Source organism: Mesorhizobium sp. B1-1-7 (assembly GCF_006442705.1).
Lineage (GTDB): Bacteria > Pseudomonadota > Alphaproteobacteria > Rhizobiales > Rhizobiaceae > Mesorhizobium > Mesorhizobium opportunistum.
Genome location: NZ_VFWQ01000032.1, coordinates 1 through 40,906 on the forward strand (window position 1 = coordinate 1; position 40,906 = coordinate 40,906).

Consider the following 40,906-nt stretch of genomic DNA (forward strand, 5'->3'; position numbering starts at 1 on the left):
ACCACGGACGTGACCGGCATCGTGTCGCTGCCGGAAGGCACCGAGATGGTGATGCCCGGCGACAACATCACGGTCGATGTCGAGCTGATCGTGCCGATCGCCATGGAAGAGAAGCTGCGCTTCGCCATCCGTGAAGGCGGCCGCACCGTCGGTGCCGGCATCGTCGTCACCATCAAAGAGTAATTTGGACTTAAACCGATCTGTCGCGGGCGCGGGAGTTGCCCGCGCCGCGCCAGAACAAGGAAGTGACGCATGAACGGACAGAATATCCGCATCCGCCTGAAGGCGTTTGATCACCGCGTGCTCGACGCCTCGACGAAGGAAATCGTGTCGACGGCCAAGCGTACCGGTGCAAACGTCCGCGGCCCCATTCCGCTGCCGACGCGGATCGAAAAGTTCACGGTCAACCGGTCGCCTCACGTCGACAAGAAGAGCCGCGAGCAGTTCGAGATGCGCACGCACAAGCGTCTGCTCGACATCGTCGATCCGACCCCGCAGACCGTCGATGCTTTGATGAAGCTCGATCTGGCCGCCGGCGTCGACGTCGAGATCAAGCTCTAAGGGAATGAGAGCGCGGTAAGGGGCGGTGCCCCTGGCCCGGAACTCTAAAGGAATTGAACCGATGCGTTCAGGTGTGATTGCAAAGAAGGTGGGAATGACCCGCATCTACAACGATGCCGGGGAACATGTTCCCGTCACCGTTCTCCAGATGGAGAACTGCCAGGTCGTGGCGCAGCGCACGCAGGAGAAGAATGGCTACACCGCCGTTCAGCTCGGCGTTGGCCTCGCCAAGGTAAAGAACACGTCGAAGGCGCTGCGCGGCCATTTCGCGACCGCTTCCGTCGAGCCGAAGGCTAAGGTCGCCGAGTTCCGCGTCTCCGCCGACAACATGATCGATGTTGGCGCCGAGATCACCGTCGAGCACTTCGTCGCCGGCCAGAAGGTCGATGTGACGGGCACGACGATCGGCAAGGGTTTCCAGGGCGTCATCAAGCGCCACCACATGGGTGGTGGCCGCGCGACGCACGGTAACTCGGTTTCGCACCGTACGCACGGTTCGACCGGCCAGCGTCAGGACCCGGGCAAGGTGTTCAAGGGCAAGCATATGGCTGGCCACATGGGCGACACCCGCGTCACCACGCAGAATGTCGAGATCGTCTCGACCGACGCCGATCGCGGCCTGATCCTGATCCGCGGTGCGGTTCCCGGATCGAAGGGCGCATGGATCCTGGTCCGCGACGCGGCCAAGGTGGCGCTGCCGGCCAATGCGCCGAAGCCCGCCGCGATCCGTGCCGTTGCTAAGAACGAGGCTCCGGCCACAGAGGGAGCGGAATAATGGATCTCAAGATCACAACGCTGGGCGGCAAGGACGCCGGCAAGGTGAAACTCTCCGAGGAGATTTTCGGCCTTGATCCCCGCGAGGACATCCTGCAGCGCGTCGTGCGCTGGCAGCTTGCCAAGAAGCAGCAGGGCACGCACAAGGCCAAGGGCCGCGCCGAAATCGCGCGCACCGGCGCCAAGATGTACAAGCAGAAGGGCACGGGCCGCGCCCGTCACCACTCCGCACGCGCTCCGCAGTTCCGCGGCGGTGGCAAGGCCCATGGCCCGGTCGTCCGCAGCCACGAGCACGACCTGCCGAAAAAGGTCCGCGCGCTCGGCCTCAAGCATGCTCTCTCGGCCAAGGCCAAGAGCGCGTCGATCATCATCATCGACGAGCTGAAGCTGACAGAGGCCAAGACGAAGGCGCTGATCGCGAATTTCGCGACGCTGGGCCTGAGCAACGCCCTGGTGATTGGTGGCGCCGAGCTTGACCAGAACTTCAAGCTGGCCGCGACCAACATTCCGAACATCGACGTGCTGCCTATCCAGGGCATCAACGTCTACGACATTCTGCGCCGCGGCACGCTGGTCCTTTCGAAGGCCGCCGTCGAGGCTCTCGAGGAGCGCTTTAAATGACCGACCTTCGTCACTACGACGTGATCGTCAGCCCGGCGATCACCGAAAAGTCGACCATGGCTTCCGAGCAGAACCAGGTCGTCTTCAACGTCGCCAAGAAGGCGTCGAAGCCGGAAATCAAGGCCGCCGTCGAAGCGCTGTTCGGCGTCAAGGTGATGGCCGTGAACACGCTTGTCCGTAAGGGCAAGATCAAGCGCTTCCGCGGCACGATCGGCCGCCAGAGCGACGTCAAGAAGGCGATTGTGACGCTGGCCGACGGCCAGTCGATCGACGTCGCGACGGGTCTCTGAGCAAGGCCGCGAGGACAACAACAATGGCACTGAAAAAATTCAACCCGGTAACGCCGAGCACCCGCCAGTTGGTCATCGTCGACCGCTCGGGCCTCTACAAGGGCAAGCCCGTCAAGGGTCTGACCGAGGGCCTGACCAAGTCGGGCGGCCGCAACAATCACGGCCGCATCACCGCCCGCTTCATCGGCGGTGGTCACAAGCGTTCGTACCGCATCATCGACTTCAAGCGCCGCAAGTTCGACGTCGTCGGCACGGTCGAGCGCATTGAATACGATCCGAACCGCACCGCCTTCATCGCGTTGATCAAGTACGACGATGGCGAGCTGTCCTACATCATCGCCCCGCAGCGCCTTGCCGCAGGCGACAAGATCGTGGCTGGCGAAGCGGTGGACGTGAAGCCGGGCAATGCGATGCCGCTGGCCTCGATGCCGGTCGGCACGATCGTCCACAACATCGAGCTGAAGCCGGGCAAGGGCGCCCAGGTCGCCCGTTCGGCTGGCGGTTACGCCCAGCTCGTCGGCCGCGACCAGGGCATGGCGATCCTGCGCCTCAATTCGGGCGAGCAGCGTGTCGTCCACGGCTCCTGCATGGCCACAGTCGGTGCCGTGTCCAACCCGGACCACGGCAACATCAACGACGGCAAGGCCGGCCGCACGGTTTGGCGCGGCAAGCGTCCGCACAATCGCGGCGTGACCATGAACCCGGTCGACCACCCGCATGGCGGTGGTGAAGGCCGCACCTCCGGTGGCCGTCATCCGGTCAGCCCGTGGGGCAAGCCGACCAAGGGCAAGAAGACGCGGTCCAACAAGGCGACCGACAAGTTCATCCTGCGCTCGCGCCATCAGCGCAAGAGCTAAGAAGAGGTAACGCCAAGTGACTCGTTCTATTTGGAAAGGCCCCTTCATCGACGGCTACCTTCTCAAGAAGGTGGACAAGGTTCGTGAAGGTGGTCGCAATGAGGTGATCAAGATGTGGAGCCGTCGCTCCACCATCCTGCCGCAGTTCGTCGGCTTCACCTTCGGTGTCTACAACGGCCAGAAGCATGTTCCCGTTTCGGTGAACGAGGACATGGTCGGTCATAAGTTCGGTGAATTCGCTCCGACCCGGACCTATTACGGTCACGGCGCGGATAAGAAGGCGAAGAGGAAATAATCATGGGCAAGGCCAAAGCTCCGCGCAGGCTTGCTGACAACGAAGCGCGCGCCGTGTTGCGCACGATCCGTATCAGCCCGCAGAAGCTGAACCTGGTTGCCGCGCTAATCCGCGGCAAGAAGGTCGCGACAGCGCTTTCCGATCTCGAATTCTCGGCCAAGCGGATTTCCGGCACGGTCAAGAAGACGCTGGAATCGGCGATTGCCAACGCGGAAAACAACCACGACCTGGACGTCGATGCGCTGATCGTGGCGGAAGCCTATGTCGGCAAGTCGATCGTCATGAAGCGGTTCCACGCTCGTGGCCGTGGTCGCGCCAGCCGTATCGAGAAGCCGTTCTCGCACCTCACGATCGTCGTTCGTGAAGTCGAAGAAAAAGGGGAGGCCGCATAATGGGCCAGAAAGTCAATCCGATCGGTCTTCGCCTCGGCATCAACCGCACCTGGGATTCGCGCTGGTTCGCGAACACCGGCGAGTACGGCAAGCTGCTGCATGAGGACATCAAGATCCGCAAGTATCTTGAGAAGGAACTCAAGCAGGCCGCGATCTCCAAGGTCGTGATCGAGCGCCCGCACAAGAAGTGCCGCGTCACCATCCATGCCGCGCGCCCGGGTCTGATCATCGGCAAGAAGGGCGCCGACATCGAGAAGCTTCGCAAGAAGCTGATGGAGATGACGAAGTCCGAGACGCACCTCAACATCGTCGAAGTGCGCAAGCCGGAAATCGACGCGACCCTGGTCGCCCAGTCGATCGCACAGCAGCTCGAACGCCGCATCGCGTTCCGCCGCGCCATGAAGCGCGCCGTGCAGTCGGCGATGCGCCTCGGTGCCGAGGGCATCCGCATCAACTGCGCCGGCCGTCTCGGCGGCGCCGAGATCGCGCGCATGGAATGGTACCGTGAAGGCCGCGTGCCGCTGCATACGCTGCGCGCCGATGTCGACTACGGCACGGCCGAGGCGAACACCGCGTACGGTATCTGCGGCGTCAAGGTCTGGGTATTCAAGGGCGAGATCCTCGAGCACGATCCGATGGCTTCGGAACGTCGCGCGACCGAGGGTGATGCTGCGCATGGCGGTGGTGGTGATCGCGAACGCGGTCGTCGTCGCGAAAACGCCTGAGACATTTAGGAATTTGGAGTTAGAACGATGCTGCAGCCAAAGCGCACAAAGTTCCGCAAGCAGTTCAAGGGCCGTATCCATGGTACCGCAAAGGGCGGCACCAACCTGGATTTCGGTGGTTTCGGGCTGAAGGCGCTTGAGCCGAACCGCGTCACCGCGCGTGAGATCGAGGCGGCCCGCCGCGCGATCACTCGTGAAATGAAGCGCGCTGGCCGCGTCTGGATCCGTATTTTCCCGGACGTGCCGGTCACCTCGAAGCCGACCGAAGTCCGCATGGGCAAGGGCAAGGGCGCGGTCGACTACTGGGCGGCGCGCGTCAAGCCGGGCCGCATCATGTTCGAGATCGACGGCGTCAATGAAGAAACCGCCCGTGAGGCGCTGCGTCTCGGCGCGGCCAAGCTCTCGGTCAGGACGCGCTTCGTACAGCGCATCGCAGAATAAGGACGGGCTGATCATGAAAGCCGAAGACATCCGGACCAAGACCCAGGACCAGCTGACCGACGACCTGGCCAGCCTGAAGAAGGAGCAGTTCAATCTGCGCTTCCAGAAGGCCACCGGCCAGCTCGAGAAGACCGCGCGCGTGAGACAGGTCCGTAAGGATATTGCGCGTATCAAGACCATCGCTGCGGAAAAGTCCGCGGCTAAGAAGGCTTAAGGACGAAAACCATGCCAAAGCGCATTCTGCAGGGCACCGTCGTCAGCGACAAGAACGAGAAGACGGTTGTCGTCAAGGTCGAACGGCGCTTCACGCATCCCGTGATGAAGAAGACCGTGCGCATGACCAAGAAGTACAAGGCGCACGACGAGAACAACGCCCACAAGGTTGGCGATCAGGTGTTCATCCAGGAATCGAAGCCGATTTCCAAGGATAAGCGCTGGATCGTCGTATCCTCGGACCAGGCGTAAACAAACGAATTTTGGACAGACCGGGGAGGGGTGAAGAACCCGTCCCGTTAGAAAAGAAGAAGGCGGCCAGTCATGATTCAGATGCAAACAAACCTCGACGTGGCGGATAATTCCGGCGCGCGTCGTGTCATGTGCATCAAGGTGCTGGGCGGCTCGAAGCGGAAATACGCTTCCGTGGGCGACATCATCGTGGTGTCGATCAAGGAAGCCATTCCGCGCGGCCGCGTTAAGAAGGGCGATGTGATGAAGGCGGTCGTGGTTCGCACGGCCAAGGACATCCGCCGCCCGGACGGCAGCGTGATCCGTTTCGACAAGAACGCGGCCGTTCTCGTCGACAACAAGAAAGAGCCGATCGGCACGCGTATCTTCGGACCGGTTCCGCGCGAACTCCGCGCCAAGAACCACATGAAGATCATCTCGCTCGCGCCTGAAGTGCTGTAAGGAGCCGGACCAATGCAAAAGATTAGAAAAGGCGACAAGGTCGTCGTTCTGGCCGGCAAGGACAAGGGCCGTTCGGGCGAAGTCCTCTCGGTTCAGCCGAAGGATGACACCGCGCTGGTGCGCGGCGTCAACATGATCCGTCGTCACCAGAAGCAGTCCCAGTCCCAAGAGGGCGGGATCATCACCAAGGAAGCGCCGATCCAGCTGTCGAACATCGCGCTGGCCGACCCCAAGGATGGCAAGCCGACCCGCGTCGGTTTCATCTTCCAGAAGGACGGCAAGAAGGTGCGCGTCGCCAAGCGCTCGGGAGAAGTCATCAATGGCTAAGGCTCAAAGCAAGCAGGCGACTGCCACCAACACGCCGCGCCTCAAGCAGGTCTACAACGAGACCATCCGCAAGGCGCTGCAGGAGCAGTTCGGCTACGACAACGACATGCAGGTTCCGCGCCTCGACAAGATCGTGCTGAACATGGGCGTCGGTGAAGCGACCGCCGATTCGAAGAAGCCTTCGGTTGCCGCCGAAGACCTGGCGATGATCGCCGGCCAGAAGGCCGTCGTCACCCGCGCCCGCAATTCGATCGCTGGCTTCAAGGTCCGCGAGAACATGCCGATTGGCGCCAAGGTCACGCTGCGCAAGGAACGCATGTACGAGTTCCTCGACCGCCTCGTGAACATCGCGCTGCCGCGCGTCCGCGACTTTCGCGGACTGAATCCGAAGAGCTTCGATGGCCGTGGCAACTACGCCATGGGCATCAAGGAACACATCGTGTTTCCGGAGATCAACTACGACAAGGTTGATCAGATCTGGGGCATGGACGTCATCGTTTGTACGACTGCGAAGACGGACGACGAAGCCAGGGCATTGCTCAAGGCCTTCAACTTCCCCTTCCGCCAGTAACGGCAGCGAGAAAAGGAAAAATCTGAAATGGCAAAGACCAGCTCAGTCGAGAAGAACAACAGGCGCCGCAAGCTTGCCGACCAGTACGGTCCCAAGCGGGCTGCCCTCAAGGCGATCATCATGGATCAGTCCAAGCCGATGGAAGAGCGCTTCCGCGCTCAGCTCAAGCTTGCCGCCATGCCGCGCAACTCGGCCAAGATCCGCATCCGCAACCGCTGCGAAGTCACCGGCCGCCCGCGTGCCTACTATCGCAAGCTCAAAGTATCGCGCATCGCGCTTCGTGATCTCGGCAATAACGGCCAGATCCCGGGCCTGGTCAAGTCGAGCTGGTAAGGAGGACATAACATGTCATTGAGCGATCCTCTCGGCGATATGCTGACCCGCATCCGCAACGCCTACGGCCGCAAGAAGTCGAGTGTCTCGACGCCGGCTTCGCGTCTGCGCACCCGCGTCCTCGACGTGCTGAAGGCTGAAGGCTATATCCGCGATTACAGCCAGACCGACTTCGACAACGGCAAGTCCGAAATCGAGATCGAGCTGAAGTATTTCGACGGCGCGCCGGTCGTGCGTGAAATCGCCCGCGTCTCGAAGCCGGGCCGCCGCGTTTACGTTTCGGCCAAGTCGATCCCGCACGTCGCCAACGGCCTCGGCATCGCCATCCTTTCGACACCGAAGGGCGTGATGGCCGACCACGAAGCACGCGAACAGAACGTCGGCGGTGAGATCCTCTGCCAGATCTTCTGATCTGGCAGCTGACCGCAAAGTGGAATCCGGTCTTCGGATCGTTTCCGAAGACAGAGACCTGAAACAAGAGAAGTGACGAGGACAACAAAATGTCTCGTATTGGAAAGAAACCCGTTTCGCTGCCGCAGGGCGTGACCGCGACCGTCAACGGCCAGACCGTGACGGCGAAGGGCCCCAAGGGCGAGCTGAAGTTCGTGGTGAACGACGAAGTCCTGGTCAAGATGGAAGGCAGCGAGATTGCTGTCCAGCCGCGCGACCAGACCAAGACGGCCCGCTCCAAGTGGGGCATGTCGCGCACGCAGATCGTCAACATCCTGCAGGGTGTGAAGGACGGCTTCGAGAAGAAGCTCGAGATCACCGGCGTCGGCTATCGTGCCGCACTTCAGGGCAAGAACCTGCAGCTGGCGCTTGGCTTCAGCCATGACGTCGTCTACGAGACGCCGGCTGGCATCACCATCACGGTGCCGAAGCCGACGGAAATCACCGTGGCCGGCATCGACAAGCAGCAGGTCGGCCAGGTGGCCGCCGAGATCCGCGAATACCGCGGCCCCGAGCCCTACAAGGGCAAGGGCGTCCGCTACGCTGGCGAGAAGATCGTCCGCAAGGAAGGCAAGAAGAAGTAGTGGGCTTGGCCCCGAAAGGTTGAAGACTTTTCGGAAAGGGCCAAGCTGAAGAAGTGCAACGCCGCGGGGAGCGGTCGCGGGAGGCGCTTTCGCCTACCGCACATGGCGGCCCCCGTTTTTTGAAGGCAAGGAAGACCATCATGGGTACCAAGGAATCCACGCAGCGCCGTGCGCAGCGCGTTCGCCGCCAGATCAGGAAGGTCGCCGGCGAGCGTCCGCGTCTGTCGGTTCACCGCACCTCGAAGAACATCTATGTCCAGGTGATCGACGACGCCAAGGGCCACACCATCGCTGCCGCCTCGACGCTCGAGAAGGACCTCAAGGGTTCGCTCAAGACCGGCGCCGACACCGCCGCCGCCGCCGCGATCGGCAAGCTGATCGCCGAGCGCGCCACCAAGGCCGGCGTCAAGGAAGTCGTCTTCGACCGTGGCCCGTACATCTATCATGGCCGCGTCAAGGCGCTGGCTGAAGCTGCCCGCGAAGGCGGCTTGAGCTTCTGATCTTTCACCGTCGGCGACCCAAAGCGGCGCCGGCAATCAGCAACCCGTGCTTCCGGAAAAGAACAAGGAACAGGATATGGCACAGGAACGTAGGGATGGCGGCCGCGGCCGCGATCGTGAAGAACGCGATGACGGCATGGTGGACAAGCTGGTCCACATCAACCGCGTCGCCAAGGTCGTCAAGGGCGGCCGTCGCTTCGGCTTCGCCGCACTCGTCGTCGTCGGCGACCAGAAGGGCCGCGTCGGCTTCGGTCACGGCAAGGCACGCGAAGTGCCGGAAGCGATCCGCAAGGCAACCGAATCGGCAAAGCGCGACATGATCTTCGTGCCGCTGCGCTCGGGCCGCACGCTGCACCACGACGTCGAGGGACGCTGGGGCGCCGGACGCGTTCTGCTGCGCGCTGCCAAGCAGGGTACCGGCATCATCGCCGGCGGCCCGATGCGCGCCGTCTTCGAGACGCTCGGCATGCATGACGTGGTCGCCAAGTCGATGGGTTCGTCGAACCCCTACAACATGGTTCGCGCCACCTTCGACGCGCTGAAGAGCCAGATGCATCCCAAGGATGTGGCTGCCGCGCGCGGCATCAAGTATTCGACCCTTCAGGCCCGCCGCGGCACCGCCGTTGCGGCTGAAGAATAGTCGATCTGACCAGGGATTTTGACCATGGCCAAGAAAGCAACCAAGACCATCACCGTTGAGCAGATCGGTTCGCCGATCCGCCGCCCGAAGGAACAGCGCGCGACGCTGGTCGGCCTCGGCCTCAACAAGATGCACAAGCAGCGCACCCTGGAAGATACGCCTTCCGTGCGCGGCATGATCGCTGCCGTTCAGCATCTCGTCCGCGTCGTGGACGAGGGCTGAGCCAAAGCGCAGGAGAACCCAGATGAAACTCAACGATCTGCGTGACAAGGACGGCGCGACGCACTCCAAGAAGCGTCTCGGCCGTGGCATCGGTTCCGGCTCGGGCAAGACCGCCGGTCGCGGCGTCAAGGGCCAGAAGGCGCGCTCCGGCGTCGCCGTCAACGGCTTCGAGGGTGGCCAGATGCCGCTTTACCGGCGCCTGCCGAAGCGTGGCTTCAACAACATCTTCGCCAAGAGCTTCACCGTCGTCTCGCTGGCCCGCATCCAGGTGGCCATCGATGCCAAGAAGCTCGATGCCAAGGCAACCGTGACGGCTGAATCGCTGGTTGCCGCCGGCGTCATTCGTCGCGTCAAGGACGGCGTGCGCATCCTTTCGGACGGCGAGATCAAGGCGAAGCTCGCCTTCGACGTCGCCGGTGCCTCCAAGGCCGCGATCGAGAAGATCGAAAAGGCCGGCGGCTCGGTCAAGCTGCCGGAAAAGGCAGCCGCGGAGTAACGGCAATTTGAAGCGCGACCGGTAAGAATGGGATCCCGTTTTTGCCCACGATTGCGCTTTGATCTGCTCAATTAAGCGGCCGCGTCAACGCGGCCGCTTGCATGTTTAGAGCCCGGAGCTTATCTCGTGAGCTTCGGTGAAACGCACCGCCTGACCTCACGGGCCATCAAGCGTTACCAAGCGGAGAATCAGGCATGGCTTCGGCTGCTGAACAATTAGCCTCGAATCTGAATTTCTCGGCCTTCGCCAAGGCGGAGGACCTGAAGAAACGCATCTGGTTCACCATCGGCGCGCTGCTCGTCTATCGCCTCGGCACCTACATTCCGCTTCCCGGCATCAATCCCGACGCCTTCGCCCAGGCCTTCTCCTCGCAGAGCAAGGGCGTGCTCGGCATGTTCAACATGTTCGCCGGCGGCGCCGTGCAGCGTATGGCGATCTTCGCGCTCGGCATCATGCCCTACATCTCCGCCTCCATCATCATGCAGCTGATGACCTCGGTCATCCCGTCGCTGGAAGCGCTGAAGAAGGAAGGCGAGCAGGGCCGCAAGGTCATCAACCAATACACGCGCTACGGCACCGTGCTGCTCGCGCTGGTTCAGGCCTATGGCATTTCGGTCGGCCTGGAGAACGGCAACGGCATCGTCAGCGATCCCGGCATGTTCTTCCGCATCTCGACCGTCGTCACCCTGGTCGGCGGCACCATGTTCCTGATGTGGCTCGGTGAGCAGATCACCGCGCGCGGCATCGGCAACGGCATTTCGCTGATCATCTTCTCGGGCATCGTCGCCGGCCTGCCGCATGCCATCTCCGGCACGCTGGAACTCGGCCGCACCGGCGCCCTGTCGACCGGCCTGATCCTGGCGATCATCGTGCTGGCCATCGTCGTCATCGCACTGATCGTGTTCTTCGAGCGCGCCCAGCGGCGCCTGCTGATCCAATATCCGAAGCGCCAGGTCGGCAATCGCATGTTCCAGGGCGATACCTCGCATCTGCCGCTCAAGCTGAACACGTCGGGCGTCATCCCGCCGATCTTCGCCTCGTCGCTGCTGTTGCTGCCGGCCACCATCGCCGGCTTCTCGCAGACGACCAACATGCCGGCCTGGGCCAGCACCATCCTGGCCTCGCTCGGCCACGGCCAGCCGCTCTACATGGCGTTCTACGCGGCGATGATCGTGTTCTTCGCCTTCTTCTACACAGCGATTGTCTTCAACCCGAAGGACACCGCCGACCAGCTCAAGAAGCACTCGGGCTTCATCCCGGGCTATCGTCCGGGCGAGCGCACCGCCGATTACATCGATTACGTTCTCACCCGCATCACCGTCGTCGGCGCCATCTATCTGGTGCTGGTGTGCCTGCTGCCGGAGTTCCTGATCTCGGCGACTGGCGTACCATTCTACCTTGGTGGCACATCGCTTCTGATCGTGGTCAGTGTCACGCTCGATACGGTTGCGCAGATTCAGGGCCACCTGATCGCGCACCAGTATGAAGGCCTGATCAAGAAGTCGAAGCTGCGCGGGGGGAAGAAAGCCAGATGAGGTTGATTTTGCTTGGGCCGCCAGGAGCGGGCAAGGGGACACAAGCACAAAGACTGGTAGAGAAACACGGCATACCCCAGCTTTCGACGGGCGACATGCTGCGTGCCGCCGTTCAAGCCGGCACCGAAGTCGGCAAGCGTGCCAAGGCGGTGATGGATGCGGGTGAACTGGTGTCCGATGCCATCGTCAACGCCATCGTTGCCGAGCGGATCGACCAGGCCGACTGCGCCAAGGGCTTCATCCTCGACGGCTACCCGCGCACGCTGGTGCAGGCCGATGCGGTCGAGCAGATGCTTGCCGAGCGTGGCATCGGCCTCGACACGGTCATCGAACTGGTCGTCGACGACAGGGCCCTGGTCGGCCGCATCGTCAAGCGCGCCGAGGATGCCAAGGCAGCCGGCCAGCCGGTGCGCAAGGACGACAATCCCGCGGTGTTCGAAGAGCGCCTGCGCGAGTACTACAAGAAGACCGCTCCGCTGACCGGTTACTATTACGCCAAGGGCAGGCTCAAGACTGTCGACGGCATGGCCAGCATCGACGCGGTGACCGCCGAGATCGAGGCCGTGCTCGCGGCGGCCGCTCAAGGGGCGGAGTCGGTAAATTAACGATTGCGCTTGACGGGAGCGGTTCGCTGCGGTATGGCGGCCCGTCTTCCTATCAGGCATGGGCTTTGCTTGTCCGCAAGGGCAAGGCAGTCGCTTTGAACTGGAAACTCCCGCACGGGCCGGCCTCCACCGGACGCGGGGCAACTTTGACAGCGCCGGATCTGCCTTTTTGAGGGTTGGCCGGCCCACATGGAGAAGAGAAGAACATGGCTCGTATAGCCGGCGTCAACATTCCGACCAACAAGCGCGTCGTCATCGCGCTTCAGTACATTCACGGCATTGGCAAGAAGTTCGCCCAGGAGATCGTCGACAAGGTCGGCATCCCGGCGGAGCGTCGCGTCAACCAGCTGACCGACGCGGAAGTGCTGCAGATCCGCGAGACCATCGACCGCGACTACCAGGTCGAAGGCGACCTGCGCCGCGAAGTGTCGATGAACATCAAGCGTCTCATGGACCTCGGCTGCTACCGCGGCCTGCGTCACCGCCGCTCGCTGCCGGTTCGCGGCCAGCGCACCCACACCAATGCACGCACCCGCAAGGGCCCGGCCAAGTCGATCGCCGGCAAGAAGAAGTAAGTGAGCGAATAGCGAGTAGCCATTAGCGAGTAGGGGATCCCTATTCGCTAATTACTACTCACTACTCGCTTTCAAAGGTGGAGCCGCTGGCATTACGGCGGTGTAGAGATCAACTGAAAGGACTATCATGGCCAAGGAAGCCGCTCGTGTTCGCCGTCGCGAACGCAAGAATATCTCGTCGGGCGTTGCCCACGTCAATTCGACCTTCAACAACACGATGATCACCATCACCGACGCGCAGGGCAATTCGATCGCCTGGTCGTCGGCCGGTGCCCAGGGCTTCAAGGGTTCGCGCAAGTCGACCCCGTTCGCCGCCCAGATGGCTGCCGAGGACGTTGCCAAGAAGGCCCAGGAACACGGCATGCGCATGCTCGAAGTCGAGGTCTGCGGACCTGGCTCGGGCCGTGAATCGGCGCTGCGTGCCCTGCAGGCGGCCGGCTTCACCATCACCTCGATCCGTGATGTGACGCCGATCCCGCACAATGGCTGCCGCCCGCGCAAGAAGCGCCGCGTCTAACATTATTGAACGCCGCGCGAACGCCGAAAGGCGTTCCTCCACGGTATTCCAGGTCGCCCGCCACGATTGGATGGTGGCGGGTCAACGGAAGGAAAGCATCATGATCCAGAAAAATTGGCAGGAACTGATCAAGCCGAACAAGATCGAGTTCTCGTCGAAGAAGAAGACGCTGACCACGCTGGTCGCCGAGCCGCTCGAGCGCGGCTTTGGCCTCACGCTCGGCAACGCGCTGCGCCGCGTGCTTCTGTCTTCGCTGCGCGGTGCGGCCGTCACCGCCGTACAGATCGACGGTGTCCTGCATGAATTCTCGTCCATCGCCGGCGTGCGCGAGGACGTGACCGACATCGTCCTGAACATCAAGGAAATCGCCATCCGCATGGAAGGCGATGGACCCAAGCGCATGGTCGTGCGCAAGCAGGGACCGGGCGCGGTTCTGGCCGGCGACATCCAGACGGTTGGCGACGTCGAGATCCTCAACCCCGACCACGTCATCTGCACGCTGGATGAAGGCGCTGAAATCCGCATGGAATTCACCGTCGACACCGGCAAGGGTTACGTGCCGGCAGAGCGCAACCGCGCCGAGGATGCGCCGATCGGCCTGATTCCGGTCGACAGCCTGTATTCGCCGGTCAAGAAGGTCTCCTACAAGGTCGAGAACACCCGCGAGGGCCAGGTTCTCGATTACGACAAGCTGACCATGACCATCGAGACGGACGGTTCGATCTCGGGCGAGGATGCGGTGGCGTTCGCCGCCCGCATCCTGCAGGACCAGCTCGGCCTGTTCGTCAACTTCGACGAGCCGCAGAAGGAAGTCGCGGCGGAAGCCGTCACCGAGCTCGCCTTCAACCCGGCGCTGCTCAAGAAGGTCGACGAACTCGAGCTTTCGGTGCGTTCGGCCAACTGCCTGAAGAACGACAACATCGTCTACATCGGCGATCTCATCCAGAAGACCGAAGCCGAGATGCTGCGCACCCCGAACTTCGGCCGCAAGTCGCTGAACGAGATCAAGGAAGTGCTGGCGGCGATGGGCCTGCATCTCGGCATGGAAGTGCCGGACTGGCCACCGGAAAACATCGAAGACCTCGCCAAGCGTTACGAAGATCAATACTGAGCATGAATTCCAAGGATCGGCGGCGTGGGCCGCTCGATCCGACGGTCATGCGGAAAACCATCAGAGGCCGTGGCCTCTTGAACAACTGAAGAAGGAAATGAGCCATGCGCCACGGTTTCAAAGGCCGTCGCTTCGCCCGAAGCATTAGCCATCGCAAGTCGATGTTCGCCAACCTCGCCGTGTCGCTGCTCGAGCACGAGCAGATCGTCACCACCTTGCCGAAGGCGAAGGACCTGCGTCCGATCGTCGAGAAGCTGGTGACGCTCGGCAAACGCGGCGACCTGCACGCCCGCCGCCAGGTGATCGCGCAGATCGGCAATGAAGGCGTCGTCAAGCGCCTGTTCGACACGATCGCCCCGCGCTACGCCAACCGTAACGGCGGCTATTTGCGCATCATGAAGGCGGGCTTCCGTCACGGCGACAATGCCGCGATGGCCGTCATCGAGTTCGTCGATCGCGACACCTCGGCCAAGGGCGCCGGCGACCGCGCCCGCCTCGAAGCCGAAGGCACCGAAGCGGACGCCGCGGCCGCATAAGGTCACGTCTTTCCAGAATGAATTGAAGGGGCCTGCGGGCCCCTTTTTCATGTTCTGCGCGGTTCAAAGCGTGCCCATAAAGATCTGCTTGCGCGAAAATAATCGGATTTCAGCGGCTTAGCCTTTCATTTTGCACAATCGTCGGGACAATGCGCCCGAACTTGCCTTGGAGGATTCGCGAATGCGCGCCAAAAGACTGTCCCTTGTCCTGCTCTGCGCCTTCATGGTGTTCGCAGCCGCACCGGCAGTTCGGCAGGCGTTGGCCGAAGACGCCGCAAAACCAGCCGATCCGGGCCTGTCGGACGTGCTGACCGATCTGTTGCATGGTGTCGAGGGCGAAAACGCTACCTCAGGACCCGACAAGCGCGTGCCGTTCGGCCGCGAAGAGGTGCAGCTGTCGTTCGCGCCGCTGGTCAAGCAGACGGCGCCCGCCGTGGTCAATGTCTATGCCTCGCAGACGGCCAAGGTCACGTCGCCTTTTGAAGGCGATCCGTTCTTCGAGGAGTTTTTCGGCCGTGCCCGGCCGCGCGCGCAGTCCTCGCTGGGTTCGGGCGTGCTTGTCGATCCGAGCGGCGTCATCGTCACCAATTTTCACGTCATCAAGGATGCCGACGAGGTCAAGGTGGCGACCGCCGACGGGCGCGAATTCACCAGCAAGGTGATGCTGAAGGACGAGACGCTCGACCTTGCCGTGCTCAAGATCGAATCCGACAAGCCATTCCCGGTGATCGCCATCGGCGATTCCGACGCGCTCGAAGTTGGCGATCTGGTGCTGGCCATCGGCAATCCCTTCGGCGTCGGCCAGACCACCACAAGCGGTATCGTCTCCGCACTTGCCCGCAGCCATATCGGCGTCTCGGACTCGGGCTACTTCATCCAGACCGACGCCGCCATCAATCCCGGCAATTCCGGCGGCGCGCTGATCAACATGGGCGGCCAGCTAGTCGGCATCAACACCGCAATTTATAGCCGCAGCGGCGGCTCGATCGGCATCGGTTTTGCCATCCCGGCCAACATGGTGCGGGCTTTCGCCGATGCCGCCAAGGCCGGTCTCGACTTCTTCGAGCGCCCCTATATCGGCGCCGAGTTCGAGGCGGTGACGCCGCAGATGGCCGAATCGCTTGCCATGGAAAAGCCGACCGGCGCCCTGGTCTCGTCCGTCGATGCGACGGGGCCGGCGGGCAAGGCGGGGCTGAAGCCGGGCGATGTCGTGCTGCAGATCAACGGCAAGCCGGTCGAGAGCATCGAGGCGCTGGACTATCGCATGGCGACGCTATCGATCGGCACCAAGGCCAATTTCGCGATCCTGACCAAGGGCCAGCAGGCGGCGATGGACATCGCGCTGGAGCGCGCGCCGGAGGGTGCGAAGGCCTCGGAAGTGACGCTGCATGGCCGCAGCCCGTTCTCGGGCGCCAAGGTCGCGGAGCTGTCGCCACGGCTTGCCCAGAAGCTCGGCCTGCGCACCGATCTCAAGGGCGTGACGGTGATCGACATCAACCGCGACTCGCCGGCCGCCGATTTCGGTTTCATGCCGGGCGACATCGTGCGCGAGGTCAACGGCACCGCGATAGACACAGCCGCGACGCTGGCGCAGGCTGCCCAGCAGGATACGCGCTGGTGGCGCTTTACCGTCGAGCGCGGCGGGCAGATACTGCGCCAGGTGTTGCGTTACTGAGCTCGATCTGAAGAGATCGCGCTCCAAAACAAAAGAAGTGCATGGCCGATCTGTTCAGCGTTGACGAACCGGAAAAGACGCCGCCAGGACGGCCGCTAGCCGACAGGCTGCGGCCGAAGAATCTGGGTGAGGTCGTTGGCCAGGAACATCTGACCGGGCCAGATGGCGCGCTGACCCGGCTGATCAGTTCCGGTTCGCTCGGTTCGATGATTTTCTGGGGTCCGCCCGGCACCGGCAAGACCACAGTGGCAAGGTTGCTTGCCGGCGAGACCAGCCTTGCTTTCGAGCAGATATCGGCGGTGTTTTCCGGGGTCGCCGACCTGAAGAAGGTCTTCGAGGCCGCCAAGCTGCGCCGCGCCAATGGCCGCCAGACATTGTTGTTTGTCGACGAGATCCATCGTTTCAACCGCGCCCAGCAGGATTCCTTCCTCCCCGTCATGGAGGATGGGACGGTCGTCCTGGTCGGCGCCACGACCGAAAACCCGTCCTTTGAATTGAACGCGGCCCTGTTGTCGCGCGCGCGTGTCATGGTCTTTCATTCGCTCGGCGAGGAGAGCATCGCCAAGCTGATGACGCGGGCGGAGGAGACGGAGGGCAGGGCGCTGCCGCTCGACGACGAGGCGCGGACAATGCTCATCCGCATGAGCGATGGCGACGGACGCGCCTCTCTGACGCTCGCCGAGGAAGTCTGGCGTGCCGCCAAGCCCGGCGAGGTGTTCGATCCCGAAGGGCTGCAGCGCATCGTCCAGCGCCGTGCGCCGATCTACGACAAAGGCCAGGACGGCCACTACAATCTGATCTCGGCGCTGCATAAATCGGTGCGCGGCTCGGATCCCGACGCCGCGCTCTACTATCTCGCTCGTATGTTCGATGCCGGCGAGGATCCGCTCTATCTCGGCCGCCGGCTGGTGCGCATGGCGATGGAGGATATCGGCCTTGCCGATCCGCAGGCGCTGGTCGTCGCCAACGCCGCCAAGGACGCCTACGACTATCTCGGCTCGCCCGAGGGCGAACTCGCCTTTGCCGAGGCCACCGTCTATCTCGCCACCGCGCCCAAATCCAACGCCGTTTACACCGCCTTCAAGGCAGCCACGCGCGCTGCCAAGGAGCACGGCTCGCTGCTGCCGCCAAAGCATATTCTGAACGCGCCGACCAAGCTGATGAAGGAAGAGGATTACGGCGCGGGCTATCGCTACGATCATGACGAGCCGGATGCGTTTTCGGGCCAGGACTATTTCCCCGAGAAGATGGGCCGCCAGACCTTCTACGATCCGCCTGAACGTGGTTTCGAGCGCGATATCAGGAAGCGGCTCGATTATTGGGCAAAGCTGCGCAAAGAGCGGGAATAGCCGGCTTGCGCGGCCCGGTGGTCGTCACGCTTCGAAACGAGGCTTCGCCCTGGGGTGTTTCCGCCTCTGTTGTCCTGCACACGCTGCTCGCCGCCGCGCTGGCCTTGATGCCATTGCCGAAGCCGCCGAAACGGCTGGAGGAAGAGCGGGTGTCTGTCGACATTCTGACGCCGCTGCAGTTCGAGGCTTCGACAAGGCGACCGCCCGCGCCAACGCCGGCACCGCTACCGGCGCCGGAGGCGCGAACTCCGGCGCCAACGCCGGATGCCCGTCAAACTCAACAGCCGGCTGCGCCGGCCATGATCCGGCCGACCGAGATGCTGTCGGCCAAGACGCTCGCCGATCCACGCAGCCGGCAGGCGCGCGCCGATCTCGCCACCTTCGCTTCGGATGAACGCATGGTGCAATTGTGCAATCTCGAGGCCATGGACCAGATTCGCCGCTGGCGCGCGGACTTTCAGCCCGAACGCGTCGTGCCTTACGCGACGGCGGAGGAAAAAATCACTGGAACCACGATTGCCGCGAACGGTGCGGCTTTCCGCAGCCGCAAAAACTGGTACAGTTTGAAGTTCAAATGCCAGCTCGCACGAGACGGCGAAAGCGTCATCGGCTTTGAGTTCCTGGTCGGCGATCCCGTGGCCAGGGAAAAATGGGACGAGCTTGGTTTGCCGGCGGTGCATTGACCGAAGTCCGGCGACCTCCACGAGGCAGCCGCCAGGCACGATGCCGTGACCGTTGTGTGGTGACCCAAAAAACCTTATCAAGGCGCACGGCCGGGCGGTGGTCGTTGCCGTGATTTTGGCAGTTCATTCGCAACAGGATCGCGCTTCGCGCGTGGAAAAATGACAAAAACCCTTCGCAAATCCCTTCGCAAATTGGCCATTGCCGTCCCGCTTCTCGCCCTTGGCTTCTATTTCATCCCCATCCTGACGACGATCTTCATCGTCTGCGGCCTGATCGACGTGCTGCGCAACGACAGAAAGGATCTCTCGCTGTTCTCAGGTTACTTCCTCGGCAACGGCCTGTTCACCTGGCTGCTGTCGCCGTTCAACCTGCTGGTCGATCTGCTCTGCTACAGGAATCCCGGCGTGTGGAAGCTGGAACAGTTTCCCGCCGATTATCAGCGCGAGGTCAATGAGATCCTGGACATCTTCAAGGCGCGCAAGGACGAGATCATCGCCGACATCGATGCCAATTTCGGCGCCGGCCGGCGCGGCATGTATGTCTACCAATGGTACGGCAAGCACAGGATCGACAACGTCGCCGAGTTCAACAAGGATTTCAAATACATCAAGACGATCGCCGTTTCCGTCTTCAGCAAGCGCGAATCGACCTCGTGGCACTTCGGCCCGCTGCGGCTCAGCCTGCGCATTCTCTACAATCTGATCCCGGTGAAGTCGGAGATCTTCGTCGAATGCGGCAACGTCAAGAATTACTGGTACGACAATCCGCTGTTCATTTTCGACGACACGCTGCTGCACCGCTCGGTCAACGAGTATGACGGCCGCCGCTACTGCGTGTTCATGGACATCATCAGACCATCCCCGGTTCCCCGGCTGATAGCAGGCATGCTCGCTATCGTCTCGGTCAGCGTCGAGCGCATCAATTCGATGTTCTACAAGAACTGGAAAATGATCGGCTCGACCAAGCCGAAGAAAATCGAAACCACCTGAGCTGAAAGCTATCGACGCTGTCGGGCTCCGCCGGCAGCGTTCTGGTGGCTTGCAGGACAAGGTGTGGCAGTACGAGGTGTGGCAGTACGAGGTGTGGTCAATTTTGACAGATCTCGTGCACAGGCTTGGCATCGCCAAGCCTTGAAACTCCGGTACCTCTTGAAACTCCGGTACCTCTTGAGCCTCCGGCACCGGGACTCCGTTCGGCAATGCCGTCGCTGGGCTTGAGGCGAGCAAGGCGTCTCCGCGCTTGTTCTTCACCGCCATTTGGGCTCTCGACAATTCATTATATGAATCGTCTCACTAGATTCGCATTTGCCGGAACGGTTCCTGCGTTGGGAGTTGGTGCGGTTCGGGTTCCACGGCTCTGTCTTTTCCTCCCAGGCGGCCTCCAGTGACAAAGAACAAAATCTTCGGATTCTGGACGGGGGCTTACATTTGCACCCTGATACCGGGCCTTGTTCTGAGCGCCATATATGTAAGCCTTGAAGAGCCCGTCTATTATTGGGACTTCGTCGCCTACTTCAATACATTCCGGCATCAAGGGGCGCTCCTGATCGACGGGCCTTTTCAATGGCTAAGCCAGTTGGCCACCTCTATCGCGACAGATGACTATGGTTCGGCGATTTTGGCGCCGTTGATGCCGATTTATGTAGTTTTCGGAGGTTCGCGATATGCGTTTGTCGCCGGAATAGTCGCGGTCTATCTGGTACCGACGGTTCTCCTCATAGCCCGAATGAGCTATCTGGAGGCGACTTCCGAGACGGCTTCGCCCCGAGCCTGGCTCGCCGTCTGGATTGCGGCCTTCCTCTATACTCCGTTCTGGGCGCCGACGCTTCGTGGAATGCCGGACATTGCCGGTTGTCTTGCCATTACCGTGGCGACCTATTTTCTTTGGAAGTCAAAGGTTCTTACCCGCGAGCCGGTGATCAGCGGAATTTGCGTGGGCGTGTGCCTGTGGCTGGCGTTCATGCTGCGTCGCTGGTACGCCTACGCCGTCATTGGCATCGCCGTTTCCGCCGCCTTCTTTTGTTTGCTGCAGATTGCAAGGGATCGGAGCTATCCGTCCTTTGGCAAAGCGGCATTGGGCGGCCTGTGTGCGATTTTCGTTATTGCCGCGACCTCATTGAACTTTCAGCTACCGCTGATCGCCAAGATTCTAGGCACCAGCTATGGCGATCTCTACAGCGGATACAGGACGACCTTCCTCATCCAACTTGGCGAGATGGGATCCCGGCTCAGCTATGTGAACTGGCTGCTGATCTTCGTTGGCATCTATCTCTCGATCGTGCGCCGCAATGGGTTTTCGCTGTTGTGCGCCTTTGCCTCGGTGCTCACCTTCCTGATCTTTATCCGCACGCAGGATCCGGAGCGGCACCATTCATTGCCGATGTTTCTTTGGTTGTTCCCGGCATACGCCCAGGCAATCGTTGCAATCGTTTCGATGCCGGCACTGAAGTCACGATGGTCGGCGGCCGCCATCGCTTGTGCCGCCGGATTTGCTTTTTTTGGCACTTTTTTTCCAGTCGGTCATCAACTGTTGTCGCCGGTTGGCTTCGTTTTCGCCGAGGAAGCGACGCTCCCGCTACGCCTCGACAATCTTCCCGAATACAGACGCTTGATTGCCGACCTGCTTGGCAAAATGAAAGCTGAGGATCGTTTTTCGGTGTTTGCCTCAGGCGCGGTTTTGAGCGACTCGCTGTTGTTTGGTTTGGATCCCAAGCTCACTCCGCACGTCGGATGGATTTGTCAGGTGGATAGTCGCGATCGATTCCGGCCGGAGGCTTTGAAATCCAGATATGTTGTCGTGGCTGACCGGCCTGTTATCCATCTGCAGCCGGGTGCGCAGATCTGTGTCACGCTTCCCAACCAGAATATTGTCGAGGGAACGGGCATCGGCGCTGCCTACAAACGCGTTGAAACCTATCAATTGTCCGGCGGCCTTACCGGTTACCTCTATGAGCAGGTGCGCCCGGTCAGCAAAGCCGAAGTGGATGCCCTCTACAGCGAGTTCCAGAAGAGATATCCGAACTGGACGGCGCCCGAGTGGTGAAGGCGGGGTCGACTGCCGGGTCTTGAAGGGATTGACGCCACCGCCCCTGCAGGGGCAGTAAACGACCATGTTCAATCTGCTTCTCGTGGTCGTCGGCGGCGGCATCGGCGCCGGCATCCGTCATCTCGCCAATATGGGCGCGCTGCGCCTCGTCGGCCCCAATTATCCCTGGGGCACGATGGCGATCAACATCGTCGGCTCCTTTGCCATGGGTCTGTTCATCGCCATCCTGGCGCGCCGCGGCGGATCGACCGAAGTCAGGCTGTTTGTCGCCACCGGCATCCTTGGCGGCTTCACCACCTTTTCCGCTTTCTCGCTGGATTTCGCGACATTGTGGGAGCGGGGAGCCACGCTGCCGGCGTTTGGATATGCGCTTGCGAGTGTCATTGGCGCCATTATCGCCCTGTTTCTGGGACTTTGGCTCGCAAGAAGCCTGCCTTAGTGCTATTGCCGCGCCGAGAGTAGGGCCGAGCCCTGCCGGGAAATGGATAAGCGAAGAAAACATGGCAGGCGTTGAACAGATCACGGTGGAGGCCGGCGAGGCGGGCATGCGGCTCGATCGCTGGTTCAAGACCCATTTCCCGGGCCTCGGCTTCGGCCATCTGCAGAAGCTGCTGCGCTCGGGCCAAATCCGCGTCGATGGCGGCCGCGTCAAGGCGGACAGCCGTGTCGAGCCTGGCCAGGTGGTGCGTGTCCCGCCGCTCGAGGTGGACAAGAAGGGCGAGAGCCCGCTGACCGGCCACTCGATCCGTAACCAGGGCGATGCCGACGTCCTGGCCAAAATGCTGATCCATGAGGATCCGAAGGTTTTCGTCTTCAACAAGCCGGCGGGCCTGGCGGTGCAGGGCGGTTCGGGCGTTACCCGCAATGTCGACGACATGCTGGAAGCCTGGCGCAACCAGAAGGGCGAGAAGCCGCGGCTGGTCCACCGGCTCGACCGCGACACGTCGGGCGTGCTGGTCGTTGCCCGCACGAGGCTGGCGGCGATGAAGCTCTCCGAGGCGTTCCGCGCCCGCGAGACCAAGAAGACCTATTGGGCGCTGGTCAAGGGCGTGCCGCCCAAGCGCGAGGACAAGATCTCGACCTGGCTGATCAAGGAGCCGACACCCGACGGCGACCGGGTGCGCATCGCCGCGCATGGCGAAAAAGGCGCCGACCACGCCGTGTCATACTACCGCATCATCGAGCAGGCGGCGCAGACGATGACCTGGCTGGAAATGGAGCCCTATACCGGCCGCACCCACCAGTTGCGCGTCCATGCCGCCTATATCGGCTGCCCGATCATCGGCGATCCGAAATATTTCGAGGCCGACACCAATTGGGATTTTCCCGGCGGCATCCAAAATCGCCTGCACCTGCACGCGCGCCGCATCGTCATCCCGCACCCGGACAAGGGCTTCATCGACGTCACCGCGCCGATGCCGCCGCATATGCGCCAGAGCTGGAACCTGATCGGCTTCGACGACGCCAGCGCGGAGGATTGATCGTGGTCACCGACACGCTCGATCGGCGCGACACGGTCGACATGGCCGCCGCCGCGATCATGGTCGGCCTGACTTTTTCCTGGGGACTGAACTACGTCGCCGCCAAGATCTCCTATGCCGGTTACGACCCCGTCTTCCTGTCGATCGCGCGTTCGATCATCGGCGGCTTCTGCGTCTTCCTCTGGTGCCGCTGGCGCGGCATCGCGCTGTTCACGCGCGACGGCACCTTGCTTGCCGGCATCGCGGTGGGCGTGCTTTTCGGCGTGGAATTCCTTTGCCTTTACGTCGGCCTGGAACATACGACCGTTGCCCGCAACACCCTGCTGGTCAATACCATGCCGTTCTGGATGCTGATCGGCGGCCACTTCCTGCTTGGCGAACAGATCACCTTGCGCAAGTTCCTCGGCCTGCTCTTGGCCTTCGCCGGTCTTGCCGCTGTTTTTTCCGATAAGCTCGGCGGCGGCGGGGACATGCTGTTCGGCGACCTACTCAGTCTCGGCTCAGGGTTTTTCTGGGCCCTGACCAATATCCTCATCAAACGCTCGAAACTGGTCGAGGCGAGTGCTGAAAAGCTGCTGCTTTACCAACTCGCCGGCGCGGCCATCGTTGGCCTTCTGGTTCTGCCTTTGGCGGGCCCGCCGGTCCGCGATCCCACATTGCTGCCGACCCTGGCGCTGCTGTTCCAGGCGATCTACATCGTCGCCTTCACCTACGTGTTGTGGTTCTGGCTGCTGCGCCGCTATCCGGCGTCGGGTCTGTCCAGTTTCACCTTCCTGTCACCGGTGTTCGGTGTTTTGTGCGGCGCAATCATCTTGAACGAACCGCTGACCATCCGCATCTTCCTGGCACTTGGTCTGATTGCCGCCGGCCTGATCATCGTCAACCGGCCGGCGCGCAAGCTGACACCGGTGTGAGAGAGACCTTCATGCGCGATATCCTCAACGACCTCGAAGCGGGCAAATACCTTTCCGATCCGGACCCGGTGCGCCGCGCCCAGATCCAGATGAAGACACCGCTGCCGAAGCGCTTCTACAAAACCGTCTCGGTTGCGCCGGTGGAAGACGGGTTTGCCGTCCATCTCGACGGCAGGCCGGTGCGCACACCGGGAAAGGCGCTGCTGTCGCTGCCGACCGAAGCAGCCGCGGCGCTGGTTGCCGACGAGTTCGCCGCCCAGGGCGAGACCATCAATCCAGTAACGATGCCGGTGATGCGCCTGGTCAACACCGCCATCGATGGCGTCGCCAGCGATCCGCAGGCGGTGCTGGAAGACATATTGCGCTTTGCCTCGTCCGACTTGCTTTGTTACCGCGCCGATGCGCCGCAAGGGCTGGTCGAGCGGCAGAACGAGCACTGGGACCCGGTGATCGATTGGGCACGCGGCAGCCTTGGAGCCCGCTTCAATCTTGCTGAAGGCATCATTCATGTCGAGCAGCCGCGCGAGACGATCGCCGTGCTGGGCGCGCATCTTGCTCAGCGTGCCGATCCGCTGCGGCTCGCCGCCATCCACGTCATGACATCGCTGACCGGTTCGGCGCTGCTGGCGCTGGCTGTCAATTTTGGCGAGCTCGACGTCGAGGCCGCCTGGGCCGCCGGCCATGTCGATGAGGACTGGCAGATCGAGCAATGGGGCCAGGACGCGGAGGCGGTTGCCCGCCGCTCCGCCCGCAAGCGCGATATGATGGCCGCCGTCCAGCTCCTGGAAGCGCTCAAGGCCTGAGCTTCGCACGGCTTTGCCGCACCGCACCTAATACCAAAGTCATAATCCCATCGTCGCTCTGCCGCCGGGGGGCGCTTTCTGTCATTTTTTCCGCGATGGCTGTCGTTGAGTCCGCGTTCGGAGGAGAACGCCGACGATTGAAACGCAGCGTCGAGGAAAAGGGTCTCACGGGAGGAAAACGCAATGGCATTGGCATCGACCGCCGGCGGAACGAGCCGCGGCATGACGCGGGAAGAGAAGAAGGTCATCTTCGCTTCCTCGCTCGGCACCGTTTTCGAATGGTACGATTTCTATCTCTACGGCTCGTTGGCGGCTTTCATCGGCTCGACCTTTTTTGCTCCGACGATCCCTGAGGCGACACGCAACATCTTCGCGCTGCTGGCCTTTGCCGCCGGCTTCCTGGTGCGCCCTTTCGGCGCCCTTTTGTTCGGTCGTATCGGCGACCTCGTCGGCCGCAAATATACGTTCCTTGTCACCATGACGATCATGGGCCTGTCCACCTTCCTGGTCGGCCTGCTGCCGGGGTATGCCACCTTGGGCATCGCCGCTCCGGTGATCCTGATCATCCTTCGCATGCTGCAGGGCCTGGCGCTCGGCGGTGAATATGGTGGCGCGGCGACCTACGTCGCCGAGCACGCGCCCGACGACCGCCGAGGCTTCTATACGTCATGGATTCAGACGACGGCTACGCTCGGTCTGTTCCTGTCGCTGATCGTCATCCTGATCGTTCAGGGCTCGTTGAGCAAGGAAAGCTACGCTGCCTGGGGCTGGCGCATTCCGTTCATCGTTTCCTTCCTGCTGCTCGCCGTCTCGATCTGGATCCGGCTGTCGCTTTCTGAGTCGCCGACCTTCCAGAAGATGAAGGACGAGGGCAAAGGCTCCAAGGCGCCGCTCTCCGAGGCTTTCGGTCAGTGGAAGAACGCCAAGATCGCGCTGCTGGCGCTGCTTGGCCTCACTGCCGGCCAGGCCGTCGTCTGGTACAACGGCCAGTTCTACGCACTGTTCTTCCTGCAGAACGTGCTGAAGGTCGATGCGCAGTCGGTCAACATCATGATCGCCATTGCGCTGGCCATCGGCTCGATCTTCTTCGTCGTGTTCGGCTGGCTGTCCGACAAGATCGGCCGCAAGCCGATCATCATGGCTGGCCTTGCGCTGGCAATTGTCTGCACCTTCCCGCTGTTCAAGGCGTTGACCTGGGCCGCCAATCCGGCGCTGGCCACGGCACAGCAGAACACCCGGGCAACGGTGACGGCCGCCCCCGGCGATTGCAGGTTCCAGTTCAATCCGGTCGGCACCGCCAAGTTCACGACGTCCTGCGACATCGCGACTTCGTTCTTGACCAAGAACTCGGTTCCCTACGACGTCGTCTCGACGGCCGCGGCCGGAACAGCCGCGTCGGTCAAGATCGGCAACGAGACCGTGGAGTCCTACGACGCCATCGCTGCCGGCGACCAGGCGAAGGCCAAGGACGCCGCCTTCGTCAAGGCCGTCAACATGTCCCTGCGGGATGGCGGTTATCCGCTGAAGCGCGCGGCAATCAAGGTTGCCGACCAGAAACTCGACGCCTTCATCGCCGCCAACCCTGAACTGAAGCTCGATGCTGCCGCCATCCGTGGCGGCGAAAAGACAGCGGTGCCGACCGAGCAGGCGGTCAAGGACAAGATCCTGACCACCGATGAGGCCGCGGGCGCGCCCGAGGTCACTGTCTACAACATACCGGGCGGTGGCGCCTTCGCCATGTTCGCCGATCCGGCGGCTGTAAATTGGCCGATGACGATTGGCATCCTGTTCATCCTGGTGCTGTTCGTCACCATGGTCTACGGGCCGATCGCGGCGATCCTGGTCGAGATGTTCCCGACCCGCATCCGCTATACCGGCATGTCGCTGCCCTACCATATCGGCAATGGCTGGTTCGGCGGCCTGCTGCCGGCAACCGTGTTCGCCCTCAGTGCCTACAAGGGCGACATCTACTACGGCCTTTGGTATCCGGTGGTGATCGCGGCGATGTCGCTCGTTATCGGCATGATCTTCGTCAAGGACACGCTTGGCACCAATCTGCACGCCAAGGAGTAGCCGACGGATCGTCCACAACAAAAAAAGCCCGGCGTGAGCAATCACGCCGGGCTTTTTCGTATCCGAGACCTGAAGGGGTGGCTCAGCTCTTCCGCTGGTTTTCTTCCTCGATGGCCGCTTCGTGGTACCAGCCGTCAAAATCGGCGTGGGTGTTGCGCAGCGAGGCAAGCTCTGCCGCGAACTTGGCCTTTGCGCCTAAATTTGAGGCAGGTTTGCGGGCTGCCAGAGGGAACATCAGGATCTTTGCCGACGGACGGGAGATGGTGACTTCCATAAGCGGCCTCCTTTCTTTCGCGGGAGCTTTCGATTCAGCTTTATTGCAAGATAGGTTGTGCGATTCATTTAGGCAATATGCCTACGAAAAGATCATCTTTTGCATATTATTTGTGCATTTTGCATTGTTGATCGATCTCGATCCATCGATGAGGCGGCTCAGCAAATTCAACCGGGTATCGCCGCCATTTTGCCGCACCCGCTGGCGCCCGAGTGGCACACGAATTGCATTTTAGTGATCCGGCAGGGCCGGCTGCTGACGGCAGACGCGTGTCGACGCCGTTCAGTGTTCGGTGATCAAGCAACGAGAGGCTAGAATGACGAAATACAAGCTCGAGTACATTTGGCTCGATGGTTATACCCCGGTCCCCAACCTTCGCGGCAAGACGCAGGTTAAGGAATTCGCCGAATTCCCGACGCTCGACCAGCTGCCGCTGTGGGGTTTCGATGGTTCCTCGACCATGCAGGCCGAAGGCCACAGCTCCGATTGCGTGCTGAAGCCGGTCGCGGTTTATCCGGACCCGACCCGCACCAACGGCGTGCTGGTCATGTGCGAAGTCATGATGCCCGACGGTGTGACGCCGCACGCCTCCAATAAGCGCGCTACCATTCTCGACGACGAGGGCGCCTGGTTCGGCTTCGAGCAGGAGTATTTCTTCTACAAGGATGGCCGTCCGCTCGGCTTCCCGGAGACCGGTTATCCCGCACCGCAGGGCCCGTACTACACCGGCGTCGGCTACAAGAACGTCGGCGATGTCGCGCGCCAGATCGTCGAGGAGCATCTCGACCTTTGCCTCGCGGCCGGCATCAACCATGAAGGCATCAACGCCGAAGTGGCCAAGGGCCAGTGGGAATTCCAGATCTTCGGCAAGGGCTCCAAGAAGGCCGCCGACCAGATGTGGATCGCCCGCTATCTGCTTCTGCGCCTGACCGAAAAATACCGGATCGACATCGAATTCCACTGCAAGCCGCTCGGCGACACCGATTGGAACGGCTCGGGCATGCATGCCAACTTCTCGACCGCTTATATGCGCGAAGTCGGCGGCAAGGCGTATTTCGAATCGCTGATGGCGCAGTTCGACAAGAACCTGATGGACCACATCGCCGTCTACGGCCCGGACAATGACAAGCGTCTGACCGGCAAGCACGAGACCGCGCCATGGAACAAGTTCAGCTACGGCATCGCCGACCGCGGTGCGTCGATCCGCGTGCCGCACTCCTTCGTCAAGAATGACTACAAGGGCTACCTGGAAGACCGCCGTCCGAATTCGCAGGGCGACCCCTACCAGATCGCTTCGCAGATCCTGAAGACGATCTCGCAGGTTGCGACCGACGCATCGGTTTCGGCTGCCGCCTGATTGTTTTCGCGGCGCGGATCGCAAGATCTTCGCCGCACCAGAACTCAATGACGAAAAAGGCCCTGGCGAAAAACGCCAGGGCCTTTTTCGTAGTGCTTGCGGGGCGAGGCACGTCCGCCTTGGTCAGCGGGCGGCAGCTCCACGTGCTTTCAGCGCGGCGACAACCTTCGCATGGGGCAAAGCGGGGTTGCGGTTGCCGTCGCGGCCGATCATGTCGCTGTTGGCGATGAGGGCGTTGGGCACCGCCTCTTCGGGCGCCTGCACGACGGCTGCGTAAAAGTCGTCCATGCGCCCCATGCCGGATAGGCGTCGCCCTCCAACGTTCTGTCCTTGCGAGAACTCCGGCCGTTGCCGGGGTTCTTTTTGCCGTGCTGGCCCGGCGGGGTGAATTCCCCCAAAAAAAGTCAGGTTGAAAAGGACCGGGCAATTTCCTGTCACGGAGAGGCTTTGGCAGGCGCCTTTTGCCTCCACGAAATGTCCAGCGTTTCCGAGTTCGTTGAAAAAGCCCGGAAAACAGCCAGTTTCAGCTCGTCCGTAGACCAATGATCCCCTATATAAGCCACTGTTCATACATCGAAATCGGCGATTTATGCCTCGGGCTGGCGGCGTTGACAGATCACGCCGCGGCATCTTATTCGGGACCTTGGGTTACGCCAAAGCGATGCTGTTCGAACGGGGCGGGGTTTCTTGAACGACGGCATTGGCGGGGGCGCCGGACGAGCGGGCATTGCAGCCTGAGGCAGTGTGCCGCTCGCTCCTGGCGACTTTTCCGCGCGGAAAGCCATCTGCCGCTCACCGCAAGTGGGCCGCGATGGCCCAGTGTTACGACCGTGACCGACGTTGCCTGCCATCGGCAAATCCAGCTAACAACGGTCCCCGTAAACCAAAAGCGGGTGGCCGCTGTCGCATGGCTGGTCACGCAAACCATCCGCGGACATCTGGTGACAGCAAAAAGCCCTTGAAGGGGGAGATCCTTCAAGGGCTTTGCAAGTTTATGCGAACGAGATTTTAGACCGAGTAGTACATGTCGTATTCGACCGGATGCGGGGTCATTTCGAAGCGCATCACTTCGGCCATTTTCAGCTCGATGTAGCTGTCGATCTGGTCGTCGTCGAAGACGCCGCCGGCCTTCAGGAAGCCGCGGTCCTTGTCGAGGCTCTGCAGGGCTTCACGCAGCGATCCGCAGACGGTCGGGATCTTCTTCAATTCCTTCGGCGGCAGGTCATAGAGATCCTTGTCCATCGGCTGGCCGGGATGGATCTTGTTCTTGATGCCGTCGAGACCGGCCATCAGCATGGCGGCGAAAGCGAGGTAGGGGTTCGCGCCCGGATCGGGGAAGCGGACCTCGACGCGCTTGGACTTCGGCGACGAGCCGAACGGGATGCGGCATGACGCCGAGCGGTTGCGCGCCGAATAGGCGAGCAACACCGGCGCTTCGTAGCCCGGCACCAGACGCTTGTAGGAATTGGTCAGCGGGTTGGTGAAGGCATTGATCGCCTTGGCGTGCTTGATGATGCCGCCGATGTAGAACAGGCAGCTTTCCGAAAGACCGGCGTACTCGTTGCCGGCGAAGGTCGGCTTGCCGCCCTTCCAGATCGACTGGTGGACGTGCATGCCCGAGCCATTGTCGCCGAAGATCGGCTTCGGCATGAAAGTGGCCGTCTTGCCGTAGGCGTTGGCGACCTGGTGCACGACATACTTGTAGATCAGCATCTTGTCGGCGTTGCGAACCAGCGTATCGAACTTGATGCCGAGTTCGTGCTGGGCGGCCGCGACCTCATGGTGATGCTTCTCGACGCGCACGCCCATTTCGGCGAGCACGGTCAGCATTTCGGAGCGCATGTCCTGCGCGCTGTCGATCGGCGGCACCGGGAAATAGCCGCCCTTGATGCGCGGGCGGTGGCCAAGGTTGCCGGTCTCGTAGTCGGTGTCGTCGTTCGACGGCAGTTCGGTGGAATCGAGCTTGAAGCCGGTGTTGTAGGGATCGGCCTTGTACTTGACGTCGTCGAACACGAAGAATTCGGCTTCCGGGCCGACATAGATGGTGTCGCCGATGCCTTCCGACTTCATGTAGGCCTCGGCCTTCTTGGCCGTGCCGCGCGGGTCGCGATTGTAGGATTCGCCCGAGACCGGATCGAGGATGTCGCACAGGATGACCATGGTCGACTGCGCGAAGAACGGATCCATGTGGACCGTGTCCGCATCGGGCATCAGCACCATGTCGGACTCGTTGATGGCTTTCCAGCCGGCAATCGAAGAGCCGTCGAACATCACGCCATCGGCGAACATGTCTTCTTCGACCTCGATGACATCCATCGTCACGTGTTGCAGCTTGCCCTTCGGGTCGGTGAAGCGCAGGTCAACGAATTTCACGTCGTTGTCCTTGATCTGCTTCATGATGTCTTTGGCTGTCGTCATGTCATGTATCCCTGTTTGATGACGTTTTTTGATGATGACGTTTGGGGAGGTGGTCGCGTCAGACGGCGTCCATGCCGGTTTCGCCGGTGCGGATGCGCACGACTTCCTCGATGTTGGAGACGAAGATCTTGCCGTCGCCGATACGGCCTGTCTGGGCCGCCTTGCGGATAGCCTCGATCGCGCCTTCGACGGCGTCGTCGCCAAGCACGACCTCGATCTTCACCTTGGGCAGGAAGTCGACGACATATTCGGCGCCGCGGTAGAGTTCGGTGTGGCCTTTCTGGCGTCCGAAGCCCTTGGCCTCGGTCACGGTGATGCCTTGCAGTCCGGCCTCCTGAAGCGCTTCCTTCACTTCGTCCAGCTTGAATGGCTTGATGATCGCTTCGATCTTTTTCATGTAAAAAGTGGCCTCCACTGCCAAAAAAACGGGTTGTGAGCCCCCGCTTGCGCCTCCATCAAGCACGAACTGTGCCAATCCGAGGGATTCGAAGCGGTCTCATGCGATTTCGAAGCCGCACCGCGCCGGGATGCAAATTCGCGTCATTCGCTGTACAGGATGCGGCACCGGCTTCCGGAGCCTACACAGTGCTATCCGTCGTCGCAGCACAATAATTAGGCATGTCGCCCATCGCGTGGGCAATTTTTGCCTGTGATGCCTCTCATCCGAACAGTATGGCTGCCCTCGCGCAACCTCCTCCTTGTTTGCTTCGGATCGAAAAGTGGACAATGCTTGATCGAATGCGGATCGGCAATCCATGAGCGATGAACTTCTTACTCCCGCCGAAATGGCCGAAGCGGACCGGCTGACGATCGCCGCCGGTCCAGCCGACGGCATCGGCCTTATGCGTCGTGCCGGCGAGGCCGTCGCGGCCGAGGTTTTCAAGCGCCATCCGGCAGCGGTCCACGTCCACGTGCTGTGCGGTCCAGGCAACAATGGCGGTGATGGCTATGTCGTCGCTCGCATCCTGACCGGCAGCGGCGTCGCCGCGACGATCTGGGCATCCGGCGCACCGAGGCCGCGAAGCGACGCAGCACTGGTAGCGGCGGAGTGCCCGATCAAGCCTCGGCCGCTATCCGGCTTCAAAGCCGAGCCCGGCTCGATCGTGGTCGACGCGCTGTACGGGGCAGGGCTGTCCAAGCCGCTGTCCGGCGATGCCGCCAGGGCGATCGATATCGCCACCGACATGCATTTGCCCGTTATTGCCGTCGACCTGCCATCGGGCGTGTCCGGCGACAGCGGCAAGGTGCTCGGCAAGGCATTTGCCGCCGAAATCACCGTGACCTTCGCGCGCAGGAAGCCCGGCCATCTGCTCCTGCCTGGCCGGGAGCGATGTGGCGAGGTCGTGCTTGCCGATATCGGCATTGGCGACGAGATCATCGCACGGCTGCGGCCCAGGACGTTCGAGAACACACCGGCGCTTTGGTTGCGTGTTTTTCCCGTGCCGGCCGTCGATGCGCATAAATACAAGCGCGGCCATGTCGGCGTCTTCTCCGGCGGCCCAAGCGCCACCGGCGCGGCGCGGCTGTCGGCATTGGCCGCTGCGAGGAGCGGGGCGGGGGCTGTGACCGTGCTGTCGCCGGGCAACGCCATGCAGGTCAATGCGGCCCATCTGACCTCGATAATGCTTCGCAAGGCCGATGACGTCGCGGACATCGAAGAATTTGTCGGCGAACGCCGGCCGTCGGCCTTTGTCCTCGGACCCGGCTTTGGCGTCGGTCAGAAAACGCGGACCTTCGGGCTCGCGCTCCTTGCCTCCGGCCAAAAACAGGATGTTCCCGCCCAGGTCGATGGTCTTGTCTTTGACGCAGATGCGATCACCTCCTTTCGCGACGCGCCGGATGTCTTGTTCGAAGCCGCGCGCCGGCAAAACGCGCCGGCCTTGCTGATGACGCCGCATGAAGGAGAATTCGCGAGGCTGTTTCCCGGCATTGCTGGTGACGATGCCTCGTCCAAGCTCGACAAGGCGCGTGCGGCAGCCGCCAATGCAAATGCCGTCATCGTCTACAAGGGCGCCGACACGGTGATCGCAGCGCCCGATGGCAGGGCGGCGATCAATGCCAACGGTGCGGCCTGGCTTGCCACCGCAGGGTCGGGCGACGTGCTGTCGGGCATATCAGCCGGTCTGCTGGCACAAGGCATGCCGGCGTTCGAGGCGGCCTGCGCGGCGGTGTGGATCCATGCCGAGGCCGGCAGCCGCCTCGGGCCTGGCCTGATCACCGAGGATCTGCCGCAGGCGATGGTGACGGTGCTGCGCGAACTGGTCGCCGCCCGCAGCGGGCGCTGACTGGAATCCCAGCTCACAACGGAATGTTGTCGTGCTTCTTCCAGGGGTTCTGCATGTCCTTGTTGCGCAGCATCCGCAGCGCGCGCGCAATGCGGCGGCGGGTCGAGTGCGGCATGATCACCTCGTCGACATAGCCGCGCTCGGCGGCGACGAAGGGCGACAGGAAGCGATCCTCGTAAGCCTTTGTGTGGGCTGCTATCTTTTCCGCGTCACCGATGTCCTTGCGGTAGATGATTTCGACCGCGCCCCTGGCGCCCATGACCGCGATCTGCGCCGTCGGCCAGGCATAGTTCATGTCGCCGCGCAGGTGCTTCGAGGCCATGACGTCATAGGCGCCGCCATAGGCTTTGCGGGTGATCACGGTGATCTTGGGTACGGTGGCCTCGGCATAGGCGAACAAGAGCTTGGCGCCATGCTTGATCAGCCCGCCATATTCCTGGGCAGTGCCGGGCAGGAAGCCCGGAACGTCGACGAAGGTGACGATCGGGATCGAAAAACAGTCGCAGAAGCGCACGAAACGCGCCGCCTTGCGGCTGGCATCGGAATCCAGAACGCCGGCAAGGACCATCGGCTGGTTGGCGACAAAGCCGACGGTGCGGCCCTCGACGCGTCCGAAGCCGGTGACGATGTTCTTGGCGAAGCTCTGCTGGATCTCGAAGAAGTCGCTCTCGTCTGCGACTTTCAGAATCAATTCCTTGATGTCGTAAGGTTTGTTGGCGTTATCGGGAATCAGCCGGTCGAGCGACAGATCATGGTCGGTGACCGACTGATAGCATTCGATTTCGGGGAGTTCCGATGTGTTGGACGCCGGCAAGAGGTCGACCAGCCGGCGCATCTGCAAGAGCGCCTCGACGTCATTGTCATAGGCGCCGTCGGCGATCGAGGATTTCGTCGTGTGGACCGAGGCGCCGCCGAGGCTCTCGGCGGTCACCGTCTCGTTGGTGACGGTCTTCACCACGTCCGGCCCCGTGACGAACATGTAGGAGGTGTCGCGCACCATGAAGATGAAGTCGGTCATGGCAGGCGAGTAGACGTCGCCGCCGGCGCAAGGACCCATGATGACGGAAATCTGCGGAATGACGCCGGACGCCAGCACGTTGCGCTGGAAGATCTCGGCATAGCCGCCAAGGGCCGCTACGCCTTCCTGGATGCGCGCCCCGCCGGCATCGTAAAGGCCGATGATCGGCGCGCGGTTGCGCAGCGCCATCTCCTGCACCTTGATGACCTTCTCGGCATGGGCTTCCGACAGCGAGCCGCCGAACACCGTGAAGTCCTTGGCGAAGAGGTAGACCGGACGGCCGTTGACCGTACCCCAGCCGGTGACGACGCCGTCGCCGGCGATCTTCGTCTTCTCCATGGCGAAGTCGGTCGAGCGGTGCTCGACATACATGTCGAACTCCTCGAACGAGCCTTCGTCGAGAAAGATCTCGATGCGTTCGCGCGCGGTGAGCTTGCCCTTCTTGTGCTGCGCATCGATACGCGCCTGGCCACCGCCCATGCGGGCGGTGTCGCGCCGCCGCTCGAGTTCCTTCAGCACGTCCTTCATAGTCGATCTCCCTGCGACGCCGGAAAATTCTTGGCAGGCATTCGCCAGATATGGCAGACTAATCTTATGAAGAACAACATAGAAATATCCGAGGATCTGAGCCGCCGGATCGACATGTTGGCCTCGCGCTCTTCGCTCACTCGCGGTCAGATCATCGAGGACGCCCTGTCGCACGGCCGTTCTTTGGCGTGGCAAGAAAAATGGATCGCCGGCGTTCAGGCCGGAATCGAGGCTGCCGACCGTGAGGACTTCGCGAGCGAAGAGGAGATTGCGGCTGTTCTGAACAAATTCAGCCAGGCTTAGAGGTCTGTGCGAATTGTCTGGACGCGTCACTATCTGATCGAGCTTGCGTCAATTGGCGATTATATCGGCCAGCATAACCCGCGGGCTGCCGCGCGAATCGTCAACGACATTCATTCAAAGACGACCCGGTTGCTATCAGCCAACCCATTCATCGGGCGTATTGGTGAGATCAAAGGTACCCGTGAGCTGGTGATTTCCGACACACCTTACATCGTCGCCTACCGGGTGAAAGACACTCAAATTGAAGTTCTGTTCGTCCAGCATGGGGCGAGGGAGTGGCCGGATGACGCCTGATCTCGGCCATTCGGTCTGATCGATTTTGCTGCACCGCAACATCACGCCCCTTGCATTCCGGGGCGAACTCAGCCATATGCAGCCCATAGGCGCTTGGGCCGGGAGATTCCGGCCTTCTCGACAAATGAGACTGGTTGCGTCTGTTTTCCCTCTTTCCGGTATATCGGCCCTCTTTCCGGTACATCACAAAGCGGTGAAAAAGCCCCGTGGCATGATGCCTGCGGGCACGACAGCGCAGCCGAGTGGACGCATACGTCCGCCCGCCTTGTCGTTTCATATCGAATTCTTCGACGGCAGGTTGCGCCCTGCCGCCATTGACGTTTGCGGCCAGAGGCCGCGTGAAAGAAGATTATTTTGACCAACGAAAACACATTGTCCGGTAAGGACACTGGGCCCGACACCGCGGAACTCTCCGGTTTCGCAGCGCTGGGAATTACGGGTGCGCTGCTCAAGGCCACCCACAATGCCGGCTTCACCGAACCGAAGCCGATCCAGATGCAGGCGATCCCGCCGCAACTGGAAGGCCGCGATATATTCGGCATCGCCCAGACCGGCTCCGGCAAGACCGCTGCCTTCGCGCTGCCGATCCTGTCCAAGATCATCGCGCTCGGCACCAAGCGGCGCGCCAAGACGACCCGCGCTCTGATCCTGGCGCCGACCCGCGAACTCGCGGTTCAGATCGAGGACACCATCAAGATCCTCGCCAAGGGCGCGCATGTCTCGACGGCGCTCGTGCTGGGCGGCGTTTCGCGTTTCAGCCAGGTGAAGAAGGTTGCACCCGGCGTCGACATCCTGATCGCCACGCCCGGCCGGTTGACCGACCTGGTGCGTGAGGGCGACCTCATCCTCTCCGACACCAAATGGCTGGTGCTCGACGAGGGCGACCGCATGCTCGACATGGGCTTCATCAACGACGTCAAGCGGATCGCCAAGGCGACCGCGCCTGACCGCCAGACGGCGCTGTTTTCGGCCACCATGCCGGATGAGATCGCCGAACTGGCCAAGGGCCTGTTGAAGAACCCTGTGCGTATCGAAGTCTCGCCGCAAAGCACCGCGGCCGCCGAGATCGTGCAGGGCGTCGTCTTCGCCCGCACCAAGCAGAAGCGCCAGGTGTTGTCGACGATGCTCGCCGACGCGGCGATGAAGTCCGTCATCATCTTTTCGCGCACCAAGCATGGCGCCGACCGGGTGACCAAGGACCTCGAGCGCGATGGCTTCAAGGCCGCCGTCATCCATGGCAACAAGTCGCAGAATGCCCGCCAGAAGGCACTGAACGATTTTCGCGATGGATCGGTGCGCATCCTCGTTGCGACCGACATCGCGGCGCGCGGCATCGACGTTCCCGGCATCAGCCATGTCGTGAATTTCGACCTGCCGGACGAGGCTGAAAGCTACGTCCACCGCATCGGCCGCACTGGCCGCAACGGCATGGACGGCATCGCCATCACGCTTTGCGATCCTTCGGAAAACAGCAAGCTGCGTCAGGTCGAGCGCATCATCCGCACCAAGCTGCCTATCGTTGCCGACCATCTCGGCAGCCCAGATCCGCAGCGCAATCCGGCTGAAAAGAACGAGCGCTTCGAGCCCGCCAATGACCGCAACGACCGCAATGGCCGTCGCGACGGCAGGCGTCCAGGCGGCGAGAACAAGGGCAACGGCTTCGGCAAGAAGCGCTTCGGCGACAAGCCGGCCTTCGCCGGTGAACGCAAGCCGGAAGGCGCCAAGCCCTTCAAGGGCAACAACAAGCGCCGCTTCGGCGGCAAGCGTCCGGCGGCGCGGGCTGCCTAAACAGGCCGCCTCGCATCAGCCGTACCTTTGCATGGTCGGCTGACCAGCCAGCGACAGAAAAAAGGGCGACCGCGGTGATCTCGCGGTCGCCCTTTTTGTGTCTGGACAATCAGCTTACTTCACCACCGCTTCGAGCCAGACGGCGATCCTTTGCGCGAGGAAGGCCGTGGTCGACGGCGACAGCGCGTCGCCGGCGATGACATGGTTGTCCGGATCGCCGGTGTCGTCGACCGGCACGAGTTCGTGCGGCGCGCCCCATCGCCCGGCAATTTCGCGGGTGCGGTCGGGCCGCACCACCTTGTCTGAATCCGAAAAGATGAACAGCGCCGGGATGGTCGCTTTCTCGACCGGCGCGCCAAAGGCAAGTTCCGTCAGCGCCTGCATCGGCAGCGTCGCGGCGATCGGATATTTGGTGGTCCAGAATTTCCCGTGCAGGGCGTTGCGCGGCGCGAAGCTGCGTTCCTTGCCGGCGACGAGTTCGGCGATCTGTTTGCCCCATGGCATGGTGAGGATCTCGGCGCCGGATGCCTTGACACCGAAATTGGGCGAGATGAATGCAATGGCCGCGATCCCATCCGATGCTCCCGGCTGCGTTGCCGCCCACACCGCCAGCGAGCCGCCCGTCGAGGTGGCGATGACGACCACCTTGTCACCGATCGCCCGGCCGATAGCGAGCGCCTCCTCATAGTCGTTGATCCAGGCGTTGACGCTGCCTTGCGTCATCGCCGCGCCGTCCTGCCCGTGGCCGGTGAGGCGGGTGTAGAACAGGTTGGCGCCGAGCTGGTCGGCCACGTCGTCGGGCAGGGGGCGAACCTCGCCCTTCGATGCGGAGAAGCCGTGGATGTAGACGATCGACAGCGGCGTCTTGGCATGCACCATCGGGTTGGCCCAGACGATCTCCTTCTCCAGCCCATCGCGTATGCCCGGTATGGCGGCTTCTGTCCTGGCGACATAGGCTTGCGGATCGTCACCGATGACGGAAGGATCGTAGCGGATCGTGGTGTCGATGGGAACGCGTGGGCCAAGGAGGAAGATCAATGCAAGGACGGCGATCAGGCCCAGCACGGCAAGCACGATCCGTCGCCCCATAGCAGACTCCACGCAACAACAATGACCCTATGGCGATGGCCGTGAACAGGCAACGGCGTCCAGGCAGCCAAACCATCAATCCTGTGGGCATCTATTCCTTGGGCGGTGGCTTGCGCTCGTAAAGCAGCGGTCGTGCCTTCCAGCTGGTCGTCAGGCTGATCACCCACCGGGTGATCGGCCTCGGCAGCAGGGCGAGAAATTTCAGCGGCCAGCTCGTCCGGTACGGGAAGGTGACTTCGAAGCCGCCGGATTTGATGCCTCGCGCCATGCGCCGCGTCGCGCGGTTGACAGGCATCAGGCCCGGCATCGGCAGCATGTTCTTCTCGGTCAGCGGCGTGTCGATGAAGCCCGGATTGATGACCTGGACGCGAATGTTCATCTTGTCGAAATCATATTTCAGCGACTCGGCCAGGATGTTGATCGCCGCCTTGGTGCCGCCATAGGCGGCCGTGGTCGGCCAGCCGAAATAGGCGGTGACGGAGCCGACCAGCACGACATGGCCGCGTGCCCTGATCCGCATGTAGTCGAGCACCGGCACCAGCCCATTGATGATGCCAAAATAGTTGACCTCGAAGGAACGGCGAAAATCGCGGACGACGAGCGCCTCTCCGGGCGTTGAGATGTAGTTTCCGGCATTGAAGATGGCGAGCACGATGGGGCCGAGTTCCTTTTCGATCGCGGCAACCGTTCTTGCCATGCGCGGCTCATCGGTGACATCGCAAGGAAAGGCCGTGACGCTGCCGGGCATCTGCGCGGTCTCGACGATGAGCGTGTCGATCGGATGATCGTCGAGCGCCGTTACCGCCACGGCATAGCCCTGGGACGCCAGATCCCTGGCCAGCGAACGGCCTATGCCGCTGCTGCCGCCGGTGACCCAGGCGACGCCGTGTTTCGGATCGGCCCGATAGAGTGTCATGCTGCGCCCTGTCGAGTTGTTGCCGTCTTGCTCTAGCGGCGAAGAAATCGAATGGAAAGAGTGCTTTTCAACGTCGGATGCAAATGAACTGTGCGATACCGATCCGGACTTGAGGGCATCCATGCACAACAGTGCTGGAAATGCGACTGGACCAGGCGAATTCTTGCCTTGAAACCGAGGCTTTGGGTTTCTAGGGTTTCGGCGCACGCACATAAGGAATCCTGAATGCCCCGTTCTGTGATCGACGCGATCGGCAACACGCCTCTGATCCGCCTCAACAAAGCCTCCGAGGAAACCGGCTGCGAGATCCTGGGCAAGGCTGAATTCATGAATCCGGGGCAATCGGTCAAGGATCGCGCCGGCCTGTTCATCATCCGCGATGCCGAACAGCGTGGCCTGTTGAAGCCGGGCGGCGTCATCGTCGAGGGGACGGCCGGCAATACGGGCATCGGGCTGACGCTGGTAGCCAAGGCTCTGGGATACCGCACCGTCATCGTCATTCCCGACACCCAGAGCCAGGAAAAGAAGGACACGATCAGGCTGCTCGGCGCCGAGCTGATCGAAGTGCCGGCTGTGCCCTATAAGAACCCCAACAACTACGTGAAACTGTCGGGACGGCTGGCCGAGCAGATGGCAAGGACCGAGCCGAATGGCGCAATCTGGGCCAACCAGTTCGACAATGTCGCCAACCGCGATGGCCATATCCGCACCACGGCGCAGGAGATCTGGGCCCAGACCGGCGGCAAGGTCGACGGTTTCGTCTCGGCGGTCGGGTCCGGCGGAACGCTGGCCGGCGTCGCTTCCGGGCTGAAGGCCAAAAACAAGGACGTGAAGATCGCGCTCGCCGATCCGCTGGGGGCCGCGCTCTACAGTTTCTACACCAGCGGCGAACTGAAGTCCGAGGGCAGCTCGATCACCGAAGGCATCGGGCAGGGGCGCATCACCGCCAATCTCGACGGGTTCACGCCGGACTTCTCGTTCCAGATCAAGGACGAGGACGCGCTGCCGATCGTCTTCGACCTGATCCAGGAAGAAGGCCTGTGCGTCGGCGGCTCGACCGGCATCAACATCGCCGGCGCGATCCGGCTGGCCAGGGAATTGGGCCCAGGCCATACCATCGTGACCATTCTTTGCGACTACGGCACGCGCTACCAGTCGAAACTGTTCAACCCGGAATTTCTGCGCGAGAAAAACCTGCCAATACCGGGCTGGATGGAGCTGCAGAGCAAGATTTCGGTGCCTTTCGAAATGGTCGCATGATGGCGTACAGGACGGAAGCGCTGTTTCGCGACGACGCCTATCTGAAGACGGCGGACGCCACGGTGGTTGCCGTCAACGACCGTGGCGGCGTCATTCTCGACCGCACCATCTTCTATGCCACCTCGGGTGGCCAGCCAGGAGACTCCGGCGCATTGGAGCGCGCCGACGGCAGCCGCATCGAGATTGCCGCCACCATCACCGGCGAGACCAAGGACGAGATCGTCCATGTGCAGGCGCCTGCACAGGCGGCCTTGGCGGTCGGCGAGAAGGTGAAGCTCGCCATCGATTGGGAGCGGCGGCATCTCCTGATGCGCATGCACGCGGCCTGCCATTTACTGACCGTCGTCTGCCCGTTCCCGATCACGGGCGCTTCCGTTTCCGAGGACGACAGCCGTGTCGATTTCGACATTCCGGACGCCAGCTTCACCAGGGAAGATGTGACCGCTGGCTTGATGGACCTGGTGCGGGCCGACCACCCGATCTTCACC

51 protein-coding genes and 1 pseudogene are annotated in these 40,906 nt (G+C 62.0%); 45 read left to right on the forward strand and 7 right to left on the reverse strand.

Features of this window, described 5'->3' with window-relative positions; translation table 11 throughout:
* From tuf to FJ978_RS31975, 38 genes and pseudogenes are all read left to right on the forward strand, one after another.
* Nucleotides 1–183, forward strand: a pseudogene (gene tuf, locus FJ978_RS31790) (elongation factor Tu); the annotation flags it as partial.
* Nucleotides 184–252: 69 nt separating this feature from the next.
* Nucleotides 253–561 (forward strand): 30S ribosomal protein S10, encoded by a 309-nt coding sequence (rpsJ, locus tag FJ978_RS31795; protein ID WP_010909272.1) that lies wholly within the window; start codon nucleotides 253–255, stop codon nucleotides 559–561.
* Between the two features lie 61 nt (nucleotides 562–622).
* Nucleotides 623–1,336 carry a 50S ribosomal protein L3 gene (rplC, locus tag FJ978_RS31800; RefSeq protein ID WP_013895700.1) on the forward strand — a complete coding sequence of 238 codons (714 nt, stop codon included), beginning with the start codon at nucleotides 623–625 and terminating at the stop codon, nucleotides 1,334–1,336.
* Nucleotides 1,336–1,956, forward strand: a complete 621-nt coding sequence (rplD, locus tag FJ978_RS31805; protein WP_013895699.1) for a 50S ribosomal protein L4 — start codon at nucleotides 1,336–1,338, stop codon at nucleotides 1,954–1,956. The genes rplC and rplD overlap by 1 nt, the downstream gene beginning before the upstream one ends.
* Nucleotides 1,953–2,246 (forward strand): 50S ribosomal protein L23, encoded by a 294-nt coding sequence (locus FJ978_RS31810; RefSeq protein ID WP_010909275.1) that lies wholly within the window; start codon nucleotides 1,953–1,955, stop codon nucleotides 2,244–2,246. Before rplD ends, FJ978_RS31810 begins: the two co-directional genes overlap by 4 nt.
* Before the next feature lie 23 nt (nucleotides 2,247–2,269).
* Nucleotides 2,270–3,103: a 50S ribosomal protein L2 gene (rplB, locus tag FJ978_RS31815; protein ID WP_013895698.1), complete on the forward strand. Its 834-nt coding sequence runs from the start codon at nucleotides 2,270–2,272 to the stop codon at nucleotides 3,101–3,103.
* Nucleotides 3,104–3,119: 16 nt separating this feature from the next.
* A complete protein-coding gene (gene rpsS, locus FJ978_RS31820) occupies nucleotides 3,120–3,398 on the forward strand; it encodes a 30S ribosomal protein S19 (RefSeq protein WP_006205463.1) in 279 nt (92 codons plus the stop codon).
* Between the two features lie 2 nt (nucleotides 3,399–3,400).
* The gene (gene rplV, locus FJ978_RS31825) at nucleotides 3,401–3,790 is read left to right on the forward strand and encodes a 50S ribosomal protein L22 (protein ID WP_006205462.1); all 390 of its coding nucleotides are present in this window, start codon (nucleotides 3,401–3,403) and stop codon (nucleotides 3,788–3,790) included.
* The gene (gene rpsC, locus FJ978_RS31830; RefSeq protein ID WP_013895697.1) at nucleotides 3,790–4,515 is read left to right on the forward strand and encodes a 30S ribosomal protein S3; all 726 of its coding nucleotides are present in this window, start codon (nucleotides 3,790–3,792) and stop codon (nucleotides 4,513–4,515) included. The genes rplV and rpsC overlap by 1 nt, the downstream gene beginning before the upstream one ends.
* A 27-nt stretch (nucleotides 4,516–4,542) precedes the next feature.
* Nucleotides 4,543–4,956: a 50S ribosomal protein L16 gene (gene rplP / locus FJ978_RS31835; RefSeq protein WP_006205460.1), complete on the forward strand. Its 414-nt coding sequence runs from the start codon at nucleotides 4,543–4,545 to the stop codon at nucleotides 4,954–4,956.
* 13 nt (nucleotides 4,957–4,969) lie between these two features.
* Nucleotides 4,970–5,170 carry a 50S ribosomal protein L29 gene (gene rpmC / locus FJ978_RS31840; RefSeq protein WP_006205459.1) on the forward strand — a complete coding sequence of 67 codons (201 nt, stop codon included), beginning with the start codon at nucleotides 4,970–4,972 and terminating at the stop codon, nucleotides 5,168–5,170.
* Between the two features lie 11 nt (nucleotides 5,171–5,181).
* Nucleotides 5,182–5,421, forward strand: coding sequence for a 30S ribosomal protein S17 (gene rpsQ / locus FJ978_RS31845; RefSeq protein WP_010909280.1), 240 nt, complete (start codon nucleotides 5,182–5,184; stop codon nucleotides 5,419–5,421).
* Between the two features lie 72 nt (nucleotides 5,422–5,493).
* Nucleotides 5,494–5,862 carry a 50S ribosomal protein L14 gene (gene rplN / locus FJ978_RS31850; RefSeq protein WP_006205457.1) on the forward strand — a complete coding sequence of 123 codons (369 nt, stop codon included), beginning with the start codon at nucleotides 5,494–5,496 and terminating at the stop codon, nucleotides 5,860–5,862.
* Nucleotides 5,863–5,874: 12 nt separating this feature from the next.
* A complete protein-coding gene (rplX, locus tag FJ978_RS31855; RefSeq protein ID WP_006205456.1) occupies nucleotides 5,875–6,189 on the forward strand; it encodes a 50S ribosomal protein L24 in 315 nt (104 codons plus the stop codon).
* The gene (gene rplE, locus FJ978_RS31860; RefSeq protein ID WP_013895696.1) at nucleotides 6,182–6,760 is read left to right on the forward strand and encodes a 50S ribosomal protein L5; all 579 of its coding nucleotides are present in this window, start codon (nucleotides 6,182–6,184) and stop codon (nucleotides 6,758–6,760) included. Before rplX ends, rplE begins: the two co-directional genes overlap by 8 nt.
* Nucleotides 6,761–6,787: 27 nt before the next feature.
* Nucleotides 6,788–7,093 (forward strand): 30S ribosomal protein S14, encoded by a 306-nt coding sequence (gene rpsN / locus FJ978_RS31865; RefSeq protein ID WP_013895695.1) that lies wholly within the window; start codon nucleotides 6,788–6,790, stop codon nucleotides 7,091–7,093.
* Between the two features lie 12 nt (nucleotides 7,094–7,105).
* Complete coding sequence (gene rpsH / locus FJ978_RS31870) at nucleotides 7,106–7,504, forward strand: 30S ribosomal protein S8 (protein ID WP_006205453.1); 399 nt, start codon at nucleotides 7,106–7,108, stop codon at nucleotides 7,502–7,504.
* Between the two features lie 89 nt (nucleotides 7,505–7,593).
* Complete coding sequence (rplF, locus tag FJ978_RS31875) at nucleotides 7,594–8,127, forward strand: 50S ribosomal protein L6 (protein WP_013895694.1); 534 nt, start codon at nucleotides 7,594–7,596, stop codon at nucleotides 8,125–8,127.
* A 140-nt stretch (nucleotides 8,128–8,267) separates the two neighbouring features.
* Complete coding sequence (gene rplR / locus FJ978_RS31880; protein ID WP_010909284.1) at nucleotides 8,268–8,627, forward strand: 50S ribosomal protein L18; 360 nt, start codon at nucleotides 8,268–8,270, stop codon at nucleotides 8,625–8,627.
* A 76-nt stretch (nucleotides 8,628–8,703) separates the two neighbouring features.
* Complete coding sequence (gene rpsE / locus FJ978_RS31885) at nucleotides 8,704–9,267, forward strand: 30S ribosomal protein S5 (protein ID WP_006333394.1); 564 nt, start codon at nucleotides 8,704–8,706, stop codon at nucleotides 9,265–9,267.
* Nucleotides 9,268–9,291: 24 nt separating this feature from the next.
* Nucleotides 9,292–9,489, forward strand: coding sequence for a 50S ribosomal protein L30 (rpmD, locus tag FJ978_RS31890; RefSeq protein ID WP_006205449.1), 198 nt, complete (start codon nucleotides 9,292–9,294; stop codon nucleotides 9,487–9,489).
* A 22-nt stretch (nucleotides 9,490–9,511) separates the two neighbouring features.
* Nucleotides 9,512–9,985, forward strand: coding sequence for a 50S ribosomal protein L15 (gene rplO, locus FJ978_RS31895; RefSeq protein ID WP_023768599.1), 474 nt, complete (start codon nucleotides 9,512–9,514; stop codon nucleotides 9,983–9,985).
* Nucleotides 9,986–10,179: 194 nt separating this feature from the next.
* A complete protein-coding gene (gene secY, locus FJ978_RS31900; RefSeq protein ID WP_013895692.1) occupies nucleotides 10,180–11,520 on the forward strand; it encodes a preprotein translocase subunit SecY in 1,341 nt (446 codons plus the stop codon).
* On the forward strand, nucleotides 11,517–12,125 hold the full coding sequence (locus FJ978_RS31905) for an adenylate kinase (RefSeq protein WP_140576791.1): 609 nt from the start codon (nucleotides 11,517–11,519) through the stop codon (nucleotides 12,123–12,125). Before secY ends, FJ978_RS31905 begins: the two co-directional genes overlap by 4 nt.
* A gap of 206 nt (nucleotides 12,126–12,331) precedes the next feature.
* Nucleotides 12,332–12,700 carry a 30S ribosomal protein S13 gene (gene rpsM, locus FJ978_RS31910; RefSeq protein WP_006205445.1) on the forward strand — a complete coding sequence of 123 codons (369 nt, stop codon included), beginning with the start codon at nucleotides 12,332–12,334 and terminating at the stop codon, nucleotides 12,698–12,700.
* Nucleotides 12,701–12,827: 127 nt separating this feature from the next.
* On the forward strand, nucleotides 12,828–13,217 hold the full coding sequence (gene rpsK / locus FJ978_RS31915; RefSeq protein ID WP_006205444.1) for a 30S ribosomal protein S11: 390 nt from the start codon (nucleotides 12,828–12,830) through the stop codon (nucleotides 13,215–13,217).
* 100 nt (nucleotides 13,218–13,317) lie between these two features.
* Entirely contained in the window at nucleotides 13,318–14,328 is a 1,011-nt protein-coding gene (locus tag FJ978_RS31920) for a DNA-directed RNA polymerase subunit alpha (RefSeq protein ID WP_006205443.1), read from the forward strand.
* A gap of 104 nt (nucleotides 14,329–14,432) precedes the next feature.
* Nucleotides 14,433–14,864 carry a 50S ribosomal protein L17 gene (gene rplQ, locus FJ978_RS31925; RefSeq protein WP_013895690.1) on the forward strand — a complete coding sequence of 144 codons (432 nt, stop codon included), beginning with the start codon at nucleotides 14,433–14,435 and terminating at the stop codon, nucleotides 14,862–14,864.
* Nucleotides 14,865–15,045: 181 nt separating this feature from the next.
* Nucleotides 15,046–16,539 carry a DegQ family serine endoprotease gene (locus tag FJ978_RS31930; protein WP_140576793.1) on the forward strand — a complete coding sequence of 498 codons (1,494 nt, stop codon included), beginning with the start codon at nucleotides 15,046–15,048 and terminating at the stop codon, nucleotides 16,537–16,539.
* Between the two features lie 41 nt (nucleotides 16,540–16,580).
* Complete coding sequence (locus tag FJ978_RS31935) at nucleotides 16,581–17,888, forward strand: replication-associated recombination protein A (RefSeq protein ID WP_140576794.1); 1,308 nt, start codon at nucleotides 16,581–16,583, stop codon at nucleotides 17,886–17,888.
* A 5-nt stretch (nucleotides 17,889–17,893) separates the two neighbouring features.
* The gene (locus tag FJ978_RS33330; RefSeq protein WP_246678240.1) at nucleotides 17,894–18,571 is read left to right on the forward strand and encodes a DUF930 domain-containing protein; all 678 of its coding nucleotides are present in this window, start codon (nucleotides 17,894–17,896) and stop codon (nucleotides 18,569–18,571) included.
* Between the two features lie 159 nt (nucleotides 18,572–18,730).
* Nucleotides 18,731–19,561 carry an aspartyl/asparaginyl beta-hydroxylase domain-containing protein gene (locus FJ978_RS31945; protein ID WP_140576796.1) on the forward strand — a complete coding sequence of 277 codons (831 nt, stop codon included), beginning with the start codon at nucleotides 18,731–18,733 and terminating at the stop codon, nucleotides 19,559–19,561.
* 394 nt (nucleotides 19,562–19,955) lie between these two features.
* Entirely contained in the window at nucleotides 19,956–21,614 is a 1,659-nt protein-coding gene (locus tag FJ978_RS31950; protein ID WP_140576797.1) for a hypothetical protein, read from the forward strand.
* 67 nt (nucleotides 21,615–21,681) lie between these two features.
* Complete coding sequence (gene crcB, locus FJ978_RS31955; protein ID WP_013895684.1) at nucleotides 21,682–22,056, forward strand: fluoride efflux transporter CrcB; 375 nt, start codon at nucleotides 21,682–21,684, stop codon at nucleotides 22,054–22,056.
* A 61-nt stretch (nucleotides 22,057–22,117) separates the two neighbouring features.
* On the forward strand, nucleotides 22,118–23,098 hold the full coding sequence (locus tag FJ978_RS31960) for an RluA family pseudouridine synthase (protein WP_013895683.1): 981 nt from the start codon (nucleotides 22,118–22,120) through the stop codon (nucleotides 23,096–23,098).
* Nucleotides 23,095–24,012, forward strand: a complete 918-nt coding sequence (locus tag FJ978_RS31965; RefSeq protein ID WP_041164243.1) for a DMT family transporter — start codon at nucleotides 23,095–23,097, stop codon at nucleotides 24,010–24,012. Before FJ978_RS31960 ends, FJ978_RS31965 begins: the two co-directional genes overlap by 4 nt.
* 11 nt (nucleotides 24,013–24,023) lie before the next feature.
* On the forward strand, nucleotides 24,024–24,815 hold the full coding sequence (locus FJ978_RS31970; protein ID WP_140576799.1) for an ATP12 family chaperone protein: 792 nt from the start codon (nucleotides 24,024–24,026) through the stop codon (nucleotides 24,813–24,815).
* 183 nt (nucleotides 24,816–24,998) lie between these two features.
* Entirely contained in the window at nucleotides 24,999–26,888 is a 1,890-nt protein-coding gene (locus FJ978_RS31975; RefSeq protein WP_140576800.1) for an MFS transporter, read from the forward strand.
* A gap of 82 nt (nucleotides 26,889–26,970) precedes the next feature.
* On the opposite strand, the gene FJ978_RS31980 is transcribed toward FJ978_RS31975, so the two are convergent.
* The gene (locus FJ978_RS31980) at nucleotides 26,971–27,162 is read right to left on the reverse strand and encodes a DUF2735 domain-containing protein (RefSeq protein WP_140576802.1); all 192 of its coding nucleotides are present in this window, start codon (nucleotides 27,160–27,162) and stop codon (nucleotides 26,971–26,973) included.
* Nucleotides 27,163–27,478: 316 nt separating this feature from the next.
* Here FJ978_RS31980 and FJ978_RS31985 point away from each other — a divergent pair, with 316 nt between their 5' ends.
* Nucleotides 27,479–28,519, forward strand: a complete 1,041-nt coding sequence (locus FJ978_RS31985) for a glutamine synthetase beta-grasp domain-containing protein (protein ID WP_013895678.1) — start codon at nucleotides 27,479–27,481, stop codon at nucleotides 28,517–28,519.
* A 123-nt stretch (nucleotides 28,520–28,642) separates the two neighbouring features.
* On the opposite strand, the gene FJ978_RS31990 is transcribed toward FJ978_RS31985, so the two are convergent.
* The 3 genes from FJ978_RS31990 to FJ978_RS32000 all read right to left on the reverse strand — a co-directional run bounded on the left by FJ978_RS31990 (nucleotide 28,643) and on the right by FJ978_RS32000 (nucleotide 31,334).
* Nucleotides 28,643–28,807, reverse strand: coding sequence for a hypothetical protein (locus tag FJ978_RS31990; RefSeq protein WP_210241457.1), 165 nt, complete (start codon nucleotides 28,805–28,807; stop codon nucleotides 28,643–28,645).
* Between the two features lie 720 nt (nucleotides 28,808–29,527).
* Complete coding sequence (glnA, locus tag FJ978_RS31995; protein WP_023768587.1) at nucleotides 29,528–30,937, reverse strand: type I glutamate--ammonia ligase; 1,410 nt, start codon at nucleotides 30,935–30,937, stop codon at nucleotides 29,528–29,530.
* A gap of 58 nt (nucleotides 30,938–30,995) precedes the next feature.
* The gene (locus tag FJ978_RS32000; RefSeq protein ID WP_006205430.1) at nucleotides 30,996–31,334 is read right to left on the reverse strand and encodes a P-II family nitrogen regulator; all 339 of its coding nucleotides are present in this window, start codon (nucleotides 31,332–31,334) and stop codon (nucleotides 30,996–30,998) included.
* A 358-nt stretch (nucleotides 31,335–31,692) separates the two neighbouring features.
* Between FJ978_RS32000 and FJ978_RS32005 the strand changes: the two genes are divergently transcribed.
* Nucleotides 31,693–33,222: an NAD(P)H-hydrate dehydratase gene (locus FJ978_RS32005; protein WP_140576803.1), complete on the forward strand. Its 1,530-nt coding sequence runs from the start codon at nucleotides 31,693–31,695 to the stop codon at nucleotides 33,220–33,222.
* A gap of 13 nt (nucleotides 33,223–33,235) precedes the next feature.
* On the opposite strand, the gene FJ978_RS32010 is transcribed toward FJ978_RS32005, so the two are convergent.
* Complete coding sequence (locus FJ978_RS32010; RefSeq protein WP_140576805.1) at nucleotides 33,236–34,768, reverse strand: acyl-CoA carboxylase subunit beta; 1,533 nt, start codon at nucleotides 34,766–34,768, stop codon at nucleotides 33,236–33,238.
* Between the two features lie 66 nt (nucleotides 34,769–34,834).
* Here FJ978_RS32010 and FJ978_RS32015 point away from each other — a divergent pair, with 66 nt between their 5' ends.
* From FJ978_RS32015 to FJ978_RS32025, 3 genes are all read left to right on the forward strand, one after another.
* A complete protein-coding gene (locus FJ978_RS32015; protein WP_013895674.1) occupies nucleotides 34,835–35,071 on the forward strand; it encodes a transcriptional regulator in 237 nt (78 codons plus the stop codon).
* Nucleotides 35,072–35,077: 6 nt separating this feature from the next.
* Nucleotides 35,078–35,365, forward strand: coding sequence for a type II toxin-antitoxin system RelE/ParE family toxin (locus FJ978_RS32020; protein WP_140576806.1), 288 nt, complete (start codon nucleotides 35,078–35,080; stop codon nucleotides 35,363–35,365).
* Between the two features lie 354 nt (nucleotides 35,366–35,719).
* A complete protein-coding gene (locus FJ978_RS32025) occupies nucleotides 35,720–37,153 on the forward strand; it encodes a DEAD/DEAH box helicase (RefSeq protein WP_023768583.1) in 1,434 nt (477 codons plus the stop codon).
* A 114-nt stretch (nucleotides 37,154–37,267) separates the two neighbouring features.
* On the opposite strand, the gene FJ978_RS32030 is transcribed toward FJ978_RS32025, so the two are convergent.
* Both FJ978_RS32030 and FJ978_RS32035 read right to left on the reverse strand, forming a co-directional pair.
* Nucleotides 37,268–38,242, reverse strand: coding sequence for an alpha/beta fold hydrolase (locus FJ978_RS32030; RefSeq protein ID WP_140576808.1), 975 nt, complete (start codon nucleotides 38,240–38,242; stop codon nucleotides 37,268–37,270).
* Nucleotides 38,243–38,333: 91 nt separating this feature from the next.
* On the reverse strand, nucleotides 38,334–39,158 hold the full coding sequence (locus FJ978_RS32035) for an SDR family oxidoreductase (RefSeq protein ID WP_140576809.1): 825 nt from the start codon (nucleotides 39,156–39,158) through the stop codon (nucleotides 38,334–38,336).
* A 225-nt stretch (nucleotides 39,159–39,383) separates the two neighbouring features.
* Here FJ978_RS32035 and FJ978_RS32040 point away from each other — a divergent pair, with 225 nt between their 5' ends.
* Both FJ978_RS32040 and FJ978_RS32045 read left to right on the forward strand, forming a co-directional pair.
* Complete coding sequence (locus FJ978_RS32040) at nucleotides 39,384–40,418, forward strand: cysteine synthase A (protein ID WP_140576811.1); 1,035 nt, start codon at nucleotides 39,384–39,386, stop codon at nucleotides 40,416–40,418.
* A partial coding sequence (locus FJ978_RS32045) for an alanyl-tRNA editing protein (RefSeq protein WP_140576813.1) occupies nucleotides 40,418–40,906 on the forward strand: 489 nt, incomplete at its 3' end. The genes FJ978_RS32040 and FJ978_RS32045, both read left to right, overlap by 1 nt.

Coding starts and splice junctions, on each gene's coding strand:
- rpsJ (WP_010909272.1), top strand. CDS start 253: ATGAACGGACAGAATATCCGCATCCGCCTGAAGGCGTTTGATCACCGC.
- rplC (WP_013895700.1), top strand. CDS start 623: ATGCGTTCAGGTGTGATTGCAAAGAAGGTGGGAATGACCCGCATCTAC.
- rplD (WP_013895699.1), top strand. CDS start 1,336: ATGGATCTCAAGATCACAACGCTGGGCGGCAAGGACGCCGGCAAGGTG.
- FJ978_RS31810 (WP_010909275.1), top strand. CDS start 1,953: ATGACCGACCTTCGTCACTACGACGTGATCGTCAGCCCGGCGATCACC.
- rplB (WP_013895698.1), top strand. CDS start 2,270: ATGGCACTGAAAAAATTCAACCCGGTAACGCCGAGCACCCGCCAGTTG.
- rplV (WP_006205462.1), top strand. CDS start 3,401: ATGGGCAAGGCCAAAGCTCCGCGCAGGCTTGCTGACAACGAAGCGCGC.
- rpsC (WP_013895697.1), top strand. CDS start 3,790: ATGGGCCAGAAAGTCAATCCGATCGGTCTTCGCCTCGGCATCAACCGC.
- rplP (WP_006205460.1), top strand. CDS start 4,543: ATGCTGCAGCCAAAGCGCACAAAGTTCCGCAAGCAGTTCAAGGGCCGT.
- rpmC (WP_006205459.1), top strand. CDS start 4,970: ATGAAAGCCGAAGACATCCGGACCAAGACCCAGGACCAGCTGACCGAC.
- rpsQ (WP_010909280.1), top strand. CDS start 5,182: ATGCCAAAGCGCATTCTGCAGGGCACCGTCGTCAGCGACAAGAACGAG.
- rplN (WP_006205457.1), top strand. CDS start 5,494: ATGATTCAGATGCAAACAAACCTCGACGTGGCGGATAATTCCGGCGCG.
- rplX (WP_006205456.1), top strand. CDS start 5,875: ATGCAAAAGATTAGAAAAGGCGACAAGGTCGTCGTTCTGGCCGGCAAG.
- rplE (WP_013895696.1), top strand. CDS start 6,182: ATGGCTAAGGCTCAAAGCAAGCAGGCGACTGCCACCAACACGCCGCGC.
- rpsN (WP_013895695.1), top strand. CDS start 6,788: ATGGCAAAGACCAGCTCAGTCGAGAAGAACAACAGGCGCCGCAAGCTT.
- rpsH (WP_006205453.1), top strand. CDS start 7,106: ATGTCATTGAGCGATCCTCTCGGCGATATGCTGACCCGCATCCGCAAC.
- rplF (WP_013895694.1), top strand. CDS start 7,594: ATGTCTCGTATTGGAAAGAAACCCGTTTCGCTGCCGCAGGGCGTGACC.
- rplR (WP_010909284.1), top strand. CDS start 8,268: ATGGGTACCAAGGAATCCACGCAGCGCCGTGCGCAGCGCGTTCGCCGC.
- rpsE (WP_006333394.1), top strand. CDS start 8,704: ATGGCACAGGAACGTAGGGATGGCGGCCGCGGCCGCGATCGTGAAGAA.
- rpmD (WP_006205449.1), top strand. CDS start 9,292: ATGGCCAAGAAAGCAACCAAGACCATCACCGTTGAGCAGATCGGTTCG.
- rplO (WP_023768599.1), top strand. CDS start 9,512: ATGAAACTCAACGATCTGCGTGACAAGGACGGCGCGACGCACTCCAAG.
- secY (WP_013895692.1), top strand. CDS start 10,180: ATGGCTTCGGCTGCTGAACAATTAGCCTCGAATCTGAATTTCTCGGCC.
- FJ978_RS31905 (WP_140576791.1), top strand. CDS start 11,517: ATGAGGTTGATTTTGCTTGGGCCGCCAGGAGCGGGCAAGGGGACACAA.
- rpsM (WP_006205445.1), top strand. CDS start 12,332: ATGGCTCGTATAGCCGGCGTCAACATTCCGACCAACAAGCGCGTCGTC.
- rpsK (WP_006205444.1), top strand. CDS start 12,828: ATGGCCAAGGAAGCCGCTCGTGTTCGCCGTCGCGAACGCAAGAATATC.
- FJ978_RS31920 (WP_006205443.1), top strand. CDS start 13,318: ATGATCCAGAAAAATTGGCAGGAACTGATCAAGCCGAACAAGATCGAG.
- rplQ (WP_013895690.1), top strand. CDS start 14,433: ATGCGCCACGGTTTCAAAGGCCGTCGCTTCGCCCGAAGCATTAGCCAT.
- FJ978_RS31930 (WP_140576793.1), top strand. CDS start 15,046: ATGCGCGCCAAAAGACTGTCCCTTGTCCTGCTCTGCGCCTTCATGGTG.
- FJ978_RS31935 (WP_140576794.1), top strand. CDS start 16,581: ATGGCCGATCTGTTCAGCGTTGACGAACCGGAAAAGACGCCGCCAGGA.
- FJ978_RS31945 (WP_140576796.1), top strand. CDS start 18,731: ATGACAAAAACCCTTCGCAAATCCCTTCGCAAATTGGCCATTGCCGTC.
- crcB (WP_013895684.1), top strand. CDS start 21,682: ATGTTCAATCTGCTTCTCGTGGTCGTCGGCGGCGGCATCGGCGCCGGC.
- FJ978_RS31960 (WP_013895683.1), top strand. CDS start 22,118: ATGGCAGGCGTTGAACAGATCACGGTGGAGGCCGGCGAGGCGGGCATG.
- FJ978_RS31970 (WP_140576799.1), top strand. CDS start 24,024: ATGCGCGATATCCTCAACGACCTCGAAGCGGGCAAATACCTTTCCGAT.
- FJ978_RS31975 (WP_140576800.1), top strand. CDS start 24,999: ATGGCATTGGCATCGACCGCCGGCGGAACGAGCCGCGGCATGACGCGG.
- FJ978_RS31980 (WP_140576802.1), bottom strand. CDS start 27,162: ATGGAAGTCACCATCTCCCGTCCGTCGGCAAAGATCCTGATGTTCCCT.
- FJ978_RS31985 (WP_013895678.1), top strand. CDS start 27,479: ATGACGAAATACAAGCTCGAGTACATTTGGCTCGATGGTTATACCCCG.
- FJ978_RS31990 (WP_210241457.1), bottom strand. CDS start 28,807: ATGGACGACTTTTACGCAGCCGTCGTGCAGGCGCCCGAAGAGGCGGTG.
- glnA (WP_023768587.1), bottom strand. CDS start 30,937: ATGACGACAGCCAAAGACATCATGAAGCAGATCAAGGACAACGACGTG.
- FJ978_RS32000 (WP_006205430.1), bottom strand. CDS start 31,334: ATGAAAAAGATCGAAGCGATCATCAAGCCATTCAAGCTGGACGAAGTG.
- FJ978_RS32005 (WP_140576803.1), top strand. CDS start 31,693: ATGAGCGATGAACTTCTTACTCCCGCCGAAATGGCCGAAGCGGACCGG.
- FJ978_RS32010 (WP_140576805.1), bottom strand. CDS start 34,768: ATGAAGGACGTGCTGAAGGAACTCGAGCGGCGGCGCGACACCGCCCGC.
- FJ978_RS32015 (WP_013895674.1), top strand. CDS start 34,835: ATGAAGAACAACATAGAAATATCCGAGGATCTGAGCCGCCGGATCGAC.
- FJ978_RS32030 (WP_140576808.1), bottom strand. CDS start 38,242: ATGGGGCGACGGATCGTGCTTGCCGTGCTGGGCCTGATCGCCGTCCTT.
- FJ978_RS32035 (WP_140576809.1), bottom strand. CDS start 39,158: ATGACACTCTATCGGGCCGATCCGAAACACGGCGTCGCCTGGGTCACC.
- FJ978_RS32040 (WP_140576811.1), top strand. CDS start 39,384: ATGCCCCGTTCTGTGATCGACGCGATCGGCAACACGCCTCTGATCCGC.